We start from the raw sequence: 57,671 nt of genomic DNA on the forward strand, positions 1-57,671 counted from the left end.
TTCATAGGGTATAAGTGGATGAGCCCTACGTTAGAATATGGCATTCATCGGCTGAAACAATAAAAATGCCCTGAATGTCTTTCAGACGTGGAAAGCGGCTACTAAAATTTGTACAATGCCGCGCCCCTGATGAGGCTTCTTGTCAGGGGCGCGCTTTTAGCGCCGTCACCGCAATTGATGCGGGTTGAACGACGCACTTACTTTCCACTCTTTCGCGCCGTAACGTGTAACAACGAGGCCAGAGATCAATTATGTTAGAACCCATCACGTCCGAGCACATCGTGTCTGAAAATAATTCGCTGACTACTCAATCCGTTAACGCGGAACAACCGGCTGTGGCCAAAATTAACCTGCTGGATTTGAACCGTCAGCAATTGCGTGAGTTTTTCGCCAAAATGGGCGAGAAACCCTTCCGTGCCGATCAGGTCATGAAGTGGATGTACCACTATTGCTGCGATGACTTTGAGCAGATGACCGACATTAACAAGGTCCTGCGCAATAAATTGCAGAGCGTCGCCGAGATCCGTGCGCCAGAAGTGGCGGAAGAACAGCGCTCAGCCGATGGCACCATTAAATGGGCGATCAAAGTGGGCGATCAGCAGGTCGAAACCGTGTATATCCCGGACGGCGACCGTGCGACCCTGTGTGTCTCCTCCCAGGTGGGTTGTGCACTGGAGTGCAAATTCTGTTCGACCGCTCAGCAAGGCTTTAACCGCAACCTGCGCGTGTCGGAAATCATTGGCCAGGTGTGGCGTGCGGCGAAAATCATCGGTGCGCTGAAAGTGACCGGCGAACGCCCGATCACCAACGTGGTGATGATGGGCATGGGTGAGCCGTTGCTCAACCTGAACAACGTGGTACCGGCGATGGAAATCATGCTGGACGACTTCGGTTTTGGCCTGTCCAAGCGTCGCGTGACCCTGTCTACCTCCGGCGTGGTGCCGGCACTGGACAAGTTGGGCGATATGATCGACGTTGCGCTGGCGATCTCGCTGCATGCGCCGAACGACAAGATCCGCGACGACATCGTGCCGATCAACCGTAAATACAATATCGAGACCTTCCTGGCGGCGGTACGTCGCTACCTGGCAAAATCCAATGCCAACCAGGGCCGGGTAACGGTTGAGTACGTGATGCTGGATCACATCAACGACAGCACCGACGACGCGCACCAGCTGGCAGAAGTCCTCAAAGACACGCCATGCAAGATCAACCTGATCCCATGGAACCCCTTCCCGGGCGCACCTTACGGCCGCAGCTCCAACAGCCGGGTGGATCGTTTTTCCAAAGTGTTGATGGAATACGGCTTTACGACTATTGTTCGTAAAACCCGTGGTGATGATATCGATGCCGCCTGCGGGCAACTGGCGGGTGAAGTGATCGACCGTACCAAGCGTACCCTGAAAAAGAAAATGGCCGGGGAACCTATCTCAGTACGTGCGGTCTGAACCCTATAGCATGATTTTTTTGTTATCTTACAGTCTGTTATGTAATCAGACGCTTAGGTAACATCTGACAAGGAAATGAATGCAGGCATGAAGCTGACTCTGTGGGGAACGTTGCTGGCGGCCGGTTTACTGGCCGGCTGTTCTGGTTCAACGCCGGAAGAAAAAGACGCACAGTCGCAAGCGGGCCAGACGCGTTTGCAACTGGGTCTGGAATATCTCAAGCAGGGCGATTTACCCGCCGCGCGACAGAATCTGGAGAAAGCGGAAGACGCTGCCCCACAGGATTACCGTACCCAATTGGGCATGGCGCTTTATGAGCAGCGGATGGGCGAAAATAGCGCGGCCGAACAGCGTTATCAGCAAGCGCTCAAACTTGCGCCGAACAATGGCACCGTGCTGAATAATTACGGTGCGTTTCTTTGCAGTTTAGGGCAGTATGTACCGGCACAACAGCAGTTTAGCGCTGCGGCAGTAGCACCGGATTACGGTCAGGTTGCCGACAGCCTGGAAAACGCAGGTTACTGTTTTCTCAAGGCCGGACAGAACGATGAAGCACGTACCTTGTTAACGCGTGCGATGAAGATCGATCCGGACAAAGGCACTCCGCTGTTAGTGGAGGCAGAAAAGCAATTTGGAGAAGGGAAGCGCGCGCAGTCGCAACTTTTACTCGATAGTTATCAGCATGTTCTGCCGGCTAGCGCCGACAGCTTATGGTTACAGATTCGTTTCGCCGCGTTAGCCGGGCGCCAGGATAGCGTGCAACGCTATGGCAAGCAGTTATCGCGAAGTTTTCCACAATCCAAACAGTACCAGCAGTTCTTAGCTAATGAATACTGAAGCCTCCCAAGATAAAACTGTATCAATGACGACAGGCGAACGTCTGCGTCAGGCCCGTGAACAACTCGGGTTGAGTCAACAGGCCGTTGCAGAACGCCTGTGCCTCAAAATGTCAACCGTGCGCGATATCGAAGAAGACAATCTGTCCGCAGATTTGGCTTCAACCTTCGTGCGGGGTTATATCCGTTCCTATGCCAAGCTGGTGCGTTTGCCAGAGGATGAACTGCTGCCGATGTTGGCCAAGCAGGCTCCGCTGAAGGTAGCGAAAGTTGCCCCAATGCAGAGTTTCTCATTGGGCAAGCGCCGCAAAAAACGCGACGGCTGGCTGATGAGCTTCACCTGGCTGATCGTTTTCGTGGTGGTTGGCCTGACCGGCGCCTGGTGGTGGCAAAACCACAAGGCCCAGCAGGAAGAGATCGCCACTATGGCCGATCAATCCTCTGCCCAGCTTTCACAAAACAATGAAGGCCAGTCTGTGCCGTTGACCGACAGCAATGCCGACAACAGTGCGCCTCTGGCTGACAATGGTTCCACGCCGGTTGATACCGGCGTTGCTCCACAGCAGTCTCAGACTCCGGCCGTGACCGGCAGTGCAACCGCGCAGCAACCTGCGGTGGTTTCACCAAGCCAGACAACGCTGCCTGAGACAACGCCTGCGGCGCCAACCGCGCCGTTGCCAACCGCTGATGCGGGCGTGGCTGCAGCGGCGGTTGATCCTAACGCGCTGGTCATGGAGTTCTCCGCCGACTGTTGGCTGCAGGTGAGTGATGCCAGCGGTAAAACGTTGTACAGCGGCAGCCAGAAAAGCGGCGGCAAGCTGAGCCTGGCGGGTACCGCGCCGTACAAACTGACCATTGGCGCACCGGCCGCAGTACAGATTCAATATCAAGGTAAGCCGGTTGATTTAAGCCGGTTTGTTAAGTCAAACCGTGTTGCTCGTCTGACCGTTGCCGCGCAGTAATTGCGCGGCCATTGTCGTTGAGTCAGGGCAACAATGGAGAGTAAGTAATGCATAACCAATCGCCCATCATCCGTCGAAAATCAACGCGAATTTACGTCGGCAATGTGCCTATTGGTGATGGTGCGCCGATTGCCGTGCAGTCGATGACTAACACCCGTACCACTGATGTTGAAGCAACGGTTAATCAGATCAAAGCGCTGGAGCGCGTGGGCGTTGATATCGTCCGCGTTTCAGTCCCCACCATGGATGCCGCCGAGGCGTTCAAACTGATCAAGCAGCAGGTTAACGTGCCGCTGGTCGCCGATATCCACTTCGATTACCGTATCGCGCTGCAGGTTGCCGAGTATGGCGTAGACTGCCTGCGCATCAACCCGGGCAATATCGGTAACGAGTCACGTATCCGTTCGGTCGTAGACTGCGCGCGCGATAAAAACATCCCAATCCGTATCGGGGTGAATGGTGGTTCGCTGGAAAAAGACATCCAGGAAAAATACGGTGAACCTACGCCGGAAGCGCTGCTCGAATCTGCCATGCGTCACGTTGATATCCTTGACCGTCTCAACTTCGACCAGTTCAAAGTGAGCGTCAAGGCATCCGATGTGTTCCTGGCGGTGCAATCCTATCGTCTGCTGGCTGCGCGTATCGATCAGCCGCTGCATCTGGGCATCACCGAAGCCGGTGGCGCACGCAGTGGCTCAGTGAAGTCGGCGATTGGTTTGGGGCTGCTGCTGTCGGAAGGCATTGGCGATACCCTGCGTATCTCATTGGCAGCCGATCCGGTGGAAGAGGTTAAGGTCGGTTTCGACATTCTGAAATCGCTGCGCATCCGCGCCCGTGGCATTAACTTTATCGCGTGCCCGACCTGTTCACGTCAGGAATTTGACGTTATCGGCACGGTCAACGCGTTGGAACAGCGTCTGGAAGACATCATCACGCCGATGGATATTTCGATTATCGGCTGTGTGGTCAATGGGCCGGGCGAAGCGCTGGTTTCCACGCTGGGCGTGACCGGTGGCCATAAAAAGAGCGGTTTCTACGAAGACGGCGTGCGCCAGAAAGAACGTTTCGACAACGAGCAGATGATTGACCAGCTGGAAGCCAAGATCCGCGCCAAGGCGTCGATGATGGATGAAAGCAATCGCATCGCGGTCAACCTGCTGGAAAAATAAGCATTACACCGATACGGCGGGCTTTTTAGCCCGCTTGTTTATGAACCCGGGAGCAGAACTCGGTATTCGCGTTGAATACGGAGCGGCAAAGTCCCTATAATCGGGTTCATTTTTATAGACAACGGACAGAGAACTCACGTGGCAAAGAACATTCAAGCCATTCGCGGCATGAACGACTACCTGCCGGAAGAAACGGCATTATGGCAGCGTATTGAAGGCATCCTCAAGCAGGTGCTTAGCGGCTACGGTTACAGCGAAATCCGCTTGCCGATTGTAGAGCAGACCCCGTTATTCAAACGCGCGATCGGCGAAGTGACCGACGTCGTGGAAAAAGAAATGTATACCTTCGACGATCGCAACGGCGAAAGCCTGACGCTGCGTCCGGAAGGCACGGCTGGTTGCGTTCGCGCCGGCATCGAACATGGTCTGCTGTACAATCAGGAGCAGCGTCTGTGGTACGTCGGTCCGATGTTCCGCTACGAGCGCCCGCAAAAAGGCCGCTATCGCCAGTTCCATCAACTGGGGGCTGAAGTATTTGGTCTGCAGGGCCCGGATATCGACGCTGAGCTGATCCTGCTGAGCGCCCGCTGGTGGAAAGCGCTGGGGATCTCTGAGCACGTCAAGCTGGAGCTGAACTCCATCGGTTCACTGGAAGCGCGTGCCAACTACCGCGATGCTCTGGTGACCTTCCTGGAACAGCATCAAGAGAAGCTGGACGAAGATTGCAAACGCCGTATGTACAGCAACCCGCTGCGCGTCCTGGACTCGAAGAACCCGGAAGTGCAGGCGCTGTTGAACGACGCTCCCCGCCTGTCCGAGTATCTGGATGAAGATTCCAAAGCCCACTTCGAAGGTCTGTGTGAACTTTTGGCGCAGGCAGGCATCCCATATACCATCAATGAACGCCTGGTGCGCGGTCTGGACTACTACAACCGCACGGTATTCGAATGGGTAACCACCAGTCTGGGTGCTCAGGGTACGGTGTGTGCCGGTGGTCGTTATGACGGTCTGGTAGAGCAACTGGGCGGGCGTGCAACGCCGGCGGTCGGTTTCGCCATGGGCCTGGAGCGCCTGGTGCTGCTGGTTCAGGCGGTTAACCCGGAGTTCAAGGCTGCGGCGACCATTGACGTGTATGTGATCTCCTCCGGTGCCGGTACTCAGAGTGCAGCAATGCAGCTGGCGGAGCGCGTGCGTGATGCAGCGCCGCAGCTCAAACTGATGACCAACTACGGCGGTGGTAACTTTAAGAAGCAGATCACCCGTGCGGATAAGTGGGGCGCGCGCGTCGCCCTGATCCTGGGTGAGAACGAAGTCGCAGCCCAGCAGGTGGTGGTTAAGGACCTGCGCAGTGGTGAACAAGAAACGCTGGCGCAAAGCGAAGTCGCAGTGCGCCTGGCTCTGATGTTAGGTTAAGGAGAAGGACACCGTGGAAGTCTATACCACTGAAAACGAACAAGTCGACGCCGTGCGTCGGTTCTTTGCCGAAAATGGCAAAGCGCTGGCAGTGGGCGTGGTGCTCGGAATTGGTGCCCTGGTCGGCTGGCGTTACTGGCAGAGCCACGAAAACTCCAACATGATGGCTGCGTCCCAATCTTATCAGGAAGCCAGCGATCGTCTGGCTGTTGGTAAGCCGGATGATGTCGCCGCCGCGGAGAAGTTTGCCCAGGCCAACAGCAACAGCTACGGCGTGCTGGCCTCTCTGGAGCTGGCGAAGCATTTTGTTGAACAGAATGAGTTTGCCAAGGCAGATCAACAATTGGTGTTGGCTCAGGGCCAGACCAAAGACGAAAACATGCTTTCGATGATTAACCTGCGTCTGGCCCGTGTCCAGCTGCAGGAGAAAAAGCTGGATGACGCGCTGAAAACGCTGGATGGCGTGAAAGGCGAAGGCTGGGCGGCGATGGCGCAGGATACGCGCGGCGACGTGTTGTTGGCTAAAGGTGACACCAAAGGTGCGCGCGAAGCTTACAGTAAAGGCATTGAGTCTAACGCTTCTCAGGCGCTGCAGGTTCTGCTGCGCATGAAATTGAATAACTTGTCCAGCTAAGGGGAATTCCCATGCAATTGCGTAAAACACTCTTGGTCGGACTGGTTTCCGTTGCCTTGCTGAGTGGTTGCTCACTGTTCAACAGTGAAGAAGACGTGGTTACCATGTCGCCGCTGCCGAAAGTTGAAAATCAGTTCACGCCGAACAAGGCGTGGAGTACCTCGGTTGGTGACGGTGTCGGTGAGTTCTATTCTCACCTGCGTCCGGCTTTCCAGGACAATACTATTTACGCCGCCGATCGTCATGGCATCGTGAAAGCGCTGGATGCCGATAACGGTAACGAAAAGTGGAAGGTTGATCTCTCTGAGAAAACCGGCTTCCTGTCCAGCAACCTGCCGGCACTGCTGTCGGGTGGTATGGCGGTCGCGGGCGACAAAGCTTATGTCGGCAGTGAGAAAGCCGTGGTTTACGCGCTCAATACCTCAGACGGTACTGTAGCCTGGCAAACCAAGGTGGCCGGCGAAGCGATTTCACGTCCGGTGATCAGCGACGGTATGGTACTGATCCACACCTCCAACGGTTTGCTGCAGGCGCTGAACGAATCTGACGGCGCGGTGAAGTGGACGGTTAACCTGGACATGCCTTCACTGTCGTTGCGCGGTGAATCCGCACCGGCCGTTGCCTTTGGCGCAGCCATTGTTGGCGGTGATAACGGTCGCGTAAATGCCGTGCTGATGCAGCAAGGTCAGTTGATTTGGCAGCAACGTATTTCCCAGCCGAGCGGCGCGACCGAAATCGATCGTTTGAATGATGTCGACACTACGCCGGTGATTGTTGAGGGCGTTGTCTACGCATTAGGTTACAATGGCAACCTGACGGCGTTGGATCTGCGTTCCGGCCAGATCATGTGGAAGCGTGAACTGGGCTCGGTGAACGACTTTATCGTTGATGCAGGTCGCATCTACCTTATCGATCAGAACGATCGCGTGGTGGCGTTGAGCACCGAAGGTGGCGTGACCGTATGGACGCAGAGCGATTTGCTGCACCGCAACCTGACCGCACCGGTGATGTACAATGGTTTCCTGGTGACCGGTGACTCTGAAGGTTACCTGCACTGGATTAACACCACGGACGGCCGTTTTGTTGCTCAGCAGGAAGTGGATAGCTCCGGTTTCCTGTCTGCGCCGGTGGTAGCTGGCGATAAGCTGGTCATCCAGGCGAAGGGCGGAAAAGTTTACGCTTTCACCCGCTAACGCCGATCGTCGCACGGATTGCCAACGGCTCCTGAATGTTCAGGGGCCGTTTCGTATTTTTATAAGCTGCACTTCTGGTGTCTATCCATAGTGTAGTAACGCATTGATTATTAAGTAATGAGGCTTCACAATGATACCTGTCGTCGCGCTAGTAGGGCGCCCGAATGTGGGTAAATCCACCTTGTTTAACCGTTTAACCCATACGCGCGATGCGCTGGTGGCGGATTTCCCCGGGCTAACGCGAGACCGCAAGTATGGTCGTGCTGAGGTTGAGGGTAATGAATTTATTATCGTCGATACTGGGGGCATTGACGGCACCGAAGATGGCGTTGAAACACGCATGGCCGGTCAGTCGCTGCTGGCGATCGAAGAAGCAGACATCGTGCTGTTTATGGTCGATGCTCGCGCCGGTCTGATGCCGGCGGATCTGGGCATTGCCCAGCATCTGCGCAACCGTCAGAAAGCCACCTTCCTGGTCGCCAACAAAACCGACGGTATGGATCCAGACATGGCCGCCGCCGATTTCTATTCGCTGGGCCTGGGCGACGTGCATCCGATCGCGGCTTCCCACGGTCGTGGCGTAGCGCAGTTGATCGAGCACGTACTGGTGCCGTTCGTTGGTGAAAAGCCGGAAGAAGTCGAGCTGACCGAAGAAGAGGCTAACGCCGCTTATTGGGCCGAGCAAGAAGGTGAAACCCTCGAAGGCGCAGAAGAAGAGCCGGAAGACGACTTCAACCCGCAGGATCTGCCAATCAAGCTGGCTATCGTGGGTCGTCCTAACGTAGGTAAGTCCACGCTGACTAACCGCATCCTCGGCGAAGATCGTGTCGTGGTATACGACATGCCGGGCACGACCCGTGACAGCATCTATATCCCGATGGTCCGCGACGAGCGCGAATACGTGCTGATCGACACCGCCGGGGTACGTAAGCGCGGCAAGGTGACGGAAACCGTAGAGAAGTTCTCGGTAATCAAAACCCTGCAGGCGATCGAAGACGCCAACGTGGTGTTGCTGGTGGTGGATGCCCGCGAAGGCATTTCCGATCAGGATCTCTCGCTGCTCGGCTTTATCCTCAATAGTGGGCGCTCACTGGTGATTGTCGTCAACAAGTGGGACGGCATGAGTGAGGAAGATCGCGATCACGTGAAAGAGATGCTCGATCTGCGTCTGGGCTTTGTCGATTTCGCCCGCATTCACTTTATCTCTGCCCTGCATGGCAGCGGCGTTGGCAACTTGTTCGTTTCGGTACTGGAAGCTTACGAGTGTGCGACCCGCCGCGTGAACACCTCCATGCTGACCAAAATCATGCAGATGGCAGCCGACGATCACCAACCGCCGTTGGTACGTGGCCGCCGCGTGAAGCTGAAATATGCGCACGCCGGTGGGTATAACCCGCCGATTGTGGTGATCCACGGCAACCAGGTGACCGATCTGTCCGATTCGTACAAACGCTACCTGATGAACTACTTCCGTCGTTCTCTGAAGGTAATGGGTACGCCAATCCGCATCCAGTTCAAAGAGGGTGAGAACCCGTTCGCCGGCAAGCGCAACCTGCTGACGCCGAACCAGATGCGCAAGCGTAAACGTCTGATGAGCCACCTGAAAAAAGGCTAATAATCAGTATTAAGGGCGCGGTATCACTACCGCGCCCTTTTTTATTGGGTCGAAATCGTTTTATTATCTGACTATTACCGCCGTCAGCCTGAAGGAACATCATGTCCTGGGAAACCTGGAGTTTTGCATTCAACGTCACCGTACCCAATCTGTTAATGATGTTGCTGGGCATATTGCTGCGCCATTGGCGCTTGATGGACGACCGTTTTATCGACGGCGCCACCAAACTGGTGTTTAACCTGGCGCTGCCCTGTCTGTTGTTCTTCAGCATCGCTACCAACCACCCACAGCTGTTGGGTAACCTGCCGCTGGTGATCTTTGGCGCTATCGGTACTCTCGCCACCTTTTTGTTGCTGGAAGTGGCCGCCGTCTGGCTGGTCAAAGAGCCGCGTGAGCGCGGTGTCTTTGTGCAGGGCGGTTTCCGCGCCAATACCGCCATTGTCGGCCTGGCCTATGCCATGACCGCCTACGGCAGCGAAGGAATAGCGTTGGGGTCGCTGTACCTGACGGTGACGGTGATCCTGTTTAACATACTGTCGGTGATTACCCTCACGCGCAGCCTGCAAGGCGGGCAGGGCAAGAGGATCAGCCGTCTGTCGCTGTTGCGCAGTATAGTCACCAATCCGCTGATTATCGGCCTGGTGTGCGGGCTGGCTTATGCACAGACCGGTTTGGGAATACCTCAGGTGATCCGGCAAACGGGCAGCTATATCTCCGCACTGTCGTTGCCGCTGGCATTGCTGTGCACCGGGGCCAGTTTGGATCTGCGCGCCATGTTTCGTTCGTCCAACGTGGCGGCGCTGTCCTCTTCGGCCAAGCTGTTTGTCGTGCCGGTGATAATGACGCTGAGTGGCTGGCTGTGCGGTTTTCACGGCGCGGCGTTGGGGATTATCTTCCTGTTCTCGGCTACGCCTACGGCTTCTGGCAGCTACGTGATGACGCGTGCGATGGGGGGCAATGCCACGCTGGCGGCGAATATTATTGCTATCACCACCGTAGGCTCGTTTTTCACTACCGCGCTGGGCATTTATTTCTTGCGCTCATGGGGCGTGATTTAATCTGGGAGTGACTATGGAAGCGCAGTGCCCGCAATGCGATCAAACGATGGAGTGGGTGAATGGTCACTACCATTGCGCCGCTTGTAACAGCGATTATCAACAGTTGGCCCACTGCCCGGATTGCGGGCAGCCGTTACAAGAGCTTAAAGCCTGTGGCGCGGTGGACTACCTGTGCCAGAATGGCCATGGGTTGATATCCAAAAAGCGGGTGTTATTCAGCTATCAGCCGTTGTAAGCATTCACTCATCCACCTGACCGGTTTTCCACAGGTCGACCAACGCCTGCGGGGCGCTGGCTTCCGGGATCAGCAGTACGATTTCGCTGCACAGGGCCTGACTGTAGTAGCTGATCTGCACGCGAAAATAACGTTGGTCACCGCAGCCGGGTGAGTCCGGTTGTCCCTCTTCCTGGGCGTAGGGCAGCGCCTGGTTCAACAGTTGATTCAGGCGCTGCCGTTGCTCTGGCGTAATGTCGGCCAGCGCAATGCGCCGCTGGCCCGCCAGTTTGGGAATAAAGGCGAAGCCGCCTTCACGCGCCAGCTCAATGACCGTATTCTGATTGAGTGCCGGCAAGGGTTTCATTACTCAACCCCCACCTGGTGCCAGGCCTGCTGTACCTTATCCGCCACGGTACTGTCGAAGCGCTGTTTGGCATGTTTCACCGTGGTATGGGCAAAGATGGCGAAGTCAGCGTCCTGCGGCAGTGCCTTGTCGCAAAGAGTGTCGTACCAGATGTAACCGGCTTTCTCCCAGGCAAAGCCGCCCAGAGCGGTGGCTGCCAGATAGAAGGCGCGGTTGGGAATACCGGAGTTGAGGTGAACGCCGCCGTTATCCTCTTTGGTCTGAATGTAGTTTTTCATGTCGGCCGGCTGCGGATCTTTCCCCAGCAGCGGATCGTCGTAGGCGGTACCGGGCGCCGACATCGAACGCAGGCCCTTGCCGTTGATGCCTTTTGCCAGCAGACCTTCGCCAATCAGCCAGTCGGCCTTATCCGCGGTTTGCTTGAGGTGGAACTGCTTGACCAAAGAACCAAAGACGTCAGACAGCGACTCATTCAGCGCCCCGGCCTGCTGGAAGTAAATTAGCCCGGCTTCACTTTCGGTCACGCCGTGCGCCAGTTCGTGGCCGACTACGTCGATGGCGATGGTAAAGCGGTTAAAGATTTCGCCGTCACCGTCGCCGAAGACCATTTGCTGGCCGTTCCAAAAGGCGTTCTGGTATTCCTTGCCGTAATGCACGCTGCCGGTCAGCGGCAGGCCCCGGTTGTCCAGCGAGTTGCGTTTGAATGCCTGCCAGAAGAAATCGTAGGTGACGCCGAGATAGTCATAGGCTTCATCCACCGCTACGTCATGATTACTGGCCTGGCCCTCATTACGCACCTGTTTACCCGGCAGTTGGGTACCGTTCTCGGCATCAAAAATATCGCGGATAACTTCACCGCCGGTCGAGGTTTTCGCCCCGGGAGCGCGCAACGGCTTGTTGCCGAGCAGGCTTTGAACGTGGTTTAGAGTGTGTAATGCGCAGTCGCGCTGCGGCAGGCTGCCGTGCTCGATGATCCGGCGCAGCATATAAGGGGGGATGACCGATCGTGCGGTTAGGGTCGGCATAGTGGCTCTCCTTAGGCAAAAAATTTTACCCGTCATCTTTCAAGCAACAGGGTATCTATAAGGATTCAGCCACTAAGTGTAGTTCAGACATCGTAAAGGCGGTGATCGTGAGTGCTGACCGCCGGGCTGGTTTTATGGGGACTGACGCGTTTGACCGAGGCGCGAACCGCCAGTTTGCCGTGCAGCAGCAGGTTGCACGGGGGCGCATCGGCGCGCAGCATGCGGCGCTGCAGGAGTTGAATGGCCTCATAACCCAGCTCGTCGCGCGGCACATGCACCGAGGTGAGCGGCACGTCATGAATTTCCGCCAGATTAAAACCGTCGGTGCTCATCACCGAAATATCGCCGGGTACGCTCAACTGCAATTTGTTGAGTGCCTTGACCGCGCCGACCGCCATATAGTCGCCACCGGCAAGAATGGCCGTCGGCAGTTGTGAGCGCTGACTGACCCGGTTGATAAAGGTGGTGAGTGCCTGTTCGGCCTCTTCACTACCGAAACCGGAGGTGGTGACCAGATGGCGGCCCTCGTCGAAGGCGATATTGTGCCGCGCATAGGCTTGTTTAATGCCCGCCAGCCGCAGCTCCATGGTGTGCCGACGCAGGCACTGCAGGTTCAGAATATGGCTGTGGCCCTGCTGGAACAGGTAATTGGCGGAGAATTCGCCAATCAGTTGATGGTCGGGTGACACGCTATCGAGCCGCATTTGCCGGTCGCTGCAGTTAATCAGCACGCAGGGTTTATTCAGATCGGCGGCTAACTGGTGGATATGCTCGTCATCGATACCGATAATCAGCGCCGCCTGGGTCTGCGGATCGCTCATCTTCTCCAGAAACAGCGCGCCGTCGCTGTGCAGTTCTTCAAGCCCACAATAGCGAATACGCACCTCATGTTCTGCCAGTGCAGCGGTAATGCCCTGGATCACCTTGTAGTAAAAAATATCGGTACGTACGTCAAAGGCGCGTTGTGGCGCGAAGACCATCACGCTGTTCAGCATCAGTCGGCCGCTGGAAATTCCCTGCAGGATCCCTTTCTGTTGCGCGCAGGCCAGCACCTTCTGGCGGGCTTCGGCACTGGTATTGGATTTGCCGGCTAAAACGCGTGAAACGGTGCTGATCGACAACCCGGTTTGGTGGGCGATTTCCTGTATTTTCAGCTTTCCGTTCATTCTGTGATCTCCTTCAAATTTGGCGATGAAAATATTTTCACTGCATTTTTTCAGCGTACTGTCAGGCTTTGGTAGCCATTATGGCGAGCTTTTATCCTTTGTATGAAAATTTTTGCAAAAAACCACGTTTCGCTCACGCTTCCGGCTGGCTAGTCTGAATTGGTATGCCAACTTTATAGATTTATCAGTCCAATTAATGGACTGGATTATAAATAAAATGAAAATAAATCATGTGGTTGTGAAGGTGAGGCGCCTGCTTCTGGGAAGCGCAATGCAATTTAACCCCCCACATACCTTCGCTAGCCAAACGTACCCTACCAAAAAACGCGCTGTGTCACCGGGCAGCCGTCGTGGAGAGAAGACAGATGAGTGTGGAAATTAATCAGACGGTCGTCGACAGCGGCCGGCGTAAATTTAAATCACTGCGCTGGTGGATGCTGGCGCTGTTTCTGCTGGGTGTCACGGTTAACTACATCACTCGCAACTCGCTGGGTATCCTGGCGCCGGAGCTGAAAACCAGCCTCAACATGACCACCGAGCAGTATTCCTGGGTGGTGGCGTCGTTCCAACTGGCCTATACGGTGTTTCAGCCGATCTGCGGCTGGCTGATCGATGTGATTGGCCTGAAGATGGGGTTCCTGATCTGCGCCAGCATCTGGGCGGTGGTTTGCATGATGCATGCCGGGGCCGGCACCTGGGTGCAACTGGCGATCCTGCGCTTCTTTATGGGCGGAGCAGAAGCGGCGGCCACGCCGGCCAACGCCAAGGCGATTTCCGACTGGTTCCCGAAAAAGGAACGGCCCATCGCCGCCGGTTGGGCAGGCGTCGGGTTTTCTATCGGCGCCATGCTGGCACCACCGATCATCGTTATTGCCCACGTCTCCTTTGGCTGGCAGGGCGCTTTCCTGTTTTCCGGCGCGCTGGCATTGCTCTGGGTGCTGCTGTGGTGGCGGTTCTACCACTCGCCGCAGCAGCACCCCAATCTGAGCCAGCAGGAGCTGGATCTGATCCGCGAAGACAACGAGCCGGAGTTACCCCGACTGCCTTTCCTCAAGTCGCTGGCCATTCTTTGCCGCAACAAAAAGTTCTACGGCATTGCCATTCCGGCCTTTCTCGCCGAGCCGGCCTGGGCGGTATTCAGTTTCTGGGTGCCGCTGTATTTGGCTACCGAACGCGGTATGGATTTAAAACATATCGCCATGTTTGCCTGGCTGCCGTTTTTGGCGGCGGACATCGGCAGCGTCGCCAGCGGCTATCTCACCACTTTGTACCGTAAATGGTTTGGCTGCAGCCGCGTCAACTCGGTGGTTGCCAGCTCGGTGACCGGCGCATTCATGATGGTCTCGCTGGCGTTCGTCGCGATCACCAAAGATCCCTACGTGGCGATCGCTCTGATCTCGATCGGCGGTTTCGGCCATCAGGTGATCTCCTGCATGCTCAGCGCGCTGGTGGTGGAATCATTTGATAAAAATCAGGTAGCGACGGTCAACGGTATGCGCGGCTCCAGCGCCTGGATCGCCAGCTTCCTGTTCACGCTGCTGATCGGCGCGGTCTCCGATACCGTCGGTTTCAATCCGCTGTTTATCGCCATGGGCTTCTTCGACCTGATCGGTGCCGTATTCCTGATTGCCTTAATCGCCGAACGCGGCGGTAAAAAAACACTCAATAGTTAAGTTGGATACCTATGAAAACCTTAAAAAACTGGATGTTGAGCGGTCAGTATGCCGATCGCATTGAGCTGTTGGTCGACGAACGTCACCTGTTCTGCCTGTACGTGCTGGAAAACGACCTGTTCCGCGTGTTGATTAAACGCAATGGCGAATTGGCGCTGGATCGCACCTGGAGCATCGCACCGCAGAATGACGTGCCCTGGGAAGGGCGTGACCGGTTGAGCGTGGCCGGCTTCGGCCTGCCGGGTTACCAGTTGCAGCAACATGACGATCGGCTGGTGGTAACGACGTCTGCACTGCGCGTTACCGTGCATCAGCCGCTGTGGCTGGAATGGGAGCACTGCAACGCCGCCGGTGAATGGCGCCCGCTGGCCGCCGATCGGCCAACCAGCGCTTACCTGTTGAACCCGCATGGCGACGGCGTGGCCCACTATCAGCGCCGTCAGGCTAGTGAGCGTTATTATGGCCTGGGTGAGAAGGCCGGTGATTTGGAGCGTAGCGGCCGTCGCTTTGAAATGCGCAACCTGGACGCCATGGGCTACAACGCCGCCAGCACCGATCCGCTTTACAAGCACATTCCCTTCACCATCACCCGTGGGGAAGAGGCCAGTTTCGGGCTGTTTTACGACAACCTGAGCAGTTGCTGGCTGGATCTGGGCAACGAGATCGACAACTACCATCTGGCCTATCGCCGCTATCAGGCCGAAGCGGGGGATCTGGATTATTACCTGTTCCTCGGCCCCAAGGTACTGGACGTGACCAAGGCGTTTGTGCGCCTGACTGGCAAGACTCACTTTGGGCCGAAATGGAGCCTGGGCTACAGCGGCTCCACCATGCATTACACCGATGCGCCGGACGCCCAGCAGCAGCTACAGCAGTTTATTCAGCTCTGCCGCCAGCATGATATTCCCTGCGACTCGTTCCAGCTGTCATCGGGTTACACCTCGATCGGCAATAAGCGCTACGTGTTCAACTGGAACTACGACAAGGTGCCGCAGCCCAAACAACTGAGCCAGGCGTTTCATGATGCCGGGTTAAAGCTGGCGGCCAACATCAAGCCGTGCCTGTTGCAGGATCATCCACAGTATCAGCAGGCGGCGGATCAGGGGCTGTTTATCCGGGATTCCGAAAGTGACCGGCCGGAGCGCTCCAGCTTTTGGGATGACGAAGGCTCGCACCTCGACTTCACCAATCCAGCGGCGGTGCAATGGTGGCAGCAGGGCGTGACGCAGCAACTGCTGGAGATGGGCATCGATTCCACCTGGAATGACAATAACGAATATGAAGTATGGGACGGGGAGGCGCGTTGCCACGGTTTTGGCACGCCTATCGCCATCAAGCACATTCGCCCGGTGATGCCGCTACTGATGATGCGCGCTTCAATGGAGGCTCAGCAACGCTTTGCTCCCGAGCTGCGGCCCTACCTGATTTCGCGCTCCGGTTGCGCCGGCATGCAGCGCTATGTGCAGACCTGGAGCGGCGACAACCGCACCAACTGGCAGACTTTGCGTTACAACATTCGCATGGGATTGGGCATGAGTCTGTCCGGCCTGTATAACCTGGGGCATGACGTCGGCGGTTTTTCCGGTGACAAGCCGGACGCAGAACTCCTGGTGCGCTGGGTGCAAAACGGCGTGATGCATCCGCGTTTTACCATTCACTCCTGGAATGACGACGCCACGGTTAACGAACCCTGGATGTATCCGGCCGCCACCCCGGCGGTGCGCGAGGCGATTAACCTGCGTTACCGACTGATGCCGTATTTCTACACCCTGTTGTGGCAGGCCAGTGCCGACGACGAGCCGATGCTGCGTCCGACCTTCCTCGACCATGAACATGACGAGCAGACCCTGAAAGAAACCGATGATTTTATGATTGGTCGCGATCTGCTGGTGGCCAGCGTAGTGGAGCAGGGGCAACGCCAGCGGCCGGTGTATTTACCGGATAACGGCGATGGCTGGTATTGCTTCTACAGCGGCCAATGGTTCAGTGGCGGTCAGACGGTGGTATTGGAAGCCCCGTTGGAGCGCTTGCCGCTGCTGGTGCGTGCCGGTGCGGCATTGCCGTTGTCATCCCGCCTGGCACATGTTGACGTAACGGCAGACGATCGACGTGAGCTTAAATTGTATCCGCTAAAAGGCTGTGGCAGCGCTTCTGGGCTGTTATTCGAAGACGACGGGGAAAGTTATGGCTGGCAGCAGGGCGACGCGCTGTGGCTGCGCTGGGAGATGCTCAGTGACAATCAGCGCATCACGCTGAACATTACTACCGAGGGCCGCTTTAAACCGGCATGGCGCACCCTGACCTTCAGCTTGCCTGCCGGAGAAGCGCGCGAGTTGTGGATCAACGGCGTGCCCGGCGACAGTTTTACGCTGGAATAAGCGGAGTTATTCGGCCGCGCGCTTTTTGCGCGGCTTTTTGGCCAGGGTAATGGTTTTGACTTCGCTTTCCACCCAGCCATCCTGCAGACGGGTTTTCAGCAATTCACCTACCTGCGCCTGTTTGGTGGTTTTCAGCAGTTCGCCGCGTGGGGTTTGCGTCACGCTGTAGCCACGCGCCAGTGTTGCCAGTGGGCTGACCGCCTCAAGCTGGCTGCAGGCCACGCCAAAGCGTTGACGCCAGGCGTTGAGCTGCCGCTCCAGCGCCTGCTGCAGTCGGTATTCCTGCTGCTGCACGCGTTGCTGATAGCGATGAATGCGTGCCTGTGGCTGCATCTGTGCCAAGCGCTGTTGCGCCCGCTCGCTGCGGCGTGAAGAGACCCGCAGTTGGTTCTGCATGCCTTCTTCCAACCGGCGCTGCAGTTTGAACAGCAGCGTCTGCTGACGCGCCAGGCGCAGGTGCGGATGCTGTTGCTGCAAACGGTGGTTGATGCGGGTGAACTGTTGCTGGCGCTGGGCCAGATAGTAATCCATCGCCATTTCCATCCGCTGCTGCTGGGACTGCAACTGGCGCAGCAGCTCCAGCTGATTGCGGCTGACCAGTTCGGCGGCGGCAGAAGGGGTTGGCGCACGCAGGTCGGCGACAAAGTCGGCAATGGTGACGTCTGTTTCATGGCCGACGGCGCTGACGATCGGAATGCGGCTGGCGAAAATTGCCCGCGCCACGCGTTCGTCATTAAAACTCCACAGATCTTCCAGCGAACCGCCACCACGGCCGACGATCAGCACGTCACACTCGTCGCGGCGGTTAGCCGTTTCGATGGCACGCACAATCTGCAATGGTGCTTCTGCACCCTGCACCGAAGTGGGGTAAATAATAATAGGCAGTGAAGGGTCGCGCCGTTGCAGCACCTGCAGTACATCGTGCAGCGCCGCACCGCTGGCGGAGGTAATGACCCCAACGCGTTTGGCTGGGCTGGGCAAGGGTTGCTTGAACTGTTGGTCGAACAGGCCTTCGGCGCTCAGGCGCTGTTTCAACTGGTCGAACTGCTGTTGCAACAGGCCGTCACCGGCAGGTTGCATGCTTTCGGCAATCAGCTGGTAGTCGCCGCGGGGTTCATACAGCGTAATGCTGGCGCGAACCAGAACCTGTTGGCCATTCTGCGGACGGAAAGTGGTGCGGCGGTTAGTGTTGCGGAACATCGCGCAACGGACCTGAGCACGATCGTCTTTCAGCGTGAAATACCAGTGGCCGGAAGAGGGTTGGGAGAAGTTGGAAATCTCTGCGGAGAGCCAAATCTGGCCCATTTCCATTTCCAGCAGCTGTCGAACCGTCTGATTCAGGCGGCTTACGGTAAAAATAGACGGCGAAACAGGTAGCGGCATGTGACCCAGATCAAATTTCAAAACAAGCACTTAATTGGTCGATACTACATGGCTGAAAAAGGTAATCAAGAGTTTTTGTGAGAAAGTGCTGGAGGCAACCGATTACGCTCTGTATAATGCCGCGGCAATATTTTATCTTTTTCACAGCCCACTCTGGTGAGATATTGCCCATGCTACGCATCGCAAAAGAAGCACTGACATTCGACGACGTTCTCCTGGTTCCAGCTCACTCTACGGTTCTGCCTAATACCGCTGAGCTCGGCACCCAATTGACCAAAACCATCCACCTGAACATCCCTATGCTGTCCGCAGCCATGGATACCGTTACCGAAGCCAATCTGGCTATCGCGTTGGCGCAGGAAGGCGGTTTAGGCTTCATCCACAAAAACATGTCCATCGAGCGTCAGGCTGAAGAAGTCCGCCGCGTGAAAAAACATGAAAGCGGCGTGGTCACTGACCCACAGGCCGTAACACCGACCACCACCCTGAAAGAAGTGAAAGAACTGACCGCGCGTAACGGCTTTGCCGGCTACCCGGTAGTGACCGAAGAAAACGAACTGGTTGGCATCATTACCGGCCGTGACGTCCGCTTCGTCACCGATCTGAACCAGCCTGTAACCGCCGTGATGACGCCGAAAGAGCGCCTGGTCACGGTGAAAGAAGGTGAAGCGCGTGAAGTCGTGCTGCAGAAAATGCACGAAAAACGCGTTGAGAAAGCGCTGGTGGTAGATGACCAGTTCCATCTGCTGGGTATGATCACCGTCAAAGACTTCCAAAAAGCGGAACGCAAGCCTAACGCCTGTAAAGACGAGCATGGCCGTCTGCGCGTTGGTGCTGCGGTTGGCGCTGGTGCAGGTAACGAAGAGCGTGTTGATGCGCTGGTCGCTGCCGGTGTTGACGTCCTGCTGATTGACTCCTCCCACGGCCATTCCGAAGGCGTATTGCAGCGCATTCGTGAAACCCGCGCCAAATACCCGGACCTGCAGATCGTTGGCGGTAACGTCGCGACCGCTTCAGGCGCCAAAGCGCTGGCTGATGCCGGCGTTAGCGCAGTGAAAGTGGGTATCGGCCCTGGCTCCATCTGTACCACTCGTATCGTTACCGGCGTTGGCGTACCGCAGATCACCGCTATCGCCGACGCGGTTGAAGCGCTGGAAGGTACCGGTATCCCGGTTATCGCCGACGGCGGCATCCGTTTCTCCGGTGACATCGCCAAAGCTATCGCGGCGGGTGCATCCTGTGTGATGGTCGGCTCCATGCTGGCGGGTACCGAAGAATCTCCGGGCGAAATCGAGCTGTATCAGGGCCGTTCGTTCAAATCCTATCGCGGTATGGGTTCACTGGGCGCGATGTCCAAAGGTTCCTCCGACCGTTACTTCCAGACCGATAACGCCGCCGACAAACTGGTGCCGGAAGGTATCGAAGGCCGCGTGGCTTACAAAGGCATGCTGAAAGCCATTGTTCACCAGCAAATGGGCGGCCTGCGCTCTTGCATGGGTCTGACCGGTTGCGGCACCATCGACGAGCTGCGCACCAAGGCTGAATTTGTGCGCATCAGCGGCGCCGGTATTCAGGAAAGCCACGTGCATGACGTGACTATCACCAAAGAGTCACCGAACTACCGCATGGGTTAATGCTTTAACTTCTCTTGCGGGAGAAGCCGGGGTGGGGCGGTAACGCTTCACCCCGAAAACACTATTTTCGCTCTTTTTCTCTGTTGCTGGAATTCGCCTCACATGACAAAAAATATCCATAAGCATCGCATCCTTATTCTGGATTTTGGTTCGCAATACACTCAACTGGTAGCACGCCGCGTGCGCGAAATCGGCGTTTACTGTGAGCTGTGGGCCTGGGACGTTAGCGAAGAGCAAATCCGCGAATTCAATCCAAGCGGCATCATCCTGTCCGGCGGCCCGGAAAGCACTACCGAAGCCAACAGCCCGCGCGCGCCAGAATACGTGTTCACCGCCGGTGTCCCGGTGCTGGGCGTATGCTACGGCATGCAGACCATGGCGATGCAGTTGGGTGGCCAGGTAGAAGGTTCCAACGAGCGTGAGTTCGGTTATGCCCAGGTGGAAATCACCACCGAAAGCGCATTGGTGCGTGACATCGAAGACGCCCTGAGCCCGGCCGGCAAACCGCTGCTGGACGTGTGGATGAGCCACGGCGACAAAGTGACCGCTATCCCGGCTGACTTCGTGACCGTTGCCAGCACTGATACCTGCCCGTTTGCCATTATGGCCAACGAAGAAAAACGCTTCTACGGCGTGCAGTTCCACCCGGAAGTGACCCACACCCGTCAGGGCCAGCGTATGCTGGAGCGTTTCGTACTGGATATCTGCCAGTGTGAAGCCCTGTGGACCCCGGCCACCATCATTGAAGATGCGGTAGAGCGCATTCGTCAGCAGGTTGGTGAAGACCACGTGATCCTCGGCCTGTCCGGCGGCGTAGACTCTTCCGTTACCGCCATGCTGCTGCACCGTGCCATTGGCAAACGCCTGACCTGCGTGTTTGTCGACAACGGCCTGCTGCGCCTGAACGAAGCCGACCAGGTGCTGGAAATGTTTGGTGACCACTTCGGCCTGAACATCGTTCACGTAGCGGCTGAAGATCGCTTCCTGAACGCCCTGGCCGGTGTTGATGAGCCGGAAGCCAAGCGCAAGATCATTGGTCGCGTGTTCGTTGAGCTGTTCGACGAAGAAGCTTGCAAGCAAGCCGACGTGAAATGGCTGGCGCAAGGCACCATCTACCCGGACGTGATCGAATCCGCCGCTTCTGCCACCGGCAAAGCGCACGTGATCAAGTCGCACCACAACGTGGGCGGCCTGCCGAAAGAAATGAAGCTGGGCCTGGTCGAACCGCTGAAAGAGCTGTTCAAAGACGAAGTGCGCAAAATTGGTCTGGAACTGGGCCTGCCGTACGACATGCTGTTCCGCCACCCGTTCCCGGGGCCAGGTCTGGGCGTGCGCGTGCTGGGCGAAGTGAAGAAAGAGTATTGCGACCTGCTGCGCCGTGCCGATGCTATCTTCATCGAAGAACTGCACAAGGCCGATCTGTACAACAAGGTCAGCCAGGCATTCACCGTATTCCTGCCGGTGCGCTCGGTGGGCGTGATGGGCGATGGCCGTAAATACGACTGGGTTGTTTCACTGCGCGCAGTGGAAACCATCGACTTTATGACCGCGCATTGGGCGCACCTGCCGTACGATTTCCTCGGCCGCGTGTCCAACCGCATCATCAACGAAGTGAACGGCATTTCCCGCGTCGTTTATGACATCAGCGGCAAGCCACCGGCTACCATTGAGTGGGAATGACCCCACGTCCGGCTTAGACCGGTAGCAAATGGCATAAAAAACTGAAGCCCGCGTCATTGCGGGCTTTTTGCGTTTTCGACCTCACATTTTTTGGCAAATTTTCGCATCGCCTAGAACCCTGTTTTTATGGCATGGTAGATGGTACGACCTGACCATGATGCCGTTGCTAGCATGGTGTCTTGCCCGACCATCGCTCTTACAACCCCTAGCGAGCAGTTATCATTGGGGCGGTGATGCTAGCTTAGGTGGGATAAAGTGCTTACTCACGGTGCCTCTGCTGGGAGACTGGCGATGTTTGAAGAAACAATCCGCGCATTAAAAAAGCTTGGCGACGAAAAATCTACCGTCGCAATCTCCACAGACGATGACGATTACTTTGATCGCGAATGTCCCGCGCCAGAATGCTTAGCTCAGTTCAAGGTTCTTATGGCAGATTGGAAGGGCAAGGTTAGGGACGAGGAGGTATTTTGTCCGTTCTGCGGCTATACGGCTGATGCTCAGAAGTGGTGGACGCAGGAACAGCTGAATCACGCGCGGGACGTTGCTCTGGCGAAGGTTCAAGCGACTTTAGGTGGTGCACTTCGCCTTGACGCGCAAAGATTTAATCAGAGGCAGCCTAAGGGGGGATTCATCTCGATGAGCATGAAGGTGGACAGTAGACCTCAACATGTCCCGATCCCCTATGCCGCGGCAGCACCCATGCGTCTCAAGATCACCTGTGGTGAATGCGGATGTCGGTATGCCGTTGTCGGGGCGGCGTACTTCTGCCCGTCTTGTGGGGCAAACGCGGCGGAACTTGTATTCGATCTCACGGTTCAGGGCATCCGGCAGTCGCTTGAAGCGGTTGACGCCATCAGAGCTGCTATTGCAGACGCAGACACTGCTGAGAACACGTGTCGTCTGATCGTTGAGAGCGCTTTGCAGAACGCGGTGACGGCATTCCAGAGGGTTGCAGAAGCGCTTCACGCGCGCATAGCACCGACAGCGAAGGCCCGGCGCAACGCATTTCAGAATCTTGCCGAGGGTTCAGTTCTTTGGGCTGCCGCGATAGGGGGCGGTTACGATAAGCATCTTACGGCCGTTGAGATGGAACAACTGACAATTGCCTTCCAACAGCGTCATCTGCTCGCTCATACACAAGGCGTTGTCGATGATGATTACATCCGGAAAACCGGTGACACACGGTATAAATCTGGGCAGCGGTTGGTGATCAAACGTGAGGCTGTGATTGAAGCGCTTAATCTGGTTGAACAATTGACGCATGGCATCCGCGAGGATGCCATGGATAAAGGGTGATCTCATTAACAGCTGGTTTTGCCAATAACGGAGGCCCGTAAGAGGCAGCTATTGGCGCCTAGATCCGTCTTTGTGCTGCAGAGTTAGCTTCACTAACTCTACGCTCTCGCTCTTTCTCTCGCTTTACGTGTAAGACTAATGATGTTTGGCCGCGCACCCTTTCGTTTCATATTTAGTCCAACCCTGAACAGCTCTGGAACCTCAAAGCTCCCATCTTCGGAATAGGCAACGCCATATTTTTCAAGAATATCCAGTTCTTTTGCTTCTATGCCGTTTGCGGCAGCTTCAGCACGATCAAAGGGAGTTGTCAGGCTCTGGAGTGATTTAAGCTTATCAAAGATGGGTAGAAGTTCACGAACTTCCTTCGGATACTCGTCAACCTTTTGTTTGCTCGTATATTCAACTGCTTTACGCATTGAGCTTGGAGATAGTAGGCGGTCATTAGCTACTTGTTCACGCGCACCTAGAGCAGCCGTATGCATGAACCTGACAAGATCACGTGCAGTCAAACGACCAGTGAGATCAGTCAAGACAGCAAGTACCCATTCGGTCGATCTAGCCTCTCTGCTTGAGTCGCTTCCTAATTTCATTCCCCATATCTGCTGTAAGTCAGCCTCTCGCTGGAGCTCGGAGCGAAGTCGCCAATCTGAACTCCAGAGATCTGGTAAAGCTCCACTGTTACCCACAAGCCAGACAGCAAGCTCTTGAATGTCAATGTCGAGCCACGTTAGCGCGTAGCTGCGGTAAGAGGCTCTAAATTGCTGGACATTTTGTTCAATTACCGCCTCTACCATATCGCTGCGCACGAAGATTAGCACGCCGATTGGACGTCCTGCCTCCTCTCGCAGCCGGATCGGTATCTCACGAAGAAGAGCCCTCAACGCATCTGCTTGCACCTCTTCGGTGTAAGGGTTGGTAAATACCTCTTCGAGGCCTTCAAACATTGCAACTGGTCGAACCATTTCAGAGGTCCGGACCGCTTCTACGAAAGTTTCCCAGCTATCGAACCCAGTCGCTTGCGCAATTGATGTAAGCCAAAAATCGGTCCATTTAGTAATGTCCCAATTTGAGTTGATACCCTCACGAATCTTAGTTGTTGTAGCAGAAAAAAGACCAGGTGAAGGATTGCCCAGCCGCGTAGCTACTTGAGCTCGCCCCTCTGCAACAAGACTTTGCATGCTCTCCGAGCTATTGATCGACCCAAGGACAGGTAGCAATAGGCCTTCAAATGCTGGTGCCTGAGCCCCTCCCACTGCAGCTGTTGCTCTAGCCCAAGTCTTATGTTCTAAAAGATACCGAAAAGTCAGAGTCTTGCCTGTTCCCTTAGTGCCTTCCATAACCGCAATGGGTGGATGTTGAACAAAGTCACCAAGTAAGCGTTGTAGCGGAGGAGTAATTAAAGGACTCTGTATACTTTTTACTGTCTCCGCAAACTCAAATTCGTTCGCAAAATTCGCAAGCATGGAGCAGGCATTTGCACGGTCACCTGCGGCAATTTTCAACTCTGTTCGTGTTGGAATGTTAGGGGTCACAATTCGGCGCCCAACTACCCAGCTCTCCATTTCAGACTTTAAGCTAGTAGAAAAGCCTGTCTTTTTCAGATCTGTCACATAGGTCTCCCAGTCGTCAGCAGAGGCAACAAGATCGGAAGTGTGAAAGTGAAAGCCAAATACAAGCGAACTCTCTCGAGCGGGAGTTACCGTGAATTCGTGTTGATCATCTAAAGTTTGCGGGACAAAGAATGATTTTTCTGCCTGGACTTCTAACTGGGCCTGTAATTTCCCTCGAAATACGGGGTCATCGTACTGCAGTCGGGGAATCTGATTGATTAATACAAAAGGTTGCCGGCCAGCCTCGCCGGCTTGTTTTTCGACCTGCCCAATTGTGTGGAGCATTCCTTTTAATGCGTTAATTGACTGTCCGCTTGCCGTAGACACGAAGACGCGCTCAACTGTTGGGTCAGTCAAAAACTGAATCGCGATATCCACTAGCCCAGCACGAAGGTCTACAACAGCAAGTTTGCAGCTCAATTTTTCCGCGAGCTTACGGATAAGATCTACAATAAGATAAGGTTGGTTGCGGCGCGCGTTAACCAAGTGCTCAGGTCTTATAGTGAACCCCGTTAGGTCGTCGAGTAGGCGCTTTACTGGCAGAACAAATACGTTACCTATACGCTGATCCAGCATTTGTGCAGCCACGAAGTCAATAGTTGAACTAAGATCCGCAGACGCATCTGCGTGCGCTATAGCCATTAGATCTTCAAGTGAGATGCTAACCTCTGGTTTGCGTGTTCGATAGAGGTAGCTGGCACCGGGGGCTTCGAAGTCAGCATCTACAAACAGTACTGTTTCAGTAGCGCCTAGAATGGAAATCATGTTCTGCGCGAAAGCCATCGCAGCCGTGGTACGTCCGACACCTCCCTTCACGCTGTGAAATGCAACAACTGTGGGGGACGTGCAGTCGCGTACCGGATATTCAATTGCGTAAGGTCGATTGCCTTCAAGTGACGCGCTTGGTCTAAATACTGATTTAGATTTGCTGACACCTGAAAATTCGTAAGTTATTCGTAAAAGAGATCTAGCAGATGGGCCGTCAAGTCGTATCGACGGAACTTCATCGTTAAAAATTAGCCATGTGCCGAAAATACCCCGTAGCCACTGATTAACTCCTTCGACGTTCTCTGGACCCTCTAAGGTTAGGGTCAGTCCTGTCCAGAAAACCTCAGAGGCGATAAGTCCAAGTGGCGGATCATCTTGGGTTGATTTATTGATGCTCCCTCTCATTGGCGCTGCTGAAAGTCTTCTCGCAACATCAATCCATGAAAGTATCGGCAGTGTTGATAATTCGCTAAAATTCATTGTATTTCAGCCTCAATATACGAGATGGCATGCGATAGAAACGCTTCAAGTAAAGCTTGATCATCTGGGTCAGTTTGCAGGCCATACCGCCATGCTTCATGCGCCCCACCTAAGTCAAATTGCTGACCACCGTTGTAGCCTTGCGTTACTTTAAAAGGGCCTGTGGGAACAGGAACTGAAGCGGCAGAGACCTTAAGCCTACTTAGCATTCGAGGGAGATTATGGGAGTATTTCTCGACCTTTGATGGAAAACCTGCAGTAGAATCAGGAGCAATGTTTAGGTCGTCCACTTCATAGCTAAACGGCACTTTCTCAACACGGTTCAATAAATATTTCAGGCCAGACTCGACTGCATAAAATCGAAGCAGCGAAGGGCCAAACGCTGAAAGAGAGGCCGTTGTATCTGTCACTGCCGAAAGAGAATCGGCAAGGTTCCGGGTACGAGAAAAGTTCTGCTTATGATCATCACGTTGGCTTATCAACATCCTAGAAATCATCCATTTTCGTTTAGTTCGTGCACCGCGCGGCACTTTGATATACCGACAACAAAGTTTGACTAGAGGAGAACAAAGATACTCTATGGGTCTCACTTCTAAAAGCATAATTCCCGGCACTTCAATTTTGAGAGTTTCACGTCAACTCCTTAACTTAACTGCATCGCTATTATGGTTTGAGCGGCGAAATGGTTCATGAATGCCCCGCCACGCTCGACCGCTAAAGGCCGGTTTTTGTCAGTTGTGACAGGTAGTATCGGCCTTGTGGTGACCTGAGCAGGCTATTCTTGAGGCTTGGGAATGGGGGGATTGATGAAATACCTGAATCACGATGAGGCAATGGCAGAGCTTTTATAGGCCGATCCGTCTTATTCGTTGGCGCTGCTGGCGAGGTTGTTTGTGATGATAATGTGGATAGAGAGGCAGCTATCCGTAGCCTTTGCCGCGATAATGGCTTATCCGACTTCTTGAGCGTTTTTTTCTGTGCATGGCATTTTTAATGGTTTTTCGATTTCGTCACGGATTAATCATTTGTTTTATATGAATTTTGTTAGTCAATTCATAATCGAGTGGGAATGATTTAGTGGCCGGTCTAGACTGGCGCTAAATAACAGCCATAACATCTAATCCCGCGTAACTGCGGGATTTTTTTATTATGTGAGGGGCTTTTTATGGAATTATCTGGCATAAGTTCACAACGCATTTAAACCAAAGTACTGTATATCTCTGTATCGGCGGTTAGCTCGACCGCCAGGTTTTGAAAGACCCGCTGGAGGTTCTATGACGACATTGCCAACACGAATACCGTTACCTGACGAGCTTTACGCGTCATTAAGGCCGCTGAGATTAGACGATGTTGATGCATGGTCGGCGTATTTGAGTAAACCTGGCGTGATTGAACATACCAGTTGGGGGGACGTCGGGCCGACCAACCTCGAAAAGCTGATTGCTGACTATGCCGAAGGCAAAGACTCTCTTCGTTGGGCCATTGTGGATCCGAGTGACAGTTTGCTCGGCACGGTAGGGTTGAACGAAATATCCCGCGATCATGGCCGGGCGGAAATTGCCTACGATCTTGACCCGAGCCACTGTGGTCGGGGGTTGGCGACAGAGGCGGCGCGTGCCGTGATTCATTGGGCGCACACGGCGTTGGGCCTTCAGCGTGTTCAGGCTACGGTCCTTGATAGCAACATATTGTCCATTGCCGTCCTGGAGCGGGTGGGCATGCAGCGCGAAGGTTTAATCAGGCAATACCGCCGCGTGCGCGGGCAGGCACGAGATTATTGGATGTACGCAGCCATTAATCGCACAGGGAATTGAGGCTGCCACCCTCAATTTTCACCCTGTTGGCTTTGCTCATCATATTTTCTCTGGCAGTCCTGAATTGTCTCCATATTCCCCAGCGTCCAATTAAATAAAATAGAGAACGGCCCCTGCAACGATTCGCCGAGCGGTGTCAGTGAATATTCGACGCCCAGTACTCGGCCATCCAACACCCTGCGTTTTACCATGCCGTTGCGCTCAAGCTTACGTAATGTCTGGGTCAGTACGCGTTGAGTGACGCCATCGAGGCGACGCTTGATGGCGTTGAAGCGCCGTGGCTCGCGCAGCACCTCCAGCACCATCATTGACCATTTATCCGCGATCTGGTCGAGAATAATGCGGCTTGGGCAGTCGGCGCGGTAGATCGGATCGGTCTGGTTCATCGGTATCCTCCAGCATCCCTGGGATGCTTAAAGTGCGTAATTGACCCTAGGTATGCAAAGTATACCATGCAGTGAGCAGCACCCAAACCCGGTGCCAATGTCCCGCAAACCACCCAGGAAATTGACATGACTGATACAGATTTCGGCAGACTGAGTATTTCCCATGACCATGGCGTATCGACGATTACGATCGACAATCCCCCGGTTAATGTTCTTGATGTGTCCTTGATGTCGGAGATCAGCCGCTTTCTTGTTGCTGTTCGTCACGATCCCAAGGTGAAAGTGTTGGTATTCCAGAGCGCAAATCCCGAGTTTTTTATTGCTCATGTCGACATGACCTTAATCGATGAGCCGCACGCTTTCGATGAGCTGGCACGCCATGCGCCTGAAGGCCTTAATCCGTTCCAGGCGTTTGGCGAGCTTTTGCGGGAGCAGCCGCAGGTCACGATCGTCAAGCTTGCCGGGCTGGCTCGCGGCGGTGGGGCAGAGTTTGTTGCGGCGGCCGATATGGCGTTTGCCGCCGAGGGGCTGGCGGGGCTGGCCCAGTGTGAGGCCTTGATGGGTATCACGCCTGGCGGTGGGGCTACCCAGTATCTGACAAGCCGGATGACGCGTGGTCGCGCGCTTGAAGTGATCCTGGGTGCCGATTTGATCTACGCGGCTACGGCGGAACGTTACGGATGGATCAACCGTGCATTACCTGCTGCCGAACTCGATGACTTCGTATATCGGCTGGCTCGTAATATCGCGGCACTGCCCGAGGGCGTTATCGCAGCAGCCAAACAGGCGATGCCTGCACCGGATCTGCGGGAAGGCTTTTATCGTGAGCACGATGCCTGGGCAGGGCTGTTCGCACGGCCCGCAGCGGAAAAACTTATTCGCGGTGGGCTTAAGGCGGGTGCCCAGACCCGGATTGGCGAGCGAAACCTTGAAGGCCTGCTGCGCGGTCTTGAGATCTAAAGGGATGTCTCTTCTGAAGTCGGACCCATGCGGAAACGAAATTCCGGCATGGGTTCACCGGTATAAAGCCTCCTGGCTAACAGGAGGATGCCCATTGCGACAGCAATGCATAGAGTTTCGCCGGTTCCAGCGGTTTTCGCAGAACCAGATAACCTTCCTGCTCGGCTTCCTGCAAAGTGGGCGAGTTAAATTCCCCGCTGACCATGGCACCGCTGGTATTCGGCAGGCGTTCAAACAGCGCTTTCAAGATATCGAACCCGCTCTCGCCAGAACGGAGCCGTTGATCGCACAGCACGGCAAAAGGGCTGAAGCCTTCATCGATAATCGCAAACGCCTCCTCTGCACAGGCCGCACAACGTACGGTGAGGCCCCAGGTGCTCATCAAACTAGACCAGGCGGAAGTCACCAGCGGGTCATCATCCACCACCAGGCAGGAACCGTATAACGGCGCATAGCGGATGGGAGTGAGGGTACTTGAGTAACTGTTTGCGCTTTCTGGTAACTCGCATTCTCCATTGTAAAGGGCGAAGCGCATCCAGAAACGGGAACCCTTGCCTTCAACGGATTGCATGCCGTATTTCACTTTCATCAGTTTGGCGCAGCGTGCCACTACCGCCAGCCCTAATCCATGGCCGGCACTGTCGATTTTCCATGCCAGCTCGGGACGATAATAGGGGGAAAAGACTTTGCCTTTCTCTTCGTCGGCAATGCCAACGCCGGTATCCCAAACCTCGAACAGACATTCACTCCCTTGTGGACGGATGGCTATCAGCACGCCCCCTTTTTGCGTATAACGCAGTGCATTTTGTATCAGGTTAATCAGTGATTGCCTGATGAGTAGCTGATCGCCCACCACGAGAATTCGTCGCTTAGGCCGCCAGGCCCGCAATGACAATTTCCGACTATTTGCCTCTTCACGAAACAGGGTAATCACCGAATCGAGCAGGGTACCAATATCTACATGGGTCGTTGCCGTGCTGACATTGCCGGATTCAATCTTGCTGAGATCGAGTAAGGAATTAAACATAAGATGCACGGATCTTACGCTTTGCTGCAGATCCAATAGCTGGGGGATGAGCGTGACATCGTGGTTTTTATGGATGATGGCTTCGATCAAAAAACCCATGGCGTGCACCGGTTGACGCAAATCATGACTGGCGGTAGTAAGGAATTGGTTTTTATCCAGTAAGGCCTGCTCCGCTTCCTCTTTAGCCTGCCTGAATTGCTCCGCAAGACGAGAGCTTTCCTCTTCGAGGCGGGCTTGCTGGATAAAGAATTTATGGGAACTCAATGCGTGGCGGTAGATGGCGAACCCATAAAGCAGATTAAGCATCAGCACAATAAGCATGACATCATTTAATCGCCAGATGATGCCAATATTCAATATGCTCCAGCAGGAAAAGAAAAACAGGGTAAAGGTGCTAATGACTGGCGTTAAATGTGTGGCGTTGGCTGCAACGATAGCCGCGATACTGATGTTCAATAATAAGAAAAAGTCAAAATTGTTTATCTGTGGCGTGATTATATATAACGAAGAAATACCCAGTCCATGAACAAAGGCAACTTTATTGATATGGGGTAGCCAGCGGCGAAGAATAACTTCTGCATCTTTTGTTGTTTTTTCTTTATTATAGCTGCTATGCCATAACCTGATGGCGACAGCGCAGAACAAATATAAGACTATCCATATGGTAATCGGCCATAGAGGTTCACCCAGTAAATAAATCCAAATAGCGAAAGGCATGCCAACAAAGGGTACTGCGCTGAAGCTAAATACCAGGCGTATAAAGGTATTGTCCAGCAAACGGATTTGCGCACGGGGAGAAATACCATCATCTTGTAAAGATTGAAGTAACTTCATTGTAACGGCCCCGACCTGCCGTGGAGCAGGGTGATCGCTTCCACTCGACTATTCACACCTATTTTTTTCAGAATATTACTGATGTGTTCTTTCACTGTGGGTTCTGAAATAGAAAGTTGCAAAGCTATTCTTTTATTAGGGAAACCACGCAACATCATGGCAAGCACTTCAACCTGTCGCGGTGTTAAATTTAAATTTTGCAGATGTTTTTGGGCGGAGGCTACGCCCATCGCATTATCCTGAGGAAACCATAGTCGATTATCGGTGAGTGTGGTTACGGCTTTGGCGAATAATTCAGGAGATTCGTTTTTAAGCACGAAACCGTGGCCACCGGCCTCTCGCACCTTTTGCCATATTTCATTGTTGTCGTCGCCACTGACTACTAATAAACGAACCTGTGAATAACGCTCACTCACTTCTTTAAGTAATTTAAGGGCTGTGCCATTGGATAACCAAAAATCTATAACCATTAAGCGAGGAGGGCCATTTAGCATAATGTGGCGATAGCAATGATCTTCGTTGGTCGCCATGTGGACATGTTTAAATCGACAATGCGTATTAAGAAAATTGGCGATACCACTTGCCACCAGAGGATGATCATCAACGACCAGTGCATATTCCTGTCCCAAAGCTATCTCCTTCGTATAAACGTATCGGATGGTTCCAATGATCTTTTATTATCCACCCTCCCTACTTTAGGAGGGTTTTTTCGTTTAGGAAAGGGAAATATATTATGTGGGGATTTGGATAAGGTAAAACATAGAACCATTCAGCGTTTGGATCTGTTTGGTTGAAAAGGATAATTTATGAAGAAACCATTTATCGCTCTGGCCGTCACTTTACTGATCGCCGGTTGTTCAACGTTGAAAACCGATCAGGCAATACCCTTGCTGCAGGCGGAAACGGCTAAAATGCTGGGTCTGGGCTCATCAGACGAAATTACCGTGACCAATGTTAACGGCGCCCAACCCGACGCACTGGGTGGACAAAAACTCTCTTACCGCGCCACCACTGAAAAAGGGCGGATTTTCGACTGCTCTTCGATGATGATGCCAGGGTTTTTAGGATCTGCGCCATCGCTGACCGCCCCGAGCTGTACCCCGGTTGTCACGCATAAATAATCTCCTGTGGGCGTGAGCCGAGGGGAAAATCAGTATTGATCCGCAAGCCTAATAAGTTTGGCATTGAGGCATTAGCGCTGGGGGGCAATAAGCTGACGTCTCGATGGCAATCCGTTTATGTTTGCGGCATTACGCACTCTACACCCTCTAATACATTGAATTTTTCATATAAATAATAATTTTGATGGTACTAAGTTAATTAGGCCGGAGAGAAAACATGAAAGATAAAATATCGCATCACTTAGCGGTAAGAAAACCGCTTTCCAAAGTTTACCTCGCACTTTTTTCCGCGCCATTGATATTGATCGGATCTGCCGATATTGCTCGGGCCGACGACGTTATATTCGATGGTGAATCCAAAGTGACAGAACCCTTAGCCTACAGCGGCAATGTTTACGTCGGTCGCAATCAAAGTGGCAACCTGTTGATAGATAATGGTCAGGTCGGCGGCTATAACATCAATATCGGCACTCGCTCAGACGGCAAAATTTATGAAAGCCTGGTCACGGTCAGAGGACCGAACGCGGTATTGAGCGCCGTCAACGATCAAAATGTTCTGCGTGGCAGTTTGAACCTCGGCCAGGGGACATTACGGGTTGAAGATGGCGGGCTGGCCAGTGCGAAAGAAATTATCGTCGGCACCACCGGAGGTTACGACAGCCATTTGAATGTCAAAGGCGCCGGTTCCAGGGTGACCAGCGACAGGCTTGGCATCGGCTTTGGGCAAGGAGCGCGTTCCACTCTGTTGATTGAAGATGGCGGGGTGGTGACAACCACGGCCGCCGCCAGAATAGACAGCGGATTCATCCCCGATGAGGCTGACAAACTGAACCCCAAAGCCACGGTGACGGGCAAAAACTCGCAGTGGAACATCAGCCAAACGCTCACGGCCAACGGCGATGTGGACGTGCTCAATGGCGGCGTGGTTAACGTCGGTAGCGCGGAAATTGCCGGCGTTTCTGGCTCGCGCAAAACTGCCGAGCTTTATATCGCCGGTGAGGGCTCGCGCTTTACCAGTGCCGGCAGCGTCAACGTGGGGGACTATGGCAACGGTGTGCTGTCGCTGGTGGACGGCGGAACATTCTCCGCCGGGGCCAACGAGCTGCGGTTGGGCGATACCGGCTCCGGTTCGAACAGGGGCGCGCTAATCATCGGCAGCCGCGGCAATATGGATACCGGCACCGGTCTGACCGAACCCACGCTAGGTGCAGCGGGCGGTGCGGGTACTCTCGATGCCCAAACGGTGGTCAATCTGCGCGGTGGGTTATTCGGTAGCTACGTGTACTTTAACCATACCTCTGACAGCTACGATTTCCGCAATAAGATGGTTGGCGAAGGTGAAGTGATCAACACCGCTGGGCGGACGACGCTGAGCGGGGATCTTACCCAGCTTAAGGCGAACGTAACCGCCCGTGGCGGCAAAATCATCATTAACAGCGATATCAATACGCAGCCAGAAGACAGTCCTTTCGACGTGCAGACGCTGAGTGCCGAGAATGGCAGTACGCTGATCCTCAATGCGACAGCCGGTTCCGACGTCAGCAATGGCCTGGGCTACAGCAGTGCTGCTTCGATCAAATCCGGCGGCACGTTGGGCGGCAATGGCACTTTAGGCCAGACAGAAATTCAGTCCGGCGGCCATATTTCTCCCGGCGACGGGAATATTGGCACTCTGACGCTGAAACGCTATCTGAATTTCATTGGTGAATCTTTCTACGACGTCGATATCGCCGGCGATGGCAGCAGTGACAAACTGGTGGTTACGGGTAAAACCACCATCAGCGATCAGGCCAAGGTGCAGGTGACCGCGCTGGACCCGCAAACCAGCTATAAGACCGGCCAAAGCTACCGTATTTTAACCTCGGAAGGGGGAATTGACGGGCAGTTCGCCGAAGCGGTCTCAAAATCTGCGTTCCTGGACGTGGCGCTCAAACACGATGCTAACGCTGTGGATCTGATGATTGCGCAGAAAGGCGGCGGCGAGAACCCAGGCGGTGAAAATCCAGGTGGGGAAAACCCAGGCGGTGAGAATCCGGGCGGTGAAAACCCAGGTGGCGAAAATCCAGGTGGTGAGAATCCGGGAGAAGGCAGCGGCAAGCCCGGTATTTTCCAGACGGTGGCACAAACCGACAACCAATGGAATACCGCGGGTGCTCTCTCTACTCTGGCGCAAGGCGGCCCTTCATTGGCCCTGTACAACTCACTGTTGTTATTGAGTGCGCCCGAAGCACGTGAGGCATTCAATCAACTGTCTGGTGAGGTTTATCCCTCCATGCAATCTAACCTGATTGCCGGCAGCACCATGCTGTTCAATGTGCTCAATCAGCGTATGTTGCGCGCTTTTGATAACGATACGTTGCCTGTTCCACCATTGGCGATGACGCTGGTTCAACCGGCGCAGGCCGAAAACAGTGGCGTGTGGGGGCAGACGTTTGGCTCATGGGCAAGAAACAGCGGTAACGACAACGTCGGAAAACTCGATGGCAACACCAGCGGTTTCCTGCTGGGGGCAGACCATAAATTAGCGGATAGCAGTGTTCGCGTTGGCGGGTATTTTGGTTATAGCCGCGGTGATTATGATGTCGATAGCCGCCGCTCCAAGTCCGACAGCGATAACTATCACCTCGGTCTGTATGCCGCAGGGCAGCAGGGCGCCTTCTCGTTACGTGGCGCGTTGGGTTACACCTGGCACCGGCTGGAAAATGAACGCAACGTTAACTTCGGTAATTACTCGGATCGGCTTAAGGCAGACTATGATGCTGACTCGCTGCTGGCGTTCACCGAAGCGGGCTACCGTTTTGGGCAGTCGGACGCGAATCTTGAGCCTTTCGTCAATCTGAGCTACATCCGTCTGCATACGGATAACTTCGAGGAAAGTGGCGGTGCCGCCGCGCTCAGCGTGCGTAATGAAACGATGAATACCTTCTATTCCACGTTGGGCGTGCGCGGTACGGTTGAACTGCCGCAGAACGTCAGTCTTTACGGCTCATTGGGTTGGCAGCATGCCTACGGTGATAAAACTACCTCTTCGCGCATGGCCTTTGCCGGCAGCGATGCGTTTACCACACAGGGCACCGCGGTTGACGACAACCTGATGGTGGCAGACGTTGGGGTGAGCGTGAAGCTGTCGCGATCCACTAGCCTGGATCTCGGCTATCAGGGGCAATACGGTTCTGATACCCAGGTTAATGCCGTTAATGCCAACATCCGATGGTCATTCTGATTTTTTGATAAATTCGGTTTCAGTTATAACGGGGTATCGTTGGGCAGCAGGTTATTGTTGCCTGGCGGTATCTCGGCTCCCGGCAGGTCGAGGTCCTCAGACGAAGAGTGCTCAAGCAGCTTGAATAACTCGGTCCGTTCATCCTCGCTCAGGTCCCGCCATTCGCCCAGCGCCAACCCTGCCAGACTGATGTTCATAATGCGCACGCGCTCAAGTCGGGTGACTTGATAGCCGAAGTATTTACACATACGGCGGATTTGGCGGTTAAGCCCCTGCACCAGCGTAATGCGAAACACCTGCGGAGTTTCCTGCACCACCTGGCATTTATGGGTCACCTTGCCCAATATCGGCACGCCCGCTCCCATGCCCTGAATAAACTCATCGGTCAGCGGTTTATCGACGGTGACCAGGTACTCTTTTTGGTGATTGTTGCCGGCGCGCAGGATCTTATTGACCAGTTCACCGCGGTTGGTCAGAAAAATCAGCCCCTGAGAATCTTTATCCAGACGGCCGACGGGGAAAGTGCGCTGGCTATGATTAACGAAATCACCGATGTTGTTCGGCACGTGTTTGCCCATGCTGGTGATGATGCCCACAGGTTTATTCAGCGCGATCAGCACCAGACCTGCATCATTACGCGGCGCTATCTGCTGCCCGTCAACACTCACAACATCGCCAATAAATACCGGCGCACCCACTGCGGCCAGGTTATCGTTGATAAAAACCTTACCCAGTTTGATACAGCGATCGGCCTGACGGCGGGAACAGATACCGCTGTCGCTAATGTATTTATTCAGGCGAATGGAAGATTGAGTTGGCATGGTGTCCCCGTAAAACGCGGACTATACATCACCCGGGGGGTATTGCGAAGATTGCATAAAATTGCACATCGTCAAGGCCCTGTTTTTTATGGCAGTATGGTGCTCCCAATAACGGGCGCTCTGCCATTAAACGAGGCTGACTCATTGAATAAAATAGCACTTTCATTCTCACTGACTCTGCTGCTTGCCGCATCTGCGATGCCTGTGCAGGCGAAGCAAAACTCATCCCTCAAGTCGCCGGCACCAGGCGTGTTGTGCGACCGTTATACCTGTGCGAATGGCACCGATGGCGTTTCCCGCCCATTGACCGAAAAGTATCTCGGCAAGAAAGTCGCCACCAAACTGTTTTCGCAAGGTGACTTCGACCCGACTGAGTTCACCTTTGCCAATGGCATTTTCTGCGATGTCAAAGAGCGGCTGTGCCGCGAGGATCGCTACTACGGCGAAGGCGGTAAACGCACCGGTGCCGTTTCCAGGAAATACACCGAGCTGCTTTTCGGCCACTAAACTGCCAGAGCCTGGCAGTTGCACGAGCTAACTTAAGGAGTGAGTTGCAATGATGAAATCTACGGTCAAGATGATGTTGTTAGTGTTTTTTTCGCTATCTCTGACGGCTTGCACCGGCAGTGAGAAGGCCGCTAGATCACCATCAAATTCAGTAACAGCCCTGCAGAAGCCACAAACCGACTTCGCCAGGGTTAAATTTGACGTTGATACAGAGGGGCGTGTTCAGAACATTCGCCTTCTTGAGTCTCATCCCAGCGGTATTTTTGACAATGAGATGAGGTTGGCAATGCAGAAGTGGCGTTATGAAAGCGATAAACCTAAGAAAGATGTCATTGTTAACATCCGTTTTAAAAGCGAGAGTCCTGCGGTAGGTGAATCATTTTAGTTTTCTCTGCACTGCTAGCGCAGGCCAACTAGTGAATGGCAAGCTTTGGCTCACCCGCGGCATCAAAGCGACGTTTCCGCCAATCATCTGGCGCAACAGCTGTAGTACTTTACTTAGGGACTCTTCAGTCAGTCTCGTGGAGTGGGAGCAGTCAGTAATTTCTCCCGATCGCGCTACGTAAAACCTGAAGTCCCCCAATTCCCCGATAAGAAATTATTTTTCACGTAGCGCTATATGATAATAAATTCCCCACATTCAAGAGAGCTGAAGGGACGATGTCGGAAAACTCAGGCGCTATTGTGCCTGAGAACGCCGCAGTGATCGTTTGCAATAAATCGGCTGCCGCAGAACTGTAAATCGGTAAAACTGATGTATAACGGAAAAATACCGAAGAGTAAGGATAGAAATAGCGGCTGCGATTGACGTCCGTAAAACTGCTACCGGGGGGCATAAACGCCCTATGTTGTGTTAAAAACCGGAGCCAATATACCCTATAGGGATTATCCACAAAAACAGGGGGTAGGTCTGTGGGGGCGGCTTTATAGGGGGTTACCCGAAGGCCAACACAGGACAAGAAAAGCCGGCCTCGGGAAGGTTAGCATAACAACATCATCGCAGCGGAAAATTCTTATCAGCCAGGGTGAAAAGCGACGGTATTGTCGGTGGGAATGCGACGTAATTAATTTATGATCAGCAGCTAAAGCGAGCTTACTGATTCTTAGCTGAAGTTTTGCTAAGTAGAAAGACTAGGCAGAGAATAGATATACTGCATATCCATGTCGATACAGGGATCACTTCACCCACAAATACCCCTGAAAGAAGGAGAGTCAGTGGGAGTCTGATATAACTTACTGAACTAACCTCTAACCTGAATGGTGTAGAGAGTGAGATAATATTCATAATACTTCCGGCCATTGCGAGCATCCCACTGATAGCCAGCCAACTAAATTTTATGGCGTCAGGTGGAGGTATTTCATTATATAAAATATAAATTAAAGTCAAAGAAAAACCACAAAGGTTGTAAACGGAAAGATAATTAACTAAATTATCTTTCCCCCGATTTAATCCCGAAAAAACAAATGCCTGAAAGGCCACGCTTGCAATATAAATGTAATTCGCGGAAAGAGCAATGTTGCTATCACCCCTGAAGAGGACAAAACTAATTGAAATAATCGATAAAAACAATAACCAAGACTTTAAGTTGTAAGCCACTTTAAAAACGATGGAGCTAAATAAAATAAAGAGGGCGGGTCTCAGTTGTCCTGCAAGGGCAAACCCAGACAAACTGCCCGCAATAATTGCATACACCCCGCACACTGAATTGATTATATTAGCCCCTGCAAAAGTTAAGGTTTTTCCATCTCTAAAAGCCTCTGGATTACAAAAAAATAGAAGAGGTAGACCGAAACTGAACCGAAAAAGTGCTATCCACGCTACAGGTACATCGCTCAAGAACAATTTTGACAAAAAATCTGAACCCATGTAGAGGAATAATGAAACCAAAGCAATGAGTATTGTCGAGTTTTTAGATGTAAAACGGGCCGAAGCCCGTATAAATAAATCGTTAGAGTGGGCTTCAGACTGACTCATTGTGTCCTTTCCTGTCCAGATAGTATTTCAAATAGTGAACATACTCATCATCCATGTTATCCGGAAGCTTGCAGAGGCTGAAAAAATCAAGTGCCTGTCCTTCTTTCGGGTCGTTAATTATCTCACCAGACCAATTTTCTGAATAATAAAGAGAGGTGATGACATTGATTTCATCTTTGTTTTTCAACGTAAAGGTATATTCGGGACCAGAAAAAACATTCAGGTGATGCAACTCATGAATATCAATGTTTGTTTCTTCTTTTACCTCGCGTAGTGCCGTCTGTTCCAGTGATTCTCCCGGCTCAAGCAGTCCGCCAGGTAGCCCCCAACTTCCATCGGTTCGATGTTGCAGCAGCACGTGTTGATTCTTATCCAGAATGATAACGTTAGCCCCGGCCAAAAGCAGTAATTGATGTCCTATCATGCTTCTTATCTGTTTGACGTATGACATTTTTTTCCCGTGATTATGAATGCAGTTCCTGAATAGCACGTATAGCCCGTGCGACTTTTTCGGCATCATTTTTCGATAGATCAGGATATAAAGGAAGGCAAAGGATACTCCGCGCAATACTTTCCGTGATGGGGAGAGTAGTGTGGGAGTACTCACGAAATGCTCTCATCTCATGCAATGCCGGATAGAAGTATTTTCGTGTTGGGATACCCATTTGCAGCAATGCTTGAGCCAGCCTGTCTCGGTCACAGCCGAAGCGCTTTGCATCGATAACTATCGATAGGTCTTTATAAGTTGTTTTCACATTGGTAGGAACAGTTTGAAGCGAAATTCCGGGTATATCACTGATGATTGCTTTGTAGGTCTCTGCCAAACTCGTACGAAGGTGAATGCTTTCACTAAGATGATTGAGAGAAGCGATGCCGAGTGCGCACTGCATCTCGCTCAACCGCCCATTTAATCCAGCAAAGGCGTTATCATAATCTCCACCATTACCATATTCTTTCAATATTCTGATACGATCTGCCAGCGCTGCGTTATTCGTCGATATTAACCCGCCTTCTCCGGTTACAAGGGTTTTTGTTGGTGTAGTACTAAACACTTCCACATCCCCGAAACCTCCAATCTTTATACCGTTGAGTTCTGAACCCATCGCATGAGCAGAATCATAAATAAGTTTGAGGTTATGTTTACCTGCAATTTCTTGTAATTTTTCACACTCTGCAGGGATGCCAAAAACGTGAACGGCCATGATGGCTTGCGTTTCAGATGTGATTTTACTTTCCAAATCTTTTGGGCAAATTGTGTAGGTATCAGGGAGGCAATCTACGAATACTGGTTTGGCTCCTGCCCGTACGATAGCATTTGCAGTTGCACAGAAAGTGAATGCCGGAACGAGCACTTCTCCTGTGATTTCCATGGCAAGTAGGGTGAGAATAAGGCCTGTTGTTGCCGAAGAAACGGCAATGACGTTTTCTGTGCTGATAAATTCACTGACATTACTCTCGTAAAGGGTATTAAGCTTACCCTTAGTCAGCATCCCTGAAGTCATTACCGACTTTAAACTCTCCTCAATTTCGCTGAAATCTGGCAAAAATGGCTTCAGGAAAGGGAGACCTGCAGGAAAGACCTGTTGATGCTTTTCGGGTACGAGTTGTGCTAAAACGTCCATTTAAGCCGCCTGTTTCTCGGTGGTTTTGAGATTGCTGTAGATGTTTAATGTAGGGCTAGGGATAATATGGCTATCCAGTAGACTTATGATCTGACTAATGCCTTTATCTACGGAGATGCTGGGGATAAAGTCGAGAGTTTCCCTGATTTTTTGAACGAAACCTGATAGCTGCGGTTATCTGATAGTGCTCCGTGGACTTCCACTTTTGAATTTTTGACCAACTGTCCGATTTTATTTCCCAGTTGTGCAAGGGTCATATTCAAATCATCTGATCCAACATTAAACGTTTGATTTATTATCAAGTTTTCTGGTGAAAAGATGATTTTACACAAGGCCTCTGCAACATCATGACAATGAATAAATGGGCGCCACTGGCCTCCGCCATGAACGTTGCATACGCCATCATTCAGCGCTGAAGCTGTCATCCCATTCACGGCAAGATCGAATCGCATTCTGCGAGATGCACCAAATACTGTAGCGAAGCGGCAGTTCGTTATTGTCATATCTGACGAGAACTGTTTAATCACTTCCTCACCCGAAATTTTACTTTCTGCGTAATAGTCCACTGGGTTGAGTACAGATTCTTCTGTAAATAGCGCATCCCCGTAACCGTAAACACTGCAGCTTGATGCAAATACAAACCTGCTGATGCCGGCTTCTGCTGAAGCGCTGGCGAGACGTTCTGTAGCTGTCACGTTGACATCTTGACAAGTTAGTTTGTCGAAGCTGCATGCAGGATTACCAACAATCCCTCCGAGATGGATCACCCCTTCAACACCTTTAAGTGATTTTTTGAGATCAGATATATTTCTCAGGTCACCCCTTACTAACTCAAACCGAGTGTTTTCATAAAAGGGGTAAAGTGCCCCAAATCCAAACATGCCGTTATCTAGCACCCGAACTTGTTTATTATTCTGAAGCAAAATTTCTACAACGTGACTCCCTATATATCCTGCACCACCAGTGACTAGTATCTTTTCCATTGTTTTCCCTGTCTTATTTTGTTTTTGGTGGGTAATTTTTATGAGCTAAAGACCTAAATGTCAATATTAACTTATGTTTTATTAAAGTTAATTAAATCTTCACATTTTTGTAGTAATTTAGTGATGGCGTTATATTTACGATGCCATTTTTTTATTAATTCCATGCATCTTAAAATTTAATTAGGGTGAGATTAGATTTTGTTTAATTATTTCCGCAATATCTGATCTATTTGGGGTTATCGGGTGGTGCAGGGGAACCTCCCCTCATTACACATGGTTGATGTCAGTTTGTATAAAAAAGAGGCTTGGCGTGGGATGCTTTCCGTTTTCTAAGCGGACCCTACTCACAGGATTTCATTCATCACCGACCTTCACCACCAAAGTATTCAGCGGCGTAAGAACCTGCCCGGTGCTGCCGGTTGGCGTCATGCGCGGGATCGGTTGGCGGGTGTCGCTTTCTACCAGTGTTGATCTTGCCTCCTGTGCGTCAAACAGATAATCCTCCCCCCACTGACGCAGGCCGACAATCACCGGGAACAGGGCGCGGCCCTTGTCGGTGAGAATATATTCCTGATAGGCGCTGCCGTCCGAGGCAGGGGCAACCTCCAAAATTCCGTGCGCCACCAGGGTGCGTAGCCGGGTAGAGAGGATATTCTTCGCCATCCCCAGTCCCTTTTGAAATTCACTGAAGCGCCGTACACCGTCGAAGGCGTCGCGCACAATCAGCAGCGACCACCAGTCACCAATCACATCCAGCGTACGTGCCACCGGGCACTGTGCATCTTCCAGACTTTTACGTTTCATGGCTTTCCCTTCCTGCAGCGATATCTGGTTGCATTATAAAACCTCCGTGCGTAAAGTTCATTGGGTTTAATAATGAAACCACTTTGGAGCGAACGATGAGTGATAAAACGCTGGATCCGATTTGTGCCGCGCAGGGCGGAGCGCTGAGTCGTCTGCCTGCGTCGCTGGTGTTATTGCTGGCGGGGGCCAGCGCCTTTAGCGTGGCGAATGTGTATTACGCTCAACCTTTGCTGGATGCCATTGCCCTGGATTTTCATATCAGCCTGGCTTCGGTGGGCATGGTGATCACCGTCACTCAGTTAGGCTGTGCATTGGCCTTGTTGCTGGTGGTGCCGTTGGGCGATCGGGTTAATCGCCATCGGCTGTTGGCGGTTCAGCAACTGCTGTTGATTGCCGCACTTTGTGTAGTCGGTTGGGCGAACAGCAGCCTGTTATTGCTGGTCGGCATGCTGCTGGTGGGGTTACTGGGGACCGCCATGACCCAGGGATTGGTTGCCTTCGCCGCCACCTTGGCAGCGCCGCATGAGCGGGGACGGGTGGTGGGCGCTGCGCAAGGCGGGGTGGTTCTCGGGTTGTTATTGGCGCGCACGCTTTCCGGCGCACTGGCGGACATCGGCGGCTGGCGAGCGGTTTACTTTTTCTCGGCGGCGGTAACCCTGGTTCTGTTGCCTGTATTGGCTCGTCTGTTGCCCGTACACCAAACAGCGCCTTCAACACTCAGCTATCCGGCGCTGTTGCGATCAATGCTGACGCTGCTGTGGCGCGACCGGACGCTACAGATCCGCGGCATGCTGGCGCTGCTGATGTTTGCGGCATTCAGCATCTTCTGGAGTGCCCTGGTGCTGCCACTCAGTCAGGCGCCGTTTAATTTTTCACATTCGGTGATTGGGGCCTTTGGTCTGGTGGGGGCAGTGGGTGCGCTGGCGGCGGTACGTGCCGGACATCTGGCCGATCGCGGCCTGGGGCAGTTGGCAACCGGTATCTGTCTGTTGCTGTTGGTGCTGGCCTGGTTGCCGCTCGGCCTGCTGAGTTACGGGCTGGGATGGCTGATTATGGGCATTGTGCTGCTCGATCTGGCCGGGCAGGCCATTCACGTGTTGAATCAGAGTCTGATTTTCAGCGCACATCCGCAGTCTCATAGCCGGTTAGTCGGCTGCTACATGCTGTTCTACGCGGTGGGCAGCGGGCTGGGGGCCTTTGCCAGTACCCACGTATTCGCTCTGGCGGGCTGGTATGGCGTGTGTTGGCTGGGGGCGAGCGTCAGCCTGACGGCCTTGTTGTTCTGGGGGCTGACGCTGCGTGTGATGCCAGCCTCAGATGCGGCGCATTAGCGGCATCCTTTCGGTTCTGGGACAGGAGTCACATATAAAATTCGGTGCCCCCATTGTTTGTCATAATTCACCGCGATACTGTTATGCAATCTGGTTTAAACCAACAAAGTGAGCTATGGAAAACAACTCTACCGTTGAACTGGCCAAGCAAAGGCTCAATGACTGGCTGAGTCAGGGCGCGATAGCCCCCGGCGACAAGCTTCCATCGGAGCGAGAGCTGGGGGAATTGCTGAACATTAAGCGCATGACACTGCGTCAGGCGCTGCTGTTCCTGGAAAGTGAGTCGAGGATATTCCGTAAGGATCGTCGGGGTTGGTTTGCGGCATTGCCACGCTTTAACTACAACCCCAATTCGTCGACCAGCTTCAAACAGGCGGCGATTGAGCAGGGCCGTTTTCCTTCCTGGGGCTATATGACCAAGGAGCGGGTTTTGACGGCACCGGCGGCTATTTGCGATTTACTGCAGCTTAGTGAAGGGGCAGAGATCTACAAAATCTGTGGCTGGGGGGCGCTGGACAATCATATCGTGTTTTATCACGAAACCTTTATCAGCCCGCAAGAGGCCCCCGGTTTTATCGATCTTTTAGGTGATGGCTCTTTCGCCGATGTGTGGGAAAACGCCTATGGAACCCCGACTCGTACCCATCATCTGGCCTTTAAACCGACCCGATTGTCCGGTGATGCCTGCAAGGTGATGGGCGGCAACGCCAGCACGCCGTCGATTCTGGTAGAGAAGCATCGTGCCGATGCCCAGCGCCGTATCGTGCAGGTGGATATCGAATACTGGCGCTTCGAGTCGGTGGATTTTTTCATTAACTTATAGGTGAACACCATGGATCGCTTAACGGCGGAGAAAGTCCTTCTGCGGGCGCAGAATTTGCCGCTTTATCTGCATGCCTACGCCTTTCATCTCAATATGCGCATGGAGAAAATCCTGCCTGAGGATCTGCTGACCATTGCTCATCAGCAGCAACTGCGCGGCGTGAAAGTGCACGTGTTGGATGGAGAAAGTCGGGCGCTTTGCCACGCCGATGATGCCCGCCTTCGCAACTTTGGTGAGCAGGCACAGCGCTATGGATTGGATATCCATATCGAAACCAGCGCTTCCGACCCGCAGACCATCGATCAGGCGGTGAATATTGCCCTTAAATCCGGTGCCAGTTCGGTGCGCTTCTATCCGCGCTATCAGGGGGCATTGCAGCAAGTGTTGGCGCGCATTGCTGAAGATATTCAGTACATCAAGCGGCGTTATCAGCACTGCGGTCTGAGCTTTACTTTGGAGCAGCACGAGGATCTTAAAAGCCATGAACTGGTTAGCCTGGTGCGAGCGGCAGATTTCCCGCAGCTTTCCCTGCTGTTTGACTTCGCCAACATGATCAATGCCAATGAAGAGCCGCTGGCGGCATTGGCGGCAATGGCTGAAAACATCACCCAGGTGCATATCAAGGACGCACTGATTGTGCGTGAGGATCAGGGAATGGGGCATCGGGCCTGCATTTCCGGACAGGGGGATTTGCCCTTCCGGGAATTGTTATTGGGGTTAATTTGCCTGGGCGAAGAGCGGCCGCAGGTCACCGCTTATGGGCTGGAAGAAGAAGTGGATTATTACGCGCCGCCGTTTCGGTTCAACGGAGAGGGCGATAACCCGCATATTCCATGGCGGGAGATGAGTGAAACCGCGTTACCGGAACAAGGGCTGGAGGAGCGACTTAAAAAAGAGTCTCAGGATGCATTAAATCAAATTCACCATGTTCGAACCATTACTGACAGTTTGATAAAGCAAGCCCGGGAGCTGCTAACCCCGGAATAATATAATAAATAAATTTATAAATAACACATTCTCAATGATGTGGGGAAACACTCGCCCTGTCACTGAGGCAACAACACCGCTTATTATCTAATGGCTGTGAGGGGATTATGCTGACTAAAAAAAGATGGGCACTATTTAGCTTATTGGTCTTGTGTGGAGGGACAATATATAAATTGCCCTCGCTTAAAGATGCGTTTTATGTGCCGATGCAAGAATACTTTCACCTGAGTAACGGGGAAATTGGTAACGCCATGTCGGTCAACTCGATTGTTACCACCATTGGCTTCTTCTTATCGATTTATTTCTCCGACCGCCTGCCGCGACGCTTTACCATGTCATTTTCACTGATCGCTACCGGCTTGCTCGGTATTTATCTGTCCAGCATGCCGGGTTACTGGGGCATTCTGTTTGTCTGGGCGTTATTTGGGGTCACCTGCGACATGCTGAACTGGCCGGTGCTGCTCAAGTCGGTGAGTATGCTGGGGGACAGCACTCAACAGGGGCGACTGTTCGGTTTTTTCGAAACCGGACGCGGCGTGGTAGATACCGTCGTGGCGTTTTCCGCACTGGCGTTGTTTACCGCATTTGGCAGCGGCTATCTTGGCTTCAAGGTTGGGATACTGTTTTATTCGGCTATTGCGATTATCGTAGGGGTTATTATTCTGTTGGTGATGAAGGAAAGCCCGGAGGAAAAAATTTCATCTCCAAGTGAAGCGCCGGTTGATAAAAAACCTGGCATGAGCAGCGTATTAAAAAACAAAACGGTTTGGCTGATTGCCTTCAGCGTCTTCTGTGTTTATGCCGTCTATTGCGGGCTGACGTTCTTTATTCCTTTCCTGAGCCATGTCTATGCATTGCCGATTGCGCTGGTGGGCGCCTATGGGATTATTAATCAGTATTGCCTAAAAATGGTGGGTGGGCCGATTGGCGGTTTGATTGCGGATAAAGTATTAAAATCCCCGAGCAAGTATTTATTCTACACCTTTATTATCAGCGCCATTGCGCTGGCATTATTGATCCTGTTGCCGCATGAGCAAATGCCGGTGTATTTGGGTATGGCCTGTACGCTGGGATTTGGTGCGGTAGTCTTTACCCAACGCGCGGTGTTCTTCGCCCCGATCGGTGAGGCGGGTATTGATGAGGAACACACCGGTGCGGCGATGGCGTTAGGCAGCTTTATCGGCTACGCCCCGGCGATGTTTTGCTTCAGCCTGTACGGCCACATTCTCGATGCCTTCCCAGGGCTAACCGGCTACAAGATTGTCTTTGGCCTGATGGGCATGTTTGCCTGTGCCGGGATAATCGTGTCGGGGCTGCTGGTCAGAAATATCCGCGCACGCGGCAAATTGACCCCGGCGGTTTCTGCCGTCTGACCTGGGGGTTACGAAAAGGGGCGCCGCAGCACGGCGTCCCTCTTACTTTGTCGGCGAGTGCATCAGGTAATAGTCTTCCGCGCCGTCATTGCCGGTAGCGATCGTCCGCCAGCCGTGTTTGTGGTAAAAAGCCAGCGCCTTCTCATTCTTCACCAGGCATTTCAGCGAGCCGGTGGCGGTGAACGTTTGTTCCGCCGCCTGCAGCAGGGCGCTACCGACGCCAAGAGGGGGGAGCTGAGGGTCGACATACAGATTGTGAATAAAGTTATCCTGCCGATAGATCGAGACGAACCCCAGCCGCCTGCCGTTTTCTTCTGCCACCCAAATGTCCTCACCCAGCGTCGAGCGATCGAAATCCTCCAGTCGGTAATCTTCGGTATCACGCCAGGGGAACGCCGCCTTGCGCGATGCCAGATACAGGGTGCGCAGGAAGGGGCGATCGGCCTCTTGGTATTTTCTTATTCGCATGGCGGCTCCTTTTTATTTTTTTGCCACTATAGCGCGATTGACCTCACCGGCGGCAACCCCAATAATGGCGGTCTGACTCGGGGTGCCTCTAGGGGCTGAGATTTTACCCGTATTACCTGATCTGGATTATGCCAGCGTAGGGAAGTCTCGGTGCCCCAACCGGTACCCGCCTTCTTGAACGCCGGTTGGGAGGAATATGTTCGCTCGACCTGATGCTTTACCCGGCGCCCGCGCCGCGGCCTGTTTAACCCAATTTAAACGCCAACCCCCATTGATTCACTGCCTGACCAACGAAGTGGTGCAGGAGCTGACGGCTAACGTGTTGCTGGCGCTCGGCGCTTCCCCGGCGATGGTGGTGGAACCGACCGAAGCGGCACAGTTCAGCCAACTGGCGGATGCCTTGCTGGTCAATATCGGCACCCTCAATGCCTCGCGGGCCGAATCCATGCTGGCAGCAGTAGAAGCCGCCAATGCGGCAGGCACCCCCTGGACGCTGGATCCGGTCGCCGTCGGTGGACTGGCCTATCGCACCGCCTTTGCCCAACGTTTGCTGGGCGAAAAGCCGGCGGCAATCCGCGGCAACGCTTCTGAAATCATGGCGCTCAGTGGCCTGCAGGCGAATGGGCGCGGTGTCGACAGTGCTGACGATTCACTGGCAGCGTTACCGGCGGCGCGTGAGCTGGCTCGTCTCAGTGGCGCGGTGGTGGCGGTGACCGGCGTGGTGGATTACATCACCGATGGCCAGCGTGACTGGGCAGTTGCCGGTGGCGACGTGCTAATGACGCGAGTGGTGGGTACCGGCTGCGCACTTTCGGCCGTGGTGGCGGCATTTTGCAGCCTGCCGGGCGATCGCCTGGACAACGTGGCGACCGCCTGCCGGGTGATGTCACTTTGCGGTGAGATGGCCACGCGCCGGGCCGCCGGGCCGGGCAGTTTTACCCCGGCATTCCTCGATGCTCTGTACCAACTGCGTCCGGAGGACCTGCAATGAAACGGATTAACGCGTTGACCATCGCCGGTACCGATCCGAGCGGGGGGGCCGGTATCCAGGCCGATCTGAAAGCCTTCTCCGCGCTGGGGGCCTATGGCGCCTCAGTGATCACCGCTCTGGTGGCGCAAAATACCCGCGGCGTGCAGTCGGTGTATAACATCGAACCGGCTTTTGTCGCCGCCCAGCTTGATTCCGTGTTCAGCGATCTGCGTATCGACAGCACCAAGATTGGCATGCTGGCCAACGCCGATATTGTGCAGGCGGTCGCGGAGCGTTTACGTCACTATCAGCCGTCTTTTGTGGTACTGGATACGGTGATGCTGGCGAAAAGCGGTGATCCTCTGTTGGCGCCGGAGGCGGTGGAGTCGATTCGCCGCGAGCTGTTGCCGCTGGTGTCGATCATCACGCCGAACCTGCCGGAAGCGGCGGCCCTGCTGGAATGTGCCCCGGCGGAAAATGAAAGCCAGATGCGTGAACAGGGGCGGGCACTGTTGGCGATGGGTTGCCAGGCGGTATTGATGAAGGGGGGTCACCTTAGTGAAAGCGAAAGCCCGGACTGGCTGTTCAGTGCGGGGCTGGAACAACGCTTTACTGCACCGCGCGTAATGACCCGCCATACGCACGGCACCGGCTGCACGCTGTCTGCCGCATTGGCCGCCTTGCGTCCGCGTCACGACGACTGGGCAGGCACGGTGGCTGCCGCCAAGGATTACCTGCAAAAAGCCTTGCAGCAGGCCGATACGCTGGAAGTGGGGCACGGCATCGGGCCGGTGCATCATTTTCACGCCTGGTGGTGAGCCAACTTTTTGCTACCCTTGTGGTCTGACTAGATCCAGGCCCGGCATTGGCCGGGCGCTATCAAATTTTATCAAGGGAGAAGGCCATGACAGGACAAAACGCACTTCGCGGCGCCATCTTTGGCGCGTTGATCAGCTTCAGCGTAGGTGGCTTTGCCCAGCAGATCGTCACGACCTCGGACGTGATCCAGCAGCCTGGCTATCAGACCAGTTGGCAGAACATGGTAAAGGGGCAGGCTCGCTTGCCTGGCTGGGCACGCAAAGGCGTGGGGACTTCGACTCCGGCGCAAAGCCTGAGCTGGAAGGGGCAAAACTATCTGGTGGGTAATATCTGTAAACCCCACGACTGTGCCAACAACTTTATGATGGTGGCATTTAAAGAAGACAAGTCGCAGGCCTGGGCAGTACGCGTCGAAGTGGCTAATAAGCCGGAAGCGATTGACCATCCAAAGAAATATGCCAAATACCAATGGCTGGGCAAGCCTGACGACGACATGAAGGCGCTGCTGAAACAACAGTTTGAGAATAATCCCGACTGGAAATAATCAGTTTTCGGCTGAATGCAGATGCCTTCAGCCGAATTTTTAAGGTATGTGTCTATTATTGAAATGAAATTTATATAAAATAAATCCTGGTTAGGAATATATTGCTTCATAATGAATTAATTATCTAATTGTATCTATGCTTTATCATTTTGTTTTTCCTGTTATATATATTCCTTTGCCATTTAATTGGTTGCATGATTTATGGTTGTTTTTTTCCGATAACCTTGTTGGATCTATGGCTTTATTTTATTTAGTGTCTATGATCTTGTTTGGCGAATTTATTTCACCTGAAATAAATAATCATTGTTAATTTTGCAATGGTGTCTGGGGTTAAATATCCAAACGGAGCATTATGATCATGGCAACTAATCACGTCACTCTTTCTGAAGATGAAAAAGCCTCTTTGTATTTGTTGGATCAAACGATGGGATTCACCGTGCAGGCCGCCTTGCGGGCTGCGGCTGAGCTGTGCGTGGCCGATCATCTGATCGACGGCCCCAAAACGGCCCAGGAGCTGGCAAGGAAGCTGGAAGTAAATAGCAGAATGCTGCATCGGGTCTTGAGTATTCTGGCATCGCGCAATATTTTTTCCGTTTCCGAAGACGGACGTTTCTCGCTTAACCCAGTAGCGCAATATTTACGTTCAGACTTGCCGGATTCACTGCGCGGCGGTGTAATGATGCTGACGGATGAAACAATGTGGCGTCCGTTGGGAAAATTGGCAGCAACGTTACGCGGCGAACCGGTATTTAAACAAATATTCGGCATGCCATTCTATGATTATTGGTCGCAAGAGGATATTCCTGACGCGGAAAATGATTTCCATATCGGCATGGCATCGATGTCGGCGTTGGAAAATAAAATTTTGATGCGTAGTTATAAATTCCCCGAGCATTCTACGGTGGTAGATATCGCTGGGGGATTTGGCGGATTACTGCTGAGCGTATTACGTGCCAATCCGACGGTTAAAGGCATTCTTTTTGACCAACCGCAGGTATTGCCAAGAAACCGCCTTGGTGAGTTGGGTGATGATTCGCGTTGGGAAACCTGCGCGGGCAGTTTCTTTGAAGCCTGCCCGACGGCAGACTTTTATCTGTTGAAATTTATCGTCATGGACTGGGCCGATGAGCCGGCCAGCCGCATATTACGCACCTGTCGTAATGCGATGCACCCGCAATCGAAGCTATTGCTTATTGAACCTGTAATAGTGCCGAATAACACCGCCTGGGACAGCTGCCGGGAGCTTGATTTGGTTCTGATGGGCAGTTTTGACGGTGGGCAGGTGCGCACCGAAGAAGAACTGAAGGCGCTGTTAGCCAGCGCCGACCTGAAGCTGAACCGGATTATCGATACCGGTTGTTATTTGTCGATCGTCGAGGCTGTACCGAATTGATACCCGAGATGAATAGGCAAGGAGGAACCCGCATTGCTGCGGGTTTCTTCAGTTTAATTAGCCGATTCCGGCCTGATGCAGGTCGTGCAGGTTGATGGCACCCACCAACACCCCTTCCAGATTGACCACCGGCGCAGCGCTGATGTGCTGTTCGTGCAACGCTTCCAGTGCTTCTCCGGCGCGCCATTGTTCCGGTAAACGGTAGCCGGGGCGGGTGATCGCCGGGCTTAATGCATCTTGCAGACTATTGCCCTTCACCAGCCAGCGACGCAGGTCACCGTCGGTAAATACCCCCACCACTTTCTGCTGTGCGTCGCACACTGGCACCAGTCCCAGCCCGGTGCGGCTCAGTTCAAGCATCGCTTCCATCACGTTGGCGCTTTCACTGACCTGCGGCAGGCGATCGCCGGTACGCATCAGGTGGTGTACCCGGTTCAGCAGGCGTGCGCCCAGACTGCCGCCCGGATGCGAACGGGCAAAGTCTTCGGCGTTGAAACCGCGTTGACGCATCAGCGCCATTGCCAGTGCATCGCCCATCATCAGCGTATTGACCGCGCTGGAGGTCGGCGCCAGCCCCATCGGGCAAGCCTCGCGCTCAACGCTGATATCCAGTACGCAGGCCGCCGCTTGGGCCAACGGCGATTCTTTGCCGCCAGTAATGGCGATCACCGGGATGTTATTTTCCGCCAGTAACGGCAGGATCAGATCCAGTTCTTTGGCTCGGCCAGAGTAGGAGATAAACACCACTACGTCGTCGGCGCCAATCATGCCGAGATCGCCATGCAGTGCTTCTGCCGGGTGCACGAAGAACGACGGAGTACCGGTACTGGCCAGCGAGGCGGCAATTTTTTTACCGATGTGGCCGGATTTGCCGATGCCGGAAATCACCGCCTTGCCGCGGCAGTTCAGCAGCAGTTCGCAGGCACAGACAAAGTTGTCGTCCAGTCTTGCCAGCAGGCGTTGTGCTTCGGCCAGCTCAATTTCCAGCGTTTCGCGGGCAAAGGCCAGCAGGGCGGCGCTATTACTCATCAGAGGCTCCGGTAACAGACTTAAGATGAAAGACCATGTCTTATAAGGCAAAAATATCACGGCTTGGATCAAAGGGATAATAAAAAACCCGGCGAACCGGGTTGTGAAGAACAGGTTTGCTAAATAGCGGGATTAGGCGATGGTGACTTTCTTGTCCAGATAGGTGTCCTGAACGGCATTGATCAGCGCGACACCTTCTTTCATCGATTTCTTGAACGCTTTACGCCCCAGAATCAGGCCCATGCCGCCTGCACGCTTGTTGATGACCGCGGTGCGCACCGATTCCTGCAGATCGTTCTCACCGGCGGCACCACCCGAGTTGATTAACCCGGCGCGGCCCATATAGCAATTGGCTAACTGGTAACGAACCAGATCGATCGGGTGGTCAGTGGTCAGTTTGCTGTAGACGCGATCGTCGGTATAACCGAATTTCACCGCGCGGTAACCGCCGTTGTTTTCCGCCATTTTCTGCTTAACGATATCGGCGCCGATGGTGGCGGCAATATGGTTGGCCTGGCCGGTGAGGTCGGCACTGGAATGGTAATCCACGCCGTCTTTGTTAAAGGCCGGGTTACGCAGGTAAGCCCACAGGACGGTAACCATGCCCAGTTCGTGGGCGCGCTCGAAGGCGCTTGATATTTCCTCTATCTGGCGGCGTGACTGCTCGGAACCAAAGTAGATGGTGGCGCCGACCGCGACCGCGCCCATATTGAAAGCCTGCTCGACGCTGGCATACAGGGTTTGGTCATATTGGGTCGGATAACTCAGGGTTTCGTTGTGGTTCAGTTTGACCAGGAACGGAATTTTGTGGGCATAGCGGCGCGATACCGAAGCCAGCACGCCGTAAGTGGAGGCGACGCAGTTACAACCGGCCTCAATCGCCAGTTCAACGATATTTTTCGGATCAAAGTACAGCGGGTTGGCGGCGAAAGATGCGCCGGCGGAGTGCTCAATCCCCTGGTCAACCGGCAGAATCGACAGGTAACCGGTGCCGGCCAGGCGGCCGTGATTAAGCAGGCTTTGCATCGAACGCAGAACGGTGTTGGGACGGTTGTTATCGATCATGATCCGGTCGACAAAGTCGGCGCCCGGCAGGTACAGATTTTCAGCAGGGATGGTGGTACAGCGGTGTTGCAACAGGTCTTCCGCTTCCTTTCCTAACAACTGCGCAATATCAGTCATGATTAACTCCTGATTAGCTTCTTCATACACCGACAATAAAAACCATAGGGGATATTTATTCACCGGCGTAGTAAAAAGCGGTGATTGAAGCTGTAAAAACGATAGTAATGAAATCCTGATAGCAAGGAGAAACAATAGATGCGATTGAGAGGAAATGCCATTTGCAAAGCCAAATAGCGAGGGGCGATCGCCTAATACCGGTCAGCTAAGCAAAGTTCTGAATAGGAATGTATGACGTTGTTTAAGTGGGCGTCCCCCTCTCCAGAGGGAGAGGGCCGGGGTGAGGGGCTTTTGCGTTGTGCTTGACTATTCGGCGTCGAACCACTCGGTATTTTGCAAAGAAATGGGGGTAATGGAGTAGATCATCTCTTGCAGGTGCTCATGGATGGCACGCTCGGCGGCATCGGCATCCTGCGCCTTCAGCGCGGCAAAAATGCGGTAATGTTGCTGCAGCAGGCTTTCCGGCGGCGAGACTTCGCTCAGGCTGAGAAAACGCACCCGGTCCATGGTGGCCTTGATGGTTTCTATGGTCTCCCAGGCCAGCGGGCATTCGGCAAACTGGGTGAGCAACTGGTGAAATTCATCGTCCAGCGCCAGGAATTCACGCGTCTGTTTGTTCTGCGCCGCCAGCTCCTGACGGTGCAAATTATGCTCCAGCGTCATCAGCTGTTCCTGGGTGATGCGTTCTGCCGCGCGGCGCACAATTGCGCATTCAACTGCCTGACGAATAAAGCGTCCGTCGGCTACCCGTTTGGCGGAAATCTTCATCACGAAAGTCCCGCGCTGCGGCAAGATCTGCACCAATCCGGCCTCTGCCAGCTTGATAAAGGCTTCGCGCACCGGTTGGCGAGAAACGCTAAAGCGGGTGGAGATCTCTTTCTCTGACAACAGCGTGCCGGGGGGAATGGTGCAGTCGACGATATCCTTACGCAGGAAACGGTAGATCTGCTGATTAACCGGGAGGCTATTGGTGAGATTGTAGGATTCAGACATGGTGACGATCGGTCATCTGGCTTGGATTTGGATGCCACCATACTAGCAGATTATCTTGCTGCCGCGGCGGATAATTCTTAATGCAGCCAGGCGAACGCTGAGTGGGTTCACTCAGCGTTTTATCCAGATCAAACGGGCAGCAATCTGGCCACACTCTCTTTGGCACCCTGCGTCAACAGCGCCAGATAGGCATCGGTTACGGTACTGACGAATCGTGGGCTATCAGGAAGATCGCGGCCAAAGACCGTATCGAGCTGCAGCAGCGCCAGCACCCGCTGCGGGCCTTCGCTGCTGTTGTCGACCAGTTCTGTCAGGCGTTCACTTAATGGGTCGCTGATCTCGATTGTCCGGCCCTGTTCATCCTTGCCGCCAACGTAGCGCATCCAACCAGCGACGCCTAACGCCAGGCAACTGAAATCGCTGCCGTGCGCCAGATGCCAACGAATGGCGTCCAGCATGCGCTGCGGCAGTTTTTGCGTGCCGTCCATGGCAATTTGCCAGGTTCGGTGCTTTAGCGCGGTATTGCGGTAACGGGCCAGTAGCGAGTCGGCGTAGTGCGTCAGGCTCAGATTACGCACCTGCAGCGTCGGCGCCTGCTCGGCCAGCATCAGGTGACGTGCCACTTTAACGAAATCCTCGTCCTGCATGCAGTCGCTGATATGTGTATAGCCGGCCAGATAGCCCAGATAAGCGAGAAATGAATGGCTGCCGTTGAGCATCCGCAGCTTCATTTCTTCGTAGGGCAGCACGTCGCTGACCAGTTCGGCACCGGCTTTTTCCCACGCCGGGCGTCCCTGCGGAAAGTTATCTTCGATCACCCATTGGCGGAAGGGCTCACAGGCGACAGCAACTGGATCGGCGATGCCACCGAGTAAAGCCTCGATGTGTTGCTGTGTTTCCGCCGTGACCGCCGGGACAATGCGGTCGACCATGGTTGATGGAAACGCGACCTGTTGTTCGACCCAGGCGGCCAGTTGCGCATCCTGCCGCTGTGCCAACTGGCTGAGTACGTTGCGGGTTACCTGACCGTTGGCCGGCATGTTGTCGCAGGACATCACGGCAAACGCCGGCAGGCCCCGTTGCCGCCGCCGCCGCAGTGCGGCCAGGATCAGACCGGGGGCGGATTGCGGGTGCAGCGGGTTGGCGATGTCATGCTGAATATCCGGATGTTCCGCCAGTAACTGGCCACTGGCAGGCTGGTAACAGTAGCCTTTTTCACTGATGGTCAGCGAAACGATGGCCACCTCCGGCTGCGCCATGGCCTCGAGCACGGCTTCCAGTCCGTCAACCTGCAGGTGTAACGCCTGCCTGACAACGCCGATCACCTGACCCTGCCAGCCATCGCTGTCCATTTCGGCGACCGTATACAGTAAATTCTGCTGCCGCAGGTCGGCGATTTTTTGTTGGCCGTTGTGCATGCTGATGACGCAGTAACCCCAGTCGCTGGCGTGCTCGTTAGCCAGCTGTTCGGCATACACCGCCTGATGCGCGCGAAAAAATGCGCCAAAGCCCAGGTGCACGATGCGCGGTTTAATCTGTTCGCGAGGGTAACCCGGCTGCGCAACCGCCGACGGCAGCACGCTGTTGCTGGAAAGTGTCATGCTGGAATTCCTGAAAGTGGGGGCAGAAAAGGGGGCGACGTTAGCCGCCCCGGATGCGTTAGGGTTTTGAGATTTGCGGTTGCACGCTATTGCGTGGCGCTTTGATCACCAGCAATACCAGCACCGCCCCGAGCGCGGCCACGCCGCCCGCCAGCATAAAGGCGCTGTCGAACTTGCCGGTGTTTTGCACAATGTAGCCGGTCACCACCGGGCCAATGATGCCGGAAACGCTGCCGACCAGATGGATAAAGCCGCTGGCGCCACCGACCCGGGATTTATGCACCACGTCCTGGATAATGGCCCAGTAAATCGCCCCGGTGATGTACAGGAAGAAGATTGATACCGACATTAGCATGACCGCCGGAACCACGCTGCTGACGGTACCCGCCAGTGCCACGCAGACAGCCGCCGCCAGCAGGCTGGTGACCAGTACAATCTTGCGCGACAGCAACAGCTTGCCGGTGATATTGAAAATCTTGTCGGAGATATAGCCACCGAGCGCCAACCCGACAAAGCCGACAATCCATGGGATCATGGTGGTGAGGCTCATTTCCTTGATGTTCAGGTTGTGCGCCTGCACCAGGTACGACGGGAACCAGCTCAGGAAGAAGAACAGGATGTAGTTGTAGCAGAAGAAGGCGAATGCCGTGACCAGGATGATCGGCTGCTTCAGATAATAACCCAGCCCGTGCGCGGCATTGCTCAGCTCTTCTTCGGCGCTGTGAGTTTCTTCTTTCAACTGGTTAATCAGCGCCAACTCTTTATCACTGACGCGTTTGCTTTTCGCCGGGTTATCCGCCACCACGAAGAACCACACCAGCATCCAGACGATGCCGATCGAGCAGATGATCATAAACGCCGGTCGCCAGCCGAACGCTAACGCCAGATAACCGACGATCGGCCCGGCCACGGCACCGCCCAAAGGGGAACCGGCGCTGAGCAGGCCCATCGCGGTCGCCGCCTGCTTCTTCGGGAACCAGCCGTTGATCATTTTATTGGCGGAGGCGCAGATCGGCCCTTCGGCCATGCCGAACAGCACGCGCAGGATCAGCATGGAATAGAAGCCGGTGGCTAATGCCGTCATGCCACAGAAGATAGACCACAGGCCGACGGCGATGCCGAGTACCAACGTCGGGCCGAATTTGTCTACCGCCAGCCCACCGATAAAGTTAAAGATGGCGTAACCGAAGAAGAAGCTGCCAAAGATGATGCCGAACTGCTCGGCATTCAACATCAGATCCTTCTCGATCATCGGTACGGTAATCGACAGCGCGACGCGGTCAAGGTAGTTGATCATGTAAACCATAAACAGCAGGAATACGATGGTCCAACGCAGGTTTTTAAACATAAAAGCACTCCACTTGGTGTTGTTTTAATCGCGATGCTTTGTTGTCTGCAAAGGCGGCGCTAAGCCGCCCGATGCCCCGGTGAAAAAAATTAACTAAATTGCAGTAATACCTTGCAGCAGGTGCGCTGATCTTTTTCGAACATCAGCATCGCCTGTTCAACCTCGTTGGCCGGCACGCAGTGAGTAATGAGTTTCTGCGGGTCGATTTTCCCGCTGGCCATCCAATCGATCACCTGTGGGAAGCGTGCGCTGTTGAGGCGCGAGGAGAAAATTGACAGCTCTTTACTGGTGATGCTTTGTTGAGTAATGGTGCAGGCCTCGCCGGAGAACCCCATGATGCCGATGCGCGCTGCCGGGGAAGCCAGATTGATCGCCTCTTGCAAAATGGTCGGATGGCAGGCGGCGTCGACGATCAACGTCGGGCGGATGCCGCGTCGTTCCAGCTCGGCGGGCAATGACGCTTCGGCATTGTTGAACGTCCAGTCGGCGCCGTTTTCCAGTGCCATCTCCAGCCGTTCCCTGATGCGGTCGGTGACGATCACCTGCTTCACGCCGTAGACGCCTTTCAGCGTTTGGATCACCGTCAGCCCCATTGGCCCGGCACCGTAGACCAGTGCAATATCATCGGCATTGGGCTGCAGATGAGCGGTGATATTGGCGGCAATGGTGAAGGGTTCGACCATGGCGGCGTGACGATCGCTGATGCTGTCCGGAATGCGGTAGGCGTTGCG

The 57,671-nt window shown here is 53.8% G+C and carries 51 protein-coding genes and 1 riboswitch (1 of these 52 only partly in view); of the genes, 29 read left to right on the forward strand and 22 right to left on the reverse strand.

Going from position 1 to position 57,671, the window contains the following annotated elements; translation table 11 throughout:
* Positions 1–251 precede the first annotated feature (251 nt).
* The 10 genes from FCL49_RS20595 (at position 252) to FCL49_RS20640 (ending at position 10,563) form a co-directional block, all read left to right on the forward strand.
* A complete protein-coding gene (locus FCL49_RS20595; protein WP_012146320.1) occupies positions 252–1,448 on the forward strand; it encodes a bifunctional tRNA (adenosine(37)-C2)-methyltransferase TrmG/ribosomal RNA large subunit methyltransferase RlmN in 1,197 nt (398 codons plus the stop codon).
* Positions 1,449–1,535: 87 nt separating this feature from the next.
* Positions 1,536–2,285, forward strand: coding sequence for a type IV pilus biogenesis/stability protein PilW (gene pilW / locus FCL49_RS20600; protein WP_174354937.1), 750 nt, complete (start codon positions 1,536–1,538; stop codon positions 2,283–2,285).
* Positions 2,275–3,246, forward strand: coding sequence for a cytoskeleton protein RodZ (rodZ, locus tag FCL49_RS20605; RefSeq protein ID WP_135317596.1), 972 nt, complete (start codon positions 2,275–2,277; stop codon positions 3,244–3,246). The genes pilW and rodZ overlap by 11 nt, the downstream gene beginning before the upstream one ends.
* Positions 3,247–3,293: 47 nt before the next feature.
* Positions 3,294–4,415 (forward strand): flavodoxin-dependent (E)-4-hydroxy-3-methylbut-2-enyl-diphosphate synthase, encoded by a 1,122-nt coding sequence (gene ispG, locus FCL49_RS20610; RefSeq protein ID WP_012146317.1) that lies wholly within the window; start codon positions 3,294–3,296, stop codon positions 4,413–4,415.
* 138 nt (positions 4,416–4,553) lie between these two features.
* Entirely contained in the window at positions 4,554–5,828 is a 1,275-nt protein-coding gene (gene hisS, locus FCL49_RS20615) for a histidine--tRNA ligase (protein WP_174354938.1), read from the forward strand.
* A gap of 13 nt (positions 5,829–5,841) precedes the next feature.
* A complete protein-coding gene (locus FCL49_RS20620) occupies positions 5,842–6,462 on the forward strand; it encodes a YfgM family protein (RefSeq protein WP_174354939.1) in 621 nt (206 codons plus the stop codon).
* An 11-nt stretch (positions 6,463–6,473) separates the two neighbouring features.
* Positions 6,474–7,655: an outer membrane protein assembly factor BamB gene (gene bamB / locus FCL49_RS20625; protein ID WP_174354940.1), complete on the forward strand. Its 1,182-nt coding sequence runs from the start codon at positions 6,474–6,476 to the stop codon at positions 7,653–7,655.
* A 130-nt stretch (positions 7,656–7,785) separates the two neighbouring features.
* Positions 7,786–9,270, forward strand: coding sequence for a ribosome biogenesis GTPase Der (der, locus tag FCL49_RS20630; RefSeq protein WP_012146313.1), 1,485 nt, complete (start codon positions 7,786–7,788; stop codon positions 9,268–9,270).
* A 101-nt stretch (positions 9,271–9,371) separates the two neighbouring features.
* Positions 9,372–10,328: an AEC family transporter gene (locus tag FCL49_RS20635; protein ID WP_174354941.1), complete on the forward strand. Its 957-nt coding sequence runs from the start codon at positions 9,372–9,374 to the stop codon at positions 10,326–10,328.
* A 13-nt stretch (positions 10,329–10,341) separates the two neighbouring features.
* Positions 10,342–10,563, forward strand: coding sequence for a zinc ribbon domain-containing protein (locus tag FCL49_RS20640; protein ID WP_174354942.1), 222 nt, complete (start codon positions 10,342–10,344; stop codon positions 10,561–10,563).
* Positions 10,564–10,567: 4 nt separating this feature from the next.
* Here FCL49_RS20640 and FCL49_RS20645 read toward each other — a convergent pair whose 3' ends face one another.
* The 3 genes from FCL49_RS20645 to FCL49_RS20655 all read right to left on the reverse strand — a co-directional run bounded on the left by FCL49_RS20645 (position 10,568) and on the right by FCL49_RS20655 (position 13,100).
* Entirely contained in the window at positions 10,568–10,909 is a 342-nt protein-coding gene (locus FCL49_RS20645) for a protealysin inhibitor emfourin (protein ID WP_174354943.1), read from the reverse strand.
* Complete coding sequence (locus FCL49_RS20650) at positions 10,909–11,934, reverse strand: M4 family metallopeptidase (RefSeq protein ID WP_174354944.1); 1,026 nt, start codon at positions 11,932–11,934, stop codon at positions 10,909–10,911. The genes FCL49_RS20645 and FCL49_RS20650 overlap by 1 nt, the downstream gene beginning before the upstream one ends.
* Positions 11,935–12,017: 83 nt before the next feature.
* Positions 12,018–13,100: a LacI family DNA-binding transcriptional regulator gene (locus FCL49_RS20655; RefSeq protein WP_174354945.1), complete on the reverse strand. Its 1,083-nt coding sequence runs from the start codon at positions 13,098–13,100 to the stop codon at positions 12,018–12,020.
* Between the two features lie 365 nt (positions 13,101–13,465).
* Here FCL49_RS20655 and FCL49_RS20660 point away from each other — a divergent pair, with 365 nt between their 5' ends.
* Both FCL49_RS20660 and FCL49_RS20665 read left to right on the forward strand, forming a co-directional pair.
* Entirely contained in the window at positions 13,466–14,773 is a 1,308-nt protein-coding gene (locus FCL49_RS20660) for an MFS transporter (protein WP_174354946.1), read from the forward strand.
* A gap of 11 nt (positions 14,774–14,784) precedes the next feature.
* The gene (locus tag FCL49_RS20665; protein WP_174354947.1) at positions 14,785–17,151 is read left to right on the forward strand and encodes a glycoside hydrolase family 31 protein; all 2,367 of its coding nucleotides are present in this window, start codon (positions 14,785–14,787) and stop codon (positions 17,149–17,151) included.
* 6 nt (positions 17,152–17,157) lie between these two features.
* Here FCL49_RS20665 and xseA read toward each other — a convergent pair whose 3' ends face one another.
* Positions 17,158–18,534, reverse strand: a complete 1,377-nt coding sequence (gene xseA / locus FCL49_RS20670; protein WP_174355033.1) for an exodeoxyribonuclease VII large subunit — start codon at positions 18,532–18,534, stop codon at positions 17,158–17,160.
* A 170-nt stretch (positions 18,535–18,704) separates the two neighbouring features.
* On the opposite strand from xseA, the gene guaB reads away from it, so the two are divergent.
* The 3 genes from guaB (at position 18,705) to FCL49_RS20685 (ending at position 23,144) form a co-directional block, all read left to right on the forward strand.
* Positions 18,705–20,168, forward strand: a complete 1,464-nt coding sequence (guaB, locus tag FCL49_RS20675) for an IMP dehydrogenase (RefSeq protein WP_012146304.1) — start codon at positions 18,705–18,707, stop codon at positions 20,166–20,168.
* A 102-nt stretch (positions 20,169–20,270) separates the two neighbouring features.
* Positions 20,271–21,848, forward strand: a complete 1,578-nt coding sequence (gene guaA / locus FCL49_RS20680) for a glutamine-hydrolyzing GMP synthase (RefSeq protein ID WP_135317583.1) — start codon at positions 20,271–20,273, stop codon at positions 21,846–21,848.
* A 291-nt stretch (positions 21,849–22,139) separates the two neighbouring features.
* A complete protein-coding gene (locus FCL49_RS20685; RefSeq protein WP_174354948.1) occupies positions 22,140–23,144 on the forward strand; it encodes a hypothetical protein in 1,005 nt (334 codons plus the stop codon).
* A 98-nt stretch (positions 23,145–23,242) separates the two neighbouring features.
* On the opposite strand, the gene FCL49_RS20690 is transcribed toward FCL49_RS20685, so the two are convergent.
* Entirely contained in the window at positions 23,243–26,002 is a 2,760-nt protein-coding gene (locus tag FCL49_RS20690) for a KGGVGR-motif variant AAA ATPase (protein WP_174354949.1), read from the reverse strand.
* Positions 25,999–26,487, reverse strand: coding sequence for a hypothetical protein (locus tag FCL49_RS20695; RefSeq protein WP_174354950.1), 489 nt, complete (start codon positions 26,485–26,487; stop codon positions 25,999–26,001). The genes FCL49_RS20690 and FCL49_RS20695 overlap by 4 nt, the downstream gene beginning before the upstream one ends.
* Positions 26,488–27,276: 789 nt before the next feature.
* Between FCL49_RS20695 and FCL49_RS20700 the strand changes: the two genes are divergently transcribed.
* Positions 27,277–27,816, forward strand: a complete 540-nt coding sequence (locus FCL49_RS20700) for a GNAT family N-acetyltransferase (RefSeq protein ID WP_174354951.1) — start codon at positions 27,277–27,279, stop codon at positions 27,814–27,816.
* An 11-nt stretch (positions 27,817–27,827) separates the two neighbouring features.
* Here FCL49_RS20700 and FCL49_RS20705 read toward each other — a convergent pair whose 3' ends face one another.
* On the reverse strand, positions 27,828–28,202 hold the full coding sequence (locus tag FCL49_RS20705) for a winged helix-turn-helix transcriptional regulator (RefSeq protein WP_174354952.1): 375 nt from the start codon (positions 28,200–28,202) through the stop codon (positions 27,828–27,830).
* Positions 28,203–28,328: 126 nt separating this feature from the next.
* Here FCL49_RS20705 and FCL49_RS20710 point away from each other — a divergent pair, with 126 nt between their 5' ends.
* Positions 28,329–29,162 (forward strand): enoyl-CoA hydratase/isomerase family protein, encoded by an 834-nt coding sequence (locus FCL49_RS20710; RefSeq protein ID WP_174354953.1) that lies wholly within the window; start codon positions 28,329–28,331, stop codon positions 29,160–29,162.
* A gap of 76 nt (positions 29,163–29,238) precedes the next feature.
* Here FCL49_RS20710 and FCL49_RS20715 read toward each other — a convergent pair whose 3' ends face one another.
* Both FCL49_RS20715 and FCL49_RS20720 read right to left on the reverse strand, forming a co-directional pair.
* The gene (locus FCL49_RS20715; protein WP_174354954.1) at positions 29,239–31,023 is read right to left on the reverse strand and encodes a hybrid sensor histidine kinase/response regulator; all 1,785 of its coding nucleotides are present in this window, start codon (positions 31,021–31,023) and stop codon (positions 29,239–29,241) included.
* Positions 31,020–31,652, reverse strand: coding sequence for a response regulator transcription factor (locus FCL49_RS20720; RefSeq protein WP_174354955.1), 633 nt, complete (start codon positions 31,650–31,652; stop codon positions 31,020–31,022). Before FCL49_RS20720 ends, FCL49_RS20715 begins: the two co-directional genes overlap by 4 nt.
* Before the next feature lie 177 nt (positions 31,653–31,829).
* On the opposite strand from FCL49_RS20720, the gene FCL49_RS20725 reads away from it, so the two are divergent.
* Both FCL49_RS20725 and FCL49_RS20730 read left to right on the forward strand, forming a co-directional pair.
* Positions 31,830–32,144 (forward strand): hypothetical protein, encoded by a 315-nt coding sequence (locus FCL49_RS20725; RefSeq protein WP_174354956.1) that lies wholly within the window; start codon positions 31,830–31,832, stop codon positions 32,142–32,144.
* 217 nt (positions 32,145–32,361) lie between these two features.
* Positions 32,362–35,367 (forward strand): autotransporter outer membrane beta-barrel domain-containing protein, encoded by a 3,006-nt coding sequence (locus tag FCL49_RS20730; protein WP_174354957.1) that lies wholly within the window; start codon positions 32,362–32,364, stop codon positions 35,365–35,367.
* A 23-nt stretch (positions 35,368–35,390) separates the two neighbouring features.
* Here the strand turns inward: FCL49_RS20730 and rluF are convergent, their stop codons facing one another.
* Entirely contained in the window at positions 35,391–36,188 is a 798-nt protein-coding gene (rluF, locus tag FCL49_RS20735) for a 23S rRNA pseudouridine(2604) synthase RluF (protein ID WP_174354958.1), read from the reverse strand.
* A gap of 198 nt (positions 36,189–36,386) precedes the next feature.
* On the opposite strand from rluF, the gene FCL49_RS20740 reads away from it, so the two are divergent.
* Together FCL49_RS20740 and FCL49_RS20745 are read left to right on the forward strand one after the other, a co-directional pair.
* Positions 36,387–36,695, forward strand: a complete 309-nt coding sequence (locus FCL49_RS20740) for a YcgJ family protein (protein ID WP_174355034.1) — start codon at positions 36,387–36,389, stop codon at positions 36,693–36,695.
* Positions 36,696–36,744: 49 nt separating this feature from the next.
* Positions 36,745–37,080, forward strand: coding sequence for a TonB family protein (locus FCL49_RS20745; RefSeq protein WP_254611121.1), 336 nt, complete (start codon positions 36,745–36,747; stop codon positions 37,078–37,080).
* A 708-nt stretch (positions 37,081–37,788) separates the two neighbouring features.
* Here the strand turns inward: FCL49_RS20745 and FCL49_RS20750 are convergent.
* From FCL49_RS20750 to FCL49_RS20770, 5 genes are all read right to left on the reverse strand, one after another.
* Positions 37,789–38,670 (reverse strand): hypothetical protein, encoded by an 882-nt coding sequence (locus FCL49_RS20750; RefSeq protein WP_174354959.1) that lies wholly within the window; start codon positions 38,668–38,670, stop codon positions 37,789–37,791.
* On the reverse strand, positions 38,657–39,121 hold the full coding sequence (locus FCL49_RS20755) for an NUDIX hydrolase (protein ID WP_174354960.1): 465 nt from the start codon (positions 39,119–39,121) through the stop codon (positions 38,657–38,659). The genes FCL49_RS20750 and FCL49_RS20755 overlap by 14 nt, the downstream gene beginning before the upstream one ends.
* Before the next feature lie 13 nt (positions 39,122–39,134).
* The gene (locus tag FCL49_RS20760; protein ID WP_174354961.1) at positions 39,135–40,292 is read right to left on the reverse strand and encodes a DegT/DnrJ/EryC1/StrS family aminotransferase; all 1,158 of its coding nucleotides are present in this window, start codon (positions 40,290–40,292) and stop codon (positions 39,135–39,137) included.
* Between the two features lie 107 nt (positions 40,293–40,399).
* A complete protein-coding gene (locus tag FCL49_RS20765; RefSeq protein ID WP_174354962.1) occupies positions 40,400–41,275 on the reverse strand; it encodes an NAD-dependent epimerase/dehydratase family protein in 876 nt (291 codons plus the stop codon).
* A 354-nt stretch (positions 41,276–41,629) separates the two neighbouring features.
* The gene (locus tag FCL49_RS20770) at positions 41,630–42,079 is read right to left on the reverse strand and encodes a winged helix-turn-helix transcriptional regulator (RefSeq protein ID WP_174354963.1); all 450 of its coding nucleotides are present in this window, start codon (positions 42,077–42,079) and stop codon (positions 41,630–41,632) included.
* Between the two features lie 95 nt (positions 42,080–42,174).
* Between FCL49_RS20770 and FCL49_RS20775 the strand changes: the two genes are divergently transcribed.
* The 4 genes from FCL49_RS20775 (at position 42,175) to FCL49_RS20790 (ending at position 46,593) form a co-directional block, all read left to right on the forward strand.
* Positions 42,175–43,410 (forward strand): MFS transporter, encoded by a 1,236-nt coding sequence (locus FCL49_RS20775; protein ID WP_174354964.1) that lies wholly within the window; start codon positions 42,175–42,177, stop codon positions 43,408–43,410.
* 115 nt (positions 43,411–43,525) lie between these two features.
* Positions 43,526–44,233, forward strand: coding sequence for a GntR family transcriptional regulator (locus FCL49_RS20780; protein WP_174354965.1), 708 nt, complete (start codon positions 43,526–43,528; stop codon positions 44,231–44,233).
* 9 nt (positions 44,234–44,242) lie between these two features.
* A complete protein-coding gene (locus FCL49_RS20785) occupies positions 44,243–45,220 on the forward strand; it encodes a sugar phosphate isomerase/epimerase family protein (protein WP_174354966.1) in 978 nt (325 codons plus the stop codon).
* Positions 45,221–45,327: 107 nt separating this feature from the next.
* Entirely contained in the window at positions 45,328–46,593 is a 1,266-nt protein-coding gene (locus FCL49_RS20790) for an MFS transporter (protein ID WP_174354967.1), read from the forward strand.
* A 42-nt stretch (positions 46,594–46,635) separates the two neighbouring features.
* On the opposite strand, the gene FCL49_RS20795 is transcribed toward FCL49_RS20790, so the two are convergent.
* On the reverse strand, positions 46,636–47,061 hold the full coding sequence (locus FCL49_RS20795; RefSeq protein ID WP_174354968.1) for a GNAT family N-acetyltransferase: 426 nt from the start codon (positions 47,059–47,061) through the stop codon (positions 46,636–46,638).
* A gap of 68 nt (positions 47,062–47,129) precedes the next feature.
* Positions 47,130–47,221, forward strand: a riboswitch (TPP riboswitch).
* Between the two features lie 36 nt (positions 47,222–47,257).
* Here FCL49_RS20795 and thiM point away from each other — a divergent pair.
* The 4 genes from thiM (at position 47,258) to FCL49_RS20815 (ending at position 50,787) form a co-directional block, all read left to right on the forward strand.
* Positions 47,258–48,052 carry a hydroxyethylthiazole kinase gene (gene thiM, locus FCL49_RS20800; protein ID WP_174354969.1) on the forward strand — a complete coding sequence of 265 codons (795 nt, stop codon included), beginning with the start codon at positions 47,258–47,260 and terminating at the stop codon, positions 48,050–48,052.
* Positions 48,049–48,849, forward strand: coding sequence for a bifunctional hydroxymethylpyrimidine kinase/phosphomethylpyrimidine kinase (thiD, locus tag FCL49_RS20805; RefSeq protein WP_174354970.1), 801 nt, complete (start codon positions 48,049–48,051; stop codon positions 48,847–48,849). Before thiM ends, thiD begins: the two co-directional genes overlap by 4 nt.
* A gap of 86 nt (positions 48,850–48,935) precedes the next feature.
* Positions 48,936–49,394: an inhibitor of vertebrate lysozyme family protein gene (locus tag FCL49_RS20810; protein ID WP_174354971.1), complete on the forward strand. Its 459-nt coding sequence runs from the start codon at positions 48,936–48,938 to the stop codon at positions 49,392–49,394.
* A 358-nt stretch (positions 49,395–49,752) separates the two neighbouring features.
* The gene (locus FCL49_RS20815; RefSeq protein WP_061069179.1) at positions 49,753–50,787 is read left to right on the forward strand and encodes a methyltransferase; all 1,035 of its coding nucleotides are present in this window, start codon (positions 49,753–49,755) and stop codon (positions 50,785–50,787) included.
* A 57-nt stretch (positions 50,788–50,844) separates the two neighbouring features.
* Here the strand turns inward: FCL49_RS20815 and gutQ are convergent, their stop codons facing one another.
* The 6 genes from gutQ to FCL49_RS20845 form a co-directional block, all read right to left on the reverse strand.
* Positions 50,845–51,816 carry an arabinose-5-phosphate isomerase GutQ gene (gene gutQ, locus FCL49_RS20820; protein ID WP_174354972.1) on the reverse strand — a complete coding sequence of 324 codons (972 nt, stop codon included), beginning with the start codon at positions 51,814–51,816 and terminating at the stop codon, positions 50,845–50,847.
* Between the two features lie 132 nt (positions 51,817–51,948).
* On the reverse strand, positions 51,949–52,998 hold the full coding sequence (fbaB, locus tag FCL49_RS20825) for a class I fructose-bisphosphate aldolase (RefSeq protein WP_012146277.1): 1,050 nt from the start codon (positions 52,996–52,998) through the stop codon (positions 51,949–51,951).
* 306 nt (positions 52,999–53,304) lie between these two features.
* Complete coding sequence (locus tag FCL49_RS20830; RefSeq protein ID WP_017893653.1) at positions 53,305–53,991, reverse strand: GntR family transcriptional regulator; 687 nt, start codon at positions 53,989–53,991, stop codon at positions 53,305–53,307.
* A 128-nt stretch (positions 53,992–54,119) separates the two neighbouring features.
* A complete protein-coding gene (locus FCL49_RS20835; RefSeq protein WP_174354973.1) occupies positions 54,120–55,592 on the reverse strand; it encodes a mannitol dehydrogenase family protein in 1,473 nt (490 codons plus the stop codon).
* A gap of 58 nt (positions 55,593–55,650) precedes the next feature.
* On the reverse strand, positions 55,651–56,940 hold the full coding sequence (locus FCL49_RS20840) for an MFS transporter (RefSeq protein ID WP_135317559.1): 1,290 nt from the start codon (positions 56,938–56,940) through the stop codon (positions 55,651–55,653).
* 89 nt (positions 56,941–57,029) lie between these two features.
* A protein-coding gene (locus FCL49_RS20845) for a Zn-dependent oxidoreductase (protein WP_174355036.1) crosses the window boundary here: on the reverse strand, positions 57,030–57,671 show its 3' portion. The gene runs 375 nt beyond the window's last position; the window shows 642 of its 1,017 coding nt (coding positions 376–1,017); its start codon lies off the right edge, out of view; the stop codon is at positions 57,030–57,032.

Source organism: Serratia proteamaculans, assembly GCF_013337185.1.
Taxonomy (GTDB): Bacteria; Pseudomonadota; Gammaproteobacteria; order Enterobacterales; family Enterobacteriaceae; genus Serratia; species Serratia proteamaculans_D.

What these genes read in the sequence shown, in the direction of transcription:
- FCL49_RS20595 (WP_012146320.1), top strand. Translation starts at nt 252, where the DNA reads ATGTTAGAACCCATCACGTCCGAGCACATCGTGTCTGAAAATAATTCG.
- pilW (WP_174354937.1), top strand. Translation starts at nt 1,536, where the DNA reads ATGAAGCTGACTCTGTGGGGAACGTTGCTGGCGGCCGGTTTACTGGCC.
- rodZ (WP_135317596.1), top strand. Translation starts at nt 2,275, where the DNA reads ATGAATACTGAAGCCTCCCAAGATAAAACTGTATCAATGACGACAGGC.
- ispG (WP_012146317.1), top strand. Translation starts at nt 3,294, where the DNA reads ATGCATAACCAATCGCCCATCATCCGTCGAAAATCAACGCGAATTTAC.
- bamB (WP_174354940.1), top strand. Translation starts at nt 6,474, where the DNA reads ATGCAATTGCGTAAAACACTCTTGGTCGGACTGGTTTCCGTTGCCTTG.
- der (WP_012146313.1), top strand. Translation starts at nt 7,786, where the DNA reads ATGATACCTGTCGTCGCGCTAGTAGGGCGCCCGAATGTGGGTAAATCC.
- FCL49_RS20635 (WP_174354941.1), top strand. Translation starts at nt 9,372, where the DNA reads ATGTCCTGGGAAACCTGGAGTTTTGCATTCAACGTCACCGTACCCAAT.
- FCL49_RS20640 (WP_174354942.1), top strand. Translation starts at nt 10,342, where the DNA reads ATGGAAGCGCAGTGCCCGCAATGCGATCAAACGATGGAGTGGGTGAAT.
- FCL49_RS20645 (WP_174354943.1), bottom strand. Translation starts at nt 10,909, where the DNA reads ATGAAACCCTTGCCGGCACTCAATCAGAATACGGTCATTGAGCTGGCG.
- FCL49_RS20650 (WP_174354944.1), bottom strand. Translation starts at nt 11,934, where the DNA reads ATGCCGACCCTAACCGCACGATCGGTCATCCCCCCTTATATGCTGCGC.
- FCL49_RS20655 (WP_174354945.1), bottom strand. Translation starts at nt 13,100, where the DNA reads ATGAACGGAAAGCTGAAAATACAGGAAATCGCCCACCAAACCGGGTTG.
- FCL49_RS20660 (WP_174354946.1), top strand. Translation starts at nt 13,466, where the DNA reads ATGAGTGTGGAAATTAATCAGACGGTCGTCGACAGCGGCCGGCGTAAA.
- FCL49_RS20665 (WP_174354947.1), top strand. Translation starts at nt 14,785, where the DNA reads ATGAAAACCTTAAAAAACTGGATGTTGAGCGGTCAGTATGCCGATCGC.
- xseA (WP_174355033.1), bottom strand. Translation starts at nt 18,534, where the DNA reads ATGCCGCTACCTGTTTCGCCGTCTATTTTTACCGTAAGCCGCCTGAAT.
- guaB (WP_012146304.1), top strand. Translation starts at nt 18,705, where the DNA reads ATGCTACGCATCGCAAAAGAAGCACTGACATTCGACGACGTTCTCCTG.
- guaA (WP_135317583.1), top strand. Translation starts at nt 20,271, where the DNA reads ATGACAAAAAATATCCATAAGCATCGCATCCTTATTCTGGATTTTGGT.
- FCL49_RS20685 (WP_174354948.1), top strand. Translation starts at nt 22,140, where the DNA reads ATGTTTGAAGAAACAATCCGCGCATTAAAAAAGCTTGGCGACGAAAAA.
- FCL49_RS20690 (WP_174354949.1), bottom strand. Translation starts at nt 26,002, where the DNA reads ATGAATTTTAGCGAATTATCAACACTGCCGATACTTTCATGGATTGAT.
- FCL49_RS20695 (WP_174354950.1), bottom strand. Translation starts at nt 26,487, where the DNA reads ATGTTGATAAGCCAACGTGATGATCATAAGCAGAACTTTTCTCGTACC.
- FCL49_RS20700 (WP_174354951.1), top strand. Translation starts at nt 27,277, where the DNA reads ATGACGACATTGCCAACACGAATACCGTTACCTGACGAGCTTTACGCG.
- FCL49_RS20705 (WP_174354952.1), bottom strand. Translation starts at nt 28,202, where the DNA reads ATGAACCAGACCGATCCGATCTACCGCGCCGACTGCCCAAGCCGCATT.
- FCL49_RS20710 (WP_174354953.1), top strand. Translation starts at nt 28,329, where the DNA reads ATGACTGATACAGATTTCGGCAGACTGAGTATTTCCCATGACCATGGC.
- FCL49_RS20715 (WP_174354954.1), bottom strand. Translation starts at nt 31,023, where the DNA reads ATGAAGTTACTTCAATCTTTACAAGATGATGGTATTTCTCCCCGTGCG.
- FCL49_RS20725 (WP_174354956.1), top strand. Translation starts at nt 31,830, where the DNA reads ATGAAGAAACCATTTATCGCTCTGGCCGTCACTTTACTGATCGCCGGT.
- FCL49_RS20730 (WP_174354957.1), top strand. Translation starts at nt 32,362, where the DNA reads ATGAAAGATAAAATATCGCATCACTTAGCGGTAAGAAAACCGCTTTCC.
- rluF (WP_174354958.1), bottom strand. Translation starts at nt 36,188, where the DNA reads ATGCCAACTCAATCTTCCATTCGCCTGAATAAATACATTAGCGACAGC.
- FCL49_RS20740 (WP_174355034.1), top strand. Translation starts at nt 36,387, where the DNA reads ATGCCTGTGCAGGCGAAGCAAAACTCATCCCTCAAGTCGCCGGCACCA.
- FCL49_RS20745 (WP_254611121.1), top strand. Translation starts at nt 36,745, where the DNA reads ATGATGAAATCTACGGTCAAGATGATGTTGTTAGTGTTTTTTTCGCTA.
- FCL49_RS20750 (WP_174354959.1), bottom strand. Translation starts at nt 38,670, where the DNA reads ATGAGTCAGTCTGAAGCCCACTCTAACGATTTATTTATACGGGCTTCG.
- FCL49_RS20755 (WP_174354960.1), bottom strand. Translation starts at nt 39,121, where the DNA reads ATGTCATACGTCAAACAGATAAGAAGCATGATAGGACATCAATTACTG.
- FCL49_RS20760 (WP_174354961.1), bottom strand. Translation starts at nt 40,292, where the DNA reads ATGGACGTTTTAGCACAACTCGTACCCGAAAAGCATCAACAGGTCTTT.
- FCL49_RS20765 (WP_174354962.1), bottom strand. Translation starts at nt 41,275, where the DNA reads ATGGAAAAGATACTAGTCACTGGTGGTGCAGGATATATAGGGAGTCAC.
- FCL49_RS20770 (WP_174354963.1), bottom strand. Translation starts at nt 42,079, where the DNA reads ATGAAACGTAAAAGTCTGGAAGATGCACAGTGCCCGGTGGCACGTACG.
- FCL49_RS20775 (WP_174354964.1), top strand. Translation starts at nt 42,175, where the DNA reads ATGAGTGATAAAACGCTGGATCCGATTTGTGCCGCGCAGGGCGGAGCG.
- FCL49_RS20780 (WP_174354965.1), top strand. Translation starts at nt 43,526, where the DNA reads ATGGAAAACAACTCTACCGTTGAACTGGCCAAGCAAAGGCTCAATGAC.
- FCL49_RS20785 (WP_174354966.1), top strand. Translation starts at nt 44,243, where the DNA reads ATGGATCGCTTAACGGCGGAGAAAGTCCTTCTGCGGGCGCAGAATTTG.
- FCL49_RS20790 (WP_174354967.1), top strand. Translation starts at nt 45,328, where the DNA reads ATGCTGACTAAAAAAAGATGGGCACTATTTAGCTTATTGGTCTTGTGT.
- FCL49_RS20795 (WP_174354968.1), bottom strand. Translation starts at nt 47,061, where the DNA reads ATGCGAATAAGAAAATACCAAGAGGCCGATCGCCCCTTCCTGCGCACC.
- thiM (WP_174354969.1), top strand. Translation starts at nt 47,258, where the DNA reads ATGTTCGCTCGACCTGATGCTTTACCCGGCGCCCGCGCCGCGGCCTGT.
- thiD (WP_174354970.1), top strand. Translation starts at nt 48,049, where the DNA reads ATGAAACGGATTAACGCGTTGACCATCGCCGGTACCGATCCGAGCGGG.
- FCL49_RS20810 (WP_174354971.1), top strand. Translation starts at nt 48,936, where the DNA reads ATGACAGGACAAAACGCACTTCGCGGCGCCATCTTTGGCGCGTTGATC.
- FCL49_RS20815 (WP_061069179.1), top strand. Translation starts at nt 49,753, where the DNA reads ATGGCAACTAATCACGTCACTCTTTCTGAAGATGAAAAAGCCTCTTTG.
- gutQ (WP_174354972.1), bottom strand. Translation starts at nt 51,816, where the DNA reads ATGAGTAATAGCGCCGCCCTGCTGGCCTTTGCCCGCGAAACGCTGGAA.
- fbaB (WP_012146277.1), bottom strand. Translation starts at nt 52,998, where the DNA reads ATGACTGATATTGCGCAGTTGTTAGGAAAGGAAGCGGAAGACCTGTTG.
- FCL49_RS20830 (WP_017893653.1), bottom strand. Translation starts at nt 53,991, where the DNA reads ATGTCTGAATCCTACAATCTCACCAATAGCCTCCCGGTTAATCAGCAG.
- FCL49_RS20835 (WP_174354973.1), bottom strand. Translation starts at nt 55,592, where the DNA reads ATGACACTTTCCAGCAACAGCGTGCTGCCGTCGGCGGTTGCGCAGCCG.
- FCL49_RS20840 (WP_135317559.1), bottom strand. Translation starts at nt 56,940, where the DNA reads ATGTTTAAAAACCTGCGTTGGACCATCGTATTCCTGCTGTTTATGGTT.